Origin of the sequence: Hymenobacter sp. AT01-02, from assembly GCF_000961955.2 — a bacterium.
Classification (GTDB): Bacteria; Bacteroidota; Bacteroidia; order Cytophagales; family Hymenobacteraceae; genus Hymenobacter; species Hymenobacter mucosus.
Window position 1 is genome coordinate 1 of record NZ_JZIR02000039.1, and the last position, 57,671, is coordinate 57,671.

Below are 57,671 nucleotides of genomic sequence, written 5' to 3' on the forward strand. Positions count from 1 at the left end.
CCTGGTAGCGAAAGGTGTAGTTCAGGGGGCCATACATGGCTTGGTAAATGGCGCGCCCGTTACCCACTAAGTCGTGGTTGCCCACAACGGTCAGGTAGGGTACTCGCAACTGCTGTAGGCGCTGGTGTACCCACCGGAACTCGCGGGTCAGGCCAAAGTCGGAGATGTCGCCAGCCACAAACACGAAGTCGATGCCGCGCTGCTGGTTCACGCTCTGCACAAAGCGTTCGGTTTCATCATAAAACCGCTGAGTATCGCCAATGAACACGAATCGTACTGTATCGGTACTTGGCGAGGCAGTTTCCCGTAGGCGCGCTAGGTTGCGGGCAGTTTGGGCACGCTCTGCTACGGGCAAATAGGTTTGGTTGGGGCTATATTCTACCCATTGGCAGCTACTTAGTCCTGCCAGCCCTATCCATACTGCCCGTGCATACCGTGTGCTCATGTATAACTTGCTTTGCTTGGCTAGCACAAGCTAGCCAAGCTTAAAAGTCAGCCTTTAGTCCCAAGCTCAGCGTGAGAATGTCAACCGGGGAAAGGCCGCGGCGGTTCTGTGCATAACTCAAGATGTACAGGTCGTTGGTACCCAACTCGTAGTAGAACGAAATGTTACGGGCCCGCCCGCGGGGGCTGGGGTCACGCGCATACGTAATCCGGCTGCCCAGTAAAGGACCAATGCGAGTGTCGGTTGAAAACCAGTAGTAGCCTTTGGTATACTGACCCGGCTCCTCGTCGTTGATGGTGCCGTGGGTGTAGCTGTAGTAAACCCCTACGGTAAGGGGCCGTAGCTGCCACCGTTCCTTTATTGGGATGAGGTAGGGCGAGAACATGAGCTTGGCTGTGGCTATGCTGAGGGTAGAACCAGCGTGCTTCTTCGGTACGTAGCCCACGAGTACGTCCAGCTCGGCTCGGTCGCGCCACAGGCCATAGCCCACACCCGCGGCCACCATACCAATGCCACCGCCCGTTTGCACCACGGCGTGGCGAGGACGGTACCAGGGAAGTGGGGCCGGCTGTTGGGCAAGGGCCGTACGAACTTGCCCGGTAGTATCAGGCGGGGCAGTAGCTAGCTCCTGGGCTGCTGATGTCAGCAGGGGCGCAGCAGCCAGAGCTGCAGCAACTACAATGCGCTGTATCATCAGAAAGACACTTCTTTAAGCCGAAATTCCTTGTCGCCCCACACCGTCACAATCAGGTACTTGCGCCGCTCAAAGGCGTAGGAGTTCACGTACGTGACCCCATCATTGAAGGGCTGCCCCACACTGAATGAGTGCCGATGGGCATTCATCTCAAATACTAAGCGAGGATCCTCGCGCAACGCTTGAGCGTACGCGTCGCGCACAGCCGGGTCAAAGTCATCATCCTGGGGCGGCACGTGGCTGATAATGACGTGGCGCCGCACACTGGCGTCCTGCAACTGAGGCCGCACCCAGTTCATATCGGGAATCTTACCGTTGAAGTTGTACTCGCGGCCGTTAGTGTCGGTCATGATGAACTTCGTGTCGCCGTACACAAACGAGTAGTTCAGGGGGCCAAAAATGGCTTTGTACGCTTCCCGGCCATTGCCGACCTGGTCGTGGTTGCCGATGACGGTGAGGTAGGGAATTTTTAGGTTGCGCAGGTGGTCGTCTACCCACCACATTTCGCGGGCCATACCAAAGTCGGAAATGTCGCCGGCCACAATCATGAACTGCACGCCCGTTTGACGGTTTACACTGGCCACCAGGTCCTTGGCATCGTTGTAAAAGCGCTGGGAGTCCCCCGTATACACAAAGCGCAGGGTGTCACCAGCCGGCAGCGGGGTTGCGGCCAAGGCAGCCAGGTTTTTGGCCGTCAGGTCCTGCTTGTCGTTGGGCGAGCGGTGGTCGTTAGGGCTGAACTCGAGTAGCTCGCAGCCGCTGAGAAGTGCGCCGGCTGCCACCAATGGTAGCCCTAGGCGTCGGTAGGAGAAGAGAAGAGGTAAGAGCATACAGAGCAGCACAAATACAGCAATAGGAAGCCCTAGTCCGAAGATCAGGGCCGCGCTATATACTAGCCAGCTACTCGTATTGTTGGGCCTGCGGCTTACAATACCTAACCACGAACAGCAGTGCTACGGTAGCGTTTCCAAGGTAGGCGGCCTATATAGGCTCCAAACACACAAAATCCTTTGCTATTGCCCGGCAAAGAATTTGGTTCGTTTCCAGCAGAAAAATACAGTTAGCTACCGTCCAGCTCTCTTTGCTGGCTGGCAAACACTTTGGCTTTTAGCAAGCCTTAAGGGTAGTACCCCATGGGCTATGTAGTGCGCTCCAACACGGGCCGTAGTATAGCCCACACGTTATCTGCCAGTAGCTTTTGGCCCTCCGCATTCGGGTGCACACCATCGGGCAGGTTGAGGTGGCGCTGCCCAATGACGCCGTGCAGGAGGAAGGGCACGAAATCAACTTCGTTCTTCTCTGCCAACTGCCGAAACAGGGCCTTAAATTCTTGGGCATAGTGGCCGTAGCGCCCACCGCCCAGGCTAGCCAAAGGTCCTAGGTCGAAGGGGAACTCCAGGCCCACCAGCACTATCCGCGCCTGCGGGTACTGGCGGCGCACCTCATTGAGAATGTGTTGGAGGTTTTGGGAAGTTTCGCGCACCGGAATGCCACGCAGCGCGTCGTTGGCACCTAGTTCCAGCACAAACACGTCGATGGGATTTACACGATCTAGCACGGAGCCAATGCGCTGGCGCCCACCGGCGGTAGTTTCGCCGCTGATACCGTAGTTCAGCGCCTTATACGGCAGGCCGAGCGCATCTATTTTCTCTTGAATACGAGAAGGAAACGACTCGCTACCGCGCAACTGGTAGCCAGCCGTGAGGGAGTCGCCAAAAAACACGATTTGTTGCATAGGCTATTCGTAGCGGCCAAAGCCGCTGCTAGCCATACGCACAAGTGCAGTATCGGGCTGCCTATAAGCCAGCAGAAACCTACTGCCCGCTTACTTGGCAGGTGCCACCGTCGGGCTTGTGTATACCAACCTCTGCGTAAGGAGGCAGGCTAAATACGGCCGAAGAGTGGTGATGCCAGGCGAAGCCCGGAGTCGGTGCACAGGCCCCGGACGTAGTGGTGATAGATGTTACGATACACTTCCGCCTGGTTGGTATGATCGGGAGGGAAGAACTTTTCGTCGATCAGGAGATTGAATTGCGCCAGCATGATGTGCGCAATCAGGGGAGCATCAAGGTCGGCGCGGAACTGCCCCTCCTGGATACCTGCTTGAATGAGGCGCGTGAGCAGCGGGGAGGAATACTCGTAGAGATGCTGCTGAAGAAGCTCCCACGAATCGGGGTAGTGCTCCCGCATCACGTGGTAGTCGTAGTGGGGCGAGCGACGCAACTCCTGTACGCTATGGTGCAGCAGGGCCAGCAAGCACTCAACGGGGGTAGCCAGGTTCGCAAATAACTGGTCGTGCTCGGCGCGCTGGCGCTGCATGCTCCGCTGGGTAGCCTGGTATAGTAGGTTGCTCTTATTCCCAAACAGCTCACGGAATACCGTGGGAGTAAGGTCGAGGGCAGCGGCTAACTGTTCTTCATGTATCAGGCCCACTCCCACTTGGCAGAAGATGTCGTTAGCCCGGTCGAGAAGTTGGTGGAGTAAGATTTCCTCCATATGAAAACATCAAAAATTCTAGGCTGATTTCAATCCCCTCACGCTAACTCAACCTCAACGCTATTAGTGCCTACAACAACATACTCAAGCCGAAAAAAAACAGCAGTTGCAGCATGTACACGAAAGGAACCAGCTCGTTACGCTTGTCAAACTCCACGCGATTAAAATACACTTGCAAGATAAGCGCTACCAAGAACCAGCCCTTAAAATTTTGCAGCGGAATTACATCGTACTGCCAAGTCCAGAAGTCGTAGCGCACAGCTACGGGCTCCAAGCAAACATCCATACCCACCAGAAGTAGGGCTGCTACTACGGCCCGCAGGAAAGCCGGCAAGGGCAAACGCAAGGCCAGGACACCAGTCATATAAGTGAGCATTAGCCAGTTAAGACCAATGATAAGGGGCGTCTGCTGCCACTTCAGGCCCAGCGTGGCTCCGTACTCATACTGCCCAAAGATCTTGCCGGTACTAACCCCGACTACTTCCACAAAGAAACCTACCAGGCTTACTACCAGGCAGAAGCCCCAAAAGGCAGGGCTACGGTCGCGCTGAAAGGCGAATAGCAGCCCGGCGGTGAGCAGCAGGTTCAATGGTACAAACTGCAGGTAGAAGGAAGGGTCTTTGGAGAAGGCCATTCCGAGGAAACCAGTAGTGTGAAAGAGCAGCAGCACGCCCTGGGCTAACCGCAGGTTCCGCACGGAGGCGGGGACGGCAGTGGCCGGGAGCGGAGGGTGTTGCGTTGGATCAGACATGAAGACGTATCAGTAAGCAGCAAGGAAGTAGCCCGGCTGAGCGGGGCAATGCTGGTGCATTGCCCCGCTCAGCCGTTCTTACTTTCCAGTAGCAATTAAATCAGAAACAATGCGCGCAGAAAGAAGGCAAAGGGGAATACCACCGCCAGGGTGCACCGACCCTCCACAAAAGTACAGCCCATCTATCTGCCGCGAAAAATTGGGGTGGCGTAAAAATGCCGCCAGGGTGTTGTTACTTGAGCTGCCATACAGCGCCCCCCCAAACGAGGAAGTGCGCAGCTCTATTCCGGGCGGGTCCCACACGTGCTCCGCCCGAATCAGCGGCTCAATGTTGGTACCTAGGGCATAGCTCAGGCGACTTAGCACGGCTTGGCGGGTACGTTGCACTAAGGCCGACCAGTCCTGGCCCTGGTCGTGGGGGACGTTGACCATCACAAACCAGTTTTCGTGGCCAGGCGGAGCATCGGCGGGACTATGCCCAGAGGTGATGTTAATGTATACGGTAGGGTCGTCGGCTATTGTCTTCTGCTGGAAGATGGCATCAAATTCCCGCTTATAATCGTCGGAGAAAAAGATGTTGTGCACTCCCAGCTCCGAGAAACGCCGCCCAATACCCCAGTAGAAAATCAGCGCCGACGATGACCGGGGCTGACGCAAGGTGCGCTCGGGGGCCGGGCGGCCGGGCAGCAGGCGGCGGTACGTAGGCACCACGTCCATATTGCTCACTACCAAGCTCATATCATACACATCCTGGGTGGTGCGTACGCCGGTTACACGCGGGCCCGCCGTGAGAATTTCTACTACCGGCTCCTGGTACCGGAACTGCACGCCCAACTCACTAGCCAGCTTCACCAGGCTTTCCGCAATAGCATAGATGCCGCCTTCGGGGTAGAAGGCACCCAAACCGTGCTCCAGGTGCGGAATGAGGCTGAGCGTAGCCGGCGCTTGGTAGGGGTCGGAGCCGTTATAGGTAGCAAACCGGTCGAAGAGTTGCACGAGGCGCGGTTCGCGCGGAAAGGCCTCCTGGTGACGCTGGTGCATGGTGCTGGTCAGGCCCAGCGTGGGCAGCGCCGACAGCGCTTTCAGAACATCCGGGCTGAGGTAGGTTTTGGCTTTGTGCAGAGACTTTTGCAGGAAGGTATCGGCAGTGGCCTCGTAGGCGCGGCGGCTACGGCCAAGAAACTCGCGTACTGCCGGGGCCGGCACGTTCAGCTTCTGCTCTACCTCAGCTGCAAACCGCTCTTCATCGGCCCAGGCTGTGAGGTGGGTACCATCGGGGAAGAAGTACTGAGTGATGGGGTCGAGGCGCTGGTAGCGGAAGTAGTCTTGCGGGTTGCGGCCAGCTAGTTGAAACAGCTCATCGACTAAGTGGGGCAGCGTAAACAACGAGGGCCCACCATCAAACCGGTACCCGCCGGGCAGCTCTAGCTGGTGCATCTTCCCCCCAAACGATTCCTGGGCTTCAAATACCGTTACGCGGTGCCCTGCCAACGCTAGCCGCACTGCCGTAGCAATACCACCAATACCGGCCCCAATAATAGCTACGGGTTGCTTGGGTGCGGAAGAGCGCGCTGAGGAATGAGCCACAAAAGCGAGATAAAAGAAGAGCTAGAAAAAGGCAATGGAAGCTTCTACGTAGAAATACCCATAACGAAGAACGCGCCGAAGCGCGTTCTTACACAAGGTGCTACTACTAAATGTTTTTGCAGGTACTACTCCACGGCTAGCACCAAGCCTTTCAGATATTCACCTTCGGGGTGGAAGAGGCTCACGGGGTGGTCGGCTGGCTGGGTAAGGCGGTGCAGAATGCGGGCAGGGCGCCCCGCTTCAATAGCCGCCGCTAGCACGGCTCCCTCAAACAACTCAGCCGATACTACCTGGGAGCAACTAAAGGTGAACAGTAGCCCACCAGGCGCAATCTGGCGGATACCAGCCGCATTCAGGCGCTTATAGCCCATCAGGGCGTTATGGCGAGCCGAGAGGTGCTTGGCAAAGGCCGGCGGGTCCAGCACTATAAGGTCGTACTGGTTGTGGCGGTCTTTGAGAAAAGTGAATACATCTTGGGCGTAGGCTTCGTGCCGGTTTTGGAGGCCCGTGAGGGCAGCGTTACGCTCCGTTAGCTCAATGGCTTTTTTGCTGGAATCGACCGAGTGTACTAGCTCTGCTCCGGCTTCTAGCGCGTAGGAGCTGAAGCCGCCCGTGTAGCAGAATGTATTGAGCACGCGGCGGCCGGGAGCGTAGCGGGCCAGCAAGCTCCGGTTGTCGCGCTGGTCGATGAAAAAGCCCGTCTTCTGACCCGTTTCCCAATCGACGGCAAAGGGGTGGCCGTTCTCGTGCACAATGTGCTCTTGGCCGTTGCTTTCCCCGAAGAGGTACCCATTTTGAGCTCCAGGAGCGGCTTTTACCGGTACCGTTTCAGCACTCTTGTCGTAGATGGCCCGCAAGCCAGGCACCGCTGCCTGCAACGCCTGCGCAATAAGCGGACGGGCTTTGTACATGCCGGCACTATGTGCCTGCACTACAGCCACATCACCATACACGTCAATAATCAGACCGGGCAAACCATCACCCTCGGCGTGCGCCAAGCGGTATACGTTGGTGTTGCCCTGCCCCGTGAGGCCCAGCCCCTCCCGAAGCAGGTAGGCATTGCGGATTTTTGCTTCCCAGAACGCGGCGTCCGGTAGTTGAGCCTCGGGGCCGAAGGCAAGCATGCGCACGGCAATGGAGCCGGGAGCGTAGTGGCCCACTCCCAGCAGCTCACCGTTGGCAGCTTGCACGGCTACTACCTCGCCCTCTACTACTTCGCCCTGCATCCGCCCAATAGCGCCCGAAAACACCCACGGGTGCAGGCGACGGAGGGACTGATCTTTACCGGGCTTGAGGGTGACGGTTGCAGACATGAAGGTAGGTCGTTAGAAAAATGGACTACAAAGGTAGCCATAGCGCTTGAGGATAAGCGGGATTTCCTGGGTCTTGTCAAGAAGCTTTTCTATTGGCTAGCCGAAGGGGTCGAGGTAGGCAACCAGGATAGCCAAAGCCGACAAGCCCGCTAGAATAAGCCACACCGGCCCACCCCAGATCAGCAGCCCCAGTAAGCTAATGGGCAGCACCACTAGTCCCAACACGCCCAGCACGGTAGTACCCAATCCCACTTCAGAAACGTGGCGAGGTCCGGCAGCATGCTGCACCCGCTGCGCCGCCGGCTGGGTTACCAGAGACACTAGCCGCTGGTGCACCGCTGCCCGCGCCACTACCTTACGCAATTGCTGATGTACCTGCCGAGGCTTGCGCGACTCCTGGGAGGTAGGCTGCCCCACCACGAGCGGCGTGGGTGCCGGAGCGGGTAGGCTTGCAGCTTCCACCGCTGCCGGAGGCAAAGCAGGCGTACCAACGTGCGCTAGGCGAGACGAAGCAGGGGGCTGAAACTGATAGGCAGACTGAGCACTGCGGCAGCTAGCAAACAGCAATAGGCCCACCAGCACCATTGTCAGGCGGGAAAGCAATTGTGCGCGGCGGGTAGGAGTAAACGAAATAGGCATGGGCAATACCGGGAGGAGAGACAAGCTACACTACTTGCTGCGAACCTATACGGGAGAGGTAAGAAGCGCGCTGCCCCTACCGATCAGTTTTCGCGGGACTTACTTGGCCAGGCTTACCAAACCACCGCCGGTAGATGGGACGGCGCCACGCAAACTGGGCCCACATAGCTGGATATAGCAGCACATCCAACGCTCGTAGTCCCGTTCGGTATTCCAAGTCCTCCACAATGTAAGTCCCCCCGCCTGCAGCGGGCTGCATAAGGTGGCGGTGGCGCCAAAAGCGCAACGGGGGCGGCAGCTTTTGACCTTCATCTACAAAGAAGTATGTTCCATCGGGCTGGGTACCGTGGTCAGTTATCAGCGAAGTCCAGGGGTAGCATAACGGGCCGGCCCCCAATTCAATGTGCACCTCGTCGCCGCGGTGGCACCCATCGAAACGCCGCAAACGGAAAGGTGGGAATGGGGGCGCTAAGTCAAGAAATAACTCCCGGGTAAAGCCCTGCCAGACTTGCGCAGGCGTAGCAGCAACGTGGGTGCGAAGGATAAGGTGCATATACGTAGTACCGCTGCTGCCAAAGCTTTGTTCGGGGGCTCCGCTTCGGCAAGGACTGTAAGCAACGATTGCATAATGCTACCCCCTTGGGCCACCTCGACAAAAACTGCCCGAGCCCAGCGCTATATCAGATAACACAGCCGTGGAAATCATGAGAAGCGCCTAGCCAACTGCACCAGCGCTATGCTGGCAAAGCTGGCTATAGCTCCCAATTAGTGGATTAGTACTGGCAAGCTTATAGTGCCTTCCGGTAGAGCCGCTGTGTAATAGGCCCATCTATTACTGCCCTTGTAAGTTGAAGCGACCTAGAAGCTGTAGGTAAGAGTTGGGGTAATAGTCAACATCTCAAGGGTAGTAACCGAAATCAGATAGTACCCACGTGCCCGTAGCCCTAGCCGGAAGTGCGTATCGATGGGCCGGGAATATTCAAGGCCCGCTACTACTCCGGCTTCCTCAGCGTAGCTATTGCGGCGGTTTATTTCACTTATGTACATAGTAGGCCCCGTTCGCAACGATTGGGAAGCGGTAGTCATGTAGAGCAGCCCGGCGTGATACTTCCAGTTGGAGTTCCGGCTAAATTGTCGCTCATACACCACCTGAAAAGCATTGTTGAGGTATCGAATTCGGAAGTCTGTTGCCGCCGCGTAACTCGATACTCCGAAGAACTGTGTGAAATGCACTAGCCGAGAGTTGACGCTGCGGGTGTACTCCAATGCCACGGAGCTGCCTGGGGTAAGCCTGTAGCTACTGCTCCGCCGCCAGCCGTACCCAGGAAGTTGGTGCGGGTATACTCCCCACTCGACTCATTTACCTGCGAAGAAGTGAAGAAATTACCATTAACGCCGTAGTGCGCCTGAACGCTAAAGCGGCTGCTAGATGACCCTGCTTCTTGGGCACGCACACTAGTCGCGGCAGTGAGCAGCAACCCTGCTACGGCCGTGGTACACGGCAAGAGTGAATAGTTCATATGGCACAAAGGATATATAGTGAGAAAGAACGCGTCAAGCTGCTATTCACGTCATGCCGGTGCACACGCATCACCCCGGGCCTTGCCTACTGCGGCATGAACCAGTGGGTGTACTCACAATTGACCTGAGTATAGGCTACGGCACTCGGGTCACAACAACCTGAGTGAAATAGCCTCGCTAGATCGAGCCAAATCTGCCGCCAGACCGAGTGTGCCGGCAGAGTACGCAGTGCAGCACATGTGCCTTTACTTCAACTCCCACCGGCTTAGGAGCCTTGAATAAACCTATGTGGAAACAGCTACTACAAGATAGACTTGCAACGATAATGGCCTACCCCAGCAGTTCTTCAATATCCTCTTTGGTGAGGCTTTTAATGATGGCTTCGTCGGTAGTAATCAGGTCCGTAACCAGCTGAATTTTCTTGTTCTGCAAGGCCAAGATCTTTTCTTCTACCGTATTTTGGGTAATGAACTTGTAGGTGAAGACGGTGCGCTGCTGTCCAATGCGGTGGGCACGGTCGATGGCCTGGGCTTCCACGGCGGGGTTCCACCACGGGTCGAGGATAAACACGTAGTCGGCAGCGGTTAGGTTGAGGCCTACGCCCCCAGCCTTCAGCGAAATCAGGAACACCCGCAGGTCTTCGGTTTCTTGAAAGCGGGCTACTTCCCGGTGCCGTTCCCGCGTGTTTCCGTCTAGGTAGGCGTACTCAATCTGACGCTCATCCAGCGAGGCCCGCACAATATCCAGGTGCTTTACAAACTGACTAAACACCAATACCTTATGCCCTTCCGATACTACGTTCTTAATCATGCGCACTACCTCCCGTAGCTTGCCCGACTCGTGGGCGTACTCCTGGTCGGCCATGCGGGGGTGGTTGGCAATTTGGCGTAGCTTCGTGAGGCCTTGTAGCAGCATGAACTGGGTGCTAGCCGTGCCGTGTTCCTCTATGCTCTGTAAGATCTTGTTACGGTAGAAGCTCTTCGTTTCCTCGTAGCAATGCTGCTGCTCCTCGGTCATGGGACAGTAGCTTAGCTGCTCAATCTTGTCGGGCAGTTCGCGGGCTACCTGGGCCTTGTGACGACGCAGAATGAAGGGCTTGATGAGCGTGTGCAGACGGCGCGTTTTTACTTCGTCTTTGCCTTTCTCAATGGGCTTGAGAAACTCCTTGCGGAAAAATGCCTGGGTACCCAGCAGCCCCGGATTGATAAAGGACATCTGCGACCACAGGTCCATGGTGCTGTTTTCTACGGGCGTACCCGTGAGAATAAGACGGTGACGGGACTGTAGCCCCCGCACCGCTTGCGAAGTAGTAGAGCCTGGGTTCTTTATAGCCTGCGACTCGTCTAAGATCACGTAGTCGAACTTGTAGGTTTTCAGCAGCTCGGCATCTAGGCGCACAATGCCGTAGGAAGTCAGCACCACGTCGTAGTCGGCAAACTGCTCCACGTTTTTGTCGCGGTAGGTCCCTGTGTAGATGAGCAGGCGCAGCGTGGGCGTAAACTTAAACGCCTCCGTCATCCAGTTGTACACCAGGGAGGTAGGCATAACCAGCAGAGAGGCTGAGCCTTTGGCAGCACCACTTTCCTTGCGGTGAAGTAGCATGGCCAAGGTTTGCACAGTTTTGCCCAGGCCCATGTCATCGGCTAGGCAGCCCCCAAAGTGATAGTCCTGCACAAAGTGCAGCCAGTTGTAGCCGGCTTTCTGGTAGGGCCGCAGCTCACCCCGGAATGCGGCGGGTAGCGGCCGGTCTTCCACGGCTTCAAACTCCCGGAGCTTCTCCAGCTTGCGGCTCATGAGCACGGTAGCCAGGTTGCCGTTTTGCAGGTCCGATACCAGTGCCAAGTGGTGCTTGCGCAGAGTAAGCGCATGGTTGTGCTCCTCGGAAAAGGCAAACAGCTCTAAGTACTGCGTAAACCACTCTTCCGGAATAATGGCAATTTGCCCGTTGGGAAGGCGGTACTCGTGGCGCTTGTTGAGGATGTAAGGGCGCAGCTTAATAAACGGAACCTCAAACTCTCCGAAATACACCGTGCCGTGCACGTCAAACCAGTCGTTGGTTTCCGTAATACCCACTTGCACCGTAACGGCCCCAATAAAGTAGTCTTTACCTGACGTGGGACCTTGCTGCACTGTAAAACCCAGGCGGGTCAGGTCATCGGCGTGGCTGTGGAGCCAGCGAAAAGCGGTAGCTTTTTCCAGCACGGCGCGGCCATTGCGCACTTCCAAAGCCCGGTCGCGCAGCTCCCCAATAATCTCCTGCTCCCGGTCGAGGTTGCGGATCAGCCGGTGAAAGATGTAGTTGTCTTCCTTCTTTTCCAGCTTCACACACACCCGCTTGTCGTGGGCGGTGTGCACCGTGTGGTCGCCATAGCGGAAGCTTAGGTCGAAGTGGATATGATCTGAAACTGGTGCCTCAACGGTGGCAGTAGCCACGGCAGTACTACCCCTCCTGCCTTGGGCAGCCGTAGCCGGCCGCGGGGTAGTTACTACGCCAGGCGCATCGGAGAAAGTAAGCTGAGGACGGGCAACGTAACGCTCCGAGCGAATATCGAATCCGCGGGCGTGCACATCAAACGACTCCACTAGGGGCGCCACGAAGCGCTGGAAGTAGCTATCCTCTACCTGCCGGGGAATGACAATAAACTTCTTGTTGAGAAAGGGCTTGATTTTCTTGCCATCCACGTCGTTGTGGAAGTTGTGCAGGGTATCACCCAGGAGCAGCCAGGCCGGCCGCTCACACACGATAACCGCATTCTTGTACTGAAAATCAAGCTTTTGCCCCTGATACTGAATGGTAGGAAAGTAATGGGTACTGTCCTCGTTGCGCCGGAAATGAAACAGCACCGAAGCGGGCTCCGGTGCTACCTGCATCTCGCGCCACGTGGGTTCACCGTCTTTCCCCATGATGAACACGCACTTGCCTTGCAGCCGGTCCAAAATCTGACCCATGCGCTCCTGCACGTAGGTACAAATGGCTTCTTGCAGGCCTTTGTCGCCCTTGTCGGCGTCGTAAATCTTAAGGAAAAAGTCGGCTGGCGTTATCTTTTTGGGCCAGAACTCCTTCATCACCACATCCTGCTGAATCTGATCGGTGAGAGCTACTAGCTCGAAGTCCGTTTCATCCAAGCCATCGGCAAACTCCGCGGCGTTTTTGGCAGATACTGTTTGGTGTTGAAGCGTAAGCTGACCCCGTTGGTTACGCTGGACAACATAGGATTCGAATAAGTATCCTAAATACTCATGCTCGAGTAACGAATAAACAATTTGAAATGGCTGTGAAGTAGAAACCTTCATAGTCGACAGTAGTAATGCAATGTGAATGTAGTAATAATTGCTAATTAGCAGAATTTTTCATAAAAAGTAAAAAATATTCAAAGAATAATTACATTATAAAGACGAAGCTGCCTTTACCTATGCTGAACACCTGCTTGAGGTAGATGAATACAGAGCATGGCAAGGCCATACGGCAACATTACCGGTTACTATTAACCCGCCTGGTATTGAAGAAGTACTATTTCAGCTTAGCGGCCTTGAACTTGCGGCCGAGGCTTTGGCACTCGTATTGTTCAGTTAGCAAGCTACTTGCACTATAGGTTCTCGCGCACATCCAATTGGGAGGCGTTGAGAGCAGGCCGAATAGACACGGAAATAGTGATGACAATGATGGCTACGCTAGTGAGCATAATGTCAGAGAATTTCATTTTTACGGGATACGAGTCGACTACACTAGTAGCCATACCCATACTCACCAAGCCAAAGGTCTGCTGAGCCCAGCACAAACTCACCCCTAGCACGAGGCCGGTGAAAGCACCGACTAAGGCGACAATAGCCCCTTCAAACAAGAAAATGTTGCGCACGTTGCGAGAACTGGCTCCCATAGCCATGAGCACGGCTACGTCCTTCTTCTTATCAATCACCAGCATGGACAGGGAGAAGAAGATATTGATGCTAGCAATAAGCAGAATGAAGGCGAACGTGATGAAGACAAACATCTTTTCTACCTCAATGGCCTTGAATAAGCTCACGTGCTGCTCGTCGGAATCCAGCACTTTGAAGCTTTTCCCGAGTACTTGATGCAGCTTATTCTTGACGGAACTGATATCGTAGCCCTCACGCACTTTCACCTCCAAAGCCGTGCGACGGTTGCCGTAATGCAGGAGATTTTCAGCAAAATCCAGCGGCACAAACACGTAACTGTCGTCGATGTGCTGCTCAATTAGAAACACCCCACCAGCCAGAATGCTTTGCTCGTTGAAAGCCGTTTCGGGGTTAAAGGACAGGGTTTTCTTCTGGATATTGCGCGGGTACAGCAGCCGCAGAGGCGCAAAGCGGTTATCGAGGGTAATGCCCAGCTCGTGCTGCACCCCGGCCCCTACAAGGCATAGTCGGTGCCGTTGCGGCGCAGGCGGTGGCTACCATCTACTATTGAAGAATCAATGTCGCTCTGGGCGTAGTAGTTATCCGATACCCCCTTCATTTTCACTACCATCTGCCGGTCGCGGTGCTGAAGCAAGGCGTTGTCCTCGATGACTTGCGTAACCAGCGCCACCCCGGGAGTTTTGGTTAGGCGCGCAAGAAGGGGGGCTTGCAGCTCAAATGACTTACCCTGCACGGCAGTAACAACTAAGTCTGGGTCAGACTTGCCGTAGAGGCTGCGCACTAGGTCTTCCAGACCGTTAAACACGGACAGCACGATAATCAGCGCCATCGTACCCACCGCCACGCCAATCATGGAGATATTGGAGATGATGCTGATAATGTTGCGCTTCTTCTTCGAGAGAAAATAGCGCCGAGCAATGAGCAAGGGTACGTTCACGTGCGGGGCGCGGGCGAGCTAGTGGAGAGGCGAGATATAGTTACTGCGTAAGGGGTACGCCGGAGCAAGATACGCCACTACGCGAAAAAGGTCTATTTCCAGGCTTTGACAATGAGGCCCGTACCAGAATCGTGCTTCACGTTCGCGTCAAACCAGTTCAGAATGAGGCAGAACGGAAACGTCACGAGGTAATAAAATGGTAGCAGCAGGAAGAACAGCTTCGACTTGCCCAGCATAAGAATAGGGTATTTCATGCTTAGGCGCCACGATATCTGCCCCGGCTCGCCGTAGCTGTAGCGGGCTTCGATGCGCTCAAAACCGGCGGTGCGCAGCTTCTGCTGAATCTCGTGGATGTTGTAGCCGTCACGTACGTGCTCCTCAATAAAGGACGTTTCGCCGTCGGCATGCACGTCGGAGCCACCCTGGTCAGAAGGGGTGGAGATGAGCAGCATCCCACCGTCTTTCAGGGAAGCGTGGATGTTACGGAACACCTCCACATCTTCCAGAATGTGCTCCATCACGTCCACCGACAAGGCTAGGTCAAACGTATTGGGCTGCTGATACAGGACGAGGTCTTGCACGGCAAACTGCGCATTGGTGCGCCCAATTTCCCGGAAGAAGCGGTTGGAGTCAGCCACCTGTTCATCTTTCACATCTACGGCCAGAATCTGCCACTTACGGCTCAAGCCCGACAGCCAGTAGGTGTATTGGCCGTAGCCTGAGCCGGCGTCTAGAATATTGAGGGCCTCGGTGGTGCGTCCCTTGGACCACTGGCGCAGCTCACGGTGCACGTGCCACGTGCGCAGCAACAGCAAATCAAGCAGGTGATAAAAAAGGCGACGCAGCAATGGCGTGCGGTTGAAAACTTCGCCGAGCGACTTCTTAATCGGGTCGTAATACAAGGGAACTGTGCTTTTTAGTGAGCTGGTGATGTAGTGAGTTGGTGATTTGATGAGCTGGCCCTAGCGCAGGCATGCACTAGTAGCCAAGAACTCACTAAACCGCAGATTCACTACCCCGCTGGTTACTCGTCTTCGTCGGCGAAGAGTTTAGGGCGTTTCGGGGCGTCGGGGCCAGTAGCGGCGTCATCGTCGGCAGCCGTAGCCGGCGGAATGTGCAGGTCGCCAAACACTTTGTCCATGTGTGCAGCGTAGGCGGCCGAGTCGTCCACAAAGAACACCAGGTCGGGCACAATACGAAGCTGCTGACGCACGCGCTTAGCCAGGGCCTGCCGAATGATCTTCAGGTTGTCCTGCACCAGGGCCAGCAGATCCTCGCTGCTACCCGTCAGCAGCAGGCTCAAGTACACGCGGGCCACGCCCAAGTCGGGTGATACCCGCACCAGGTTGATGCCGGGTGCCATGCCCGTAAACAAGTGGGGCAGATCACGCTGAAATACGGTAGCCAGTTCCTGTTGAAGTAGGCTGGCAACTTTTTGTTGTCGTTTGCTTTCCATAAGAATCCGCAAAGATAGGGAGGTGTATTAAGTAATTGGGTAATAAGGTAAGAGGAGAGGGCCCCGCGAAGCTAAAGCCGGGCCGGCAGCACTAGGGCCAACACCGGGACTCTGTACCTTTGTTCTCCCTAGTACCACCTCTCGTCACTTCTTTCCGCTCTTGCTTCAATTTTTTAAAAGCTCTCTGCCCACGCGGCTGTTTGGTCTGCTCTTGCTAGTGCTGGCCTTGCGGCTACCCTTGCTGTGGCTGGGCATTCCGCTCACCCCCGCCGAACTGCGGGCGCTGCTGATTGGCGAACGGCTGCACGAGGGTGCCCGGCTCTACCACGACCTGTACGACAGCACCGCTCCGCTGGCGGCGGGCCTGTTTGGGCTGCTTGATTTGGTGGGCCAACGCCCGCTGTGGCTGTACCGAGTTTTGGCGTTGGCCCTACTCGTCTTTCAAGCGCTGCGCTTCAACTTCGTTCTGAACCGGGCCGATGTGCACCCGGAGCGAGGCTACGTGGGTGCCCTCACTTACTTGCTGCTGGGCAGCATTACGGCGGAGCTGGACACGCTTTCACCCCTTCTCCTGGGGCACACCTTTCTCATTGCTGCTCTCAGCGCCCTGCTTCCTACTTCGCGCGAAGGCTACGACAACCGGCGCCTGTTCCGAGCGGGATTTTTGATAGGGGTGGCGGCCTTGTGCTACCTACCGCTGGCCTTGTTTCTGCTGGTAGGCTTATTTGCCGTTATCATCTTTGCTGCTAATACCTTCCGCAGCTTTTTACTACTGCTGTGCGGCTTCCTGTTTCCTTACGCCGTAGCAGCTACCTTCTTTCTATACGCGGAGTCCTTACCGGAATTCGCGCAGTTTCATTTGCAGCCCACTTTGCAGGGGTTGGTGAGCGAAAAAGACGGCCTACCGCTGTGGGTGCTGCTGCGCCTGCTCATTCTGCCCGCCTTATTGCTGCTGCTGGGCATTGGGCGCAGCTTCACTACTTCTTTGGGGCTGGTATTCCAGATCAAATTTCAACAGATGATGTTGATTTGGCTGGTGGTAACCATAGGCATTGCCGCCGCCGGCAAGGGTATGGCCACGGGCACCTTGGTACTTATCCTACCTCCCCTCACCTATTACAGCCTGTTCCTGTGGCAGAAAGTGCGGCGCTCCTGGATACCAGAGCTGCTCCTCCTTCTGGTTATTGGAGCGGTGGTAGTTGTGCGCTACCGGGCAGTACTGCATCTGGAACAAGTGCTGCGCATCCCAGCGGAGAGCCACTATGCTATGCAGCCCCACCCACGCTACGCCTTTCTACAGGGCCAGCAACTGCTCGTACTTGGTCCCGATCAGCGCCCCTACGTGCAAAATCAGTTGGTTACTCCCTACCTCGATTGGCAGCTTGCCCAAGTCGATTTTGGCCACTTGCGGGAGTATAATGCGGTATTCCGGCTAGCGCAGAATTTTGAGCCCCGCCCCCCCCAATACATCATTGACCAGGCGGGCCTACTACCGGAGTTGCGCTATAAGATTCCGGCTATCTTCGGTCGTTACCAGCCAACTAGCACGCCAGGAGTGTACCGCTTAGCAGCCAACAAGTAAGGCTTGCTGTATGCCAGCAAAAGTGCCTTGCTAGCCCATTCCGCCGCCTTGTGGTGCTGACATAAAACGAACCACCCCCGCTCCCGCAAGCTGCGGGAACGGGGGTGGTTCTGTAACTAGGCCATTGCTGCGTCAGTGGCAACGTTAGGCATACTTAGCAGCTAATCTTGTCAATTCGGGTTTGGTGACGGCCACCCTCGAAGGCAGTAGTTAGGAACTCTGTGAGAATGGCACGAGCTGTTTCTTCGCTCACGAAACGGGCCGGAACGCACACAATATTGGCGTTATTATGCTGGCGAATGAGAGTAGCTACCTCCGGAGTCCAGGCAAGGCCCGCCCGGACCCCCTGGTGCTTGTTGGCCGTGATGCACACACCATTAGCCGAACCGCACAGCAGAATACCCAGCTCGTATTGGCCACGCTCCACGGCCAGGGCCAGGGGATGCACATAGTCGGGGTAATCAACGGAAGCATCGGAATGGGTACCGAAGTCCTGCACTTCATGGCCTGCATCCTGCAGCCACTGAACTAGTTGTTGTTTGAGGTCGAAGCCAGCGTGGTCGGAGCCAATAGCAAGTCTCATGGAAAGCTAATGAAGATAGTAGAACGGTGAGGTAGCACAAGCTACTACCTAGCTGGTCAAAAGTAGGCAGTAACCAAAGAAAAAGGTGCTGCCGTGTTCGGATAACCTACACAGCAGCACCCTGCTTTCTTACTGTTCTCGGAAGCGCTACGCGATACCTTTGTTTTCAGCTAGTTGGGCGTTGAGAGAAGCCGTTCGGTTGCGGCCTACCACCCGGGCAATGTTGATGCTAAGCTCGTACAGCAGCAAGATGGGGATGGTCACGATAATCTGCGCCGATACATCGGGGGGGGTGATGATGGCCGCCAACACCAGAATTACCACAATGGCGTGCTTGCGGTAAACGCGCATAATCTCGGGGGTAATCAGCCCCGCCTTGGCCAGGAAGAACACAATCATGGGCAGCTCAAATACGAAAGCGCAGGACAGCGACATGGTGGTGAGCGTACTCAGGTAGCTCTGCATGTCAATCTGGTTTTCGATAGTAGGGTCCACCACGTAGCCAGCCAGGAAGTTGATGCTCATGGGGGCGGCAATGTAGTACCCAAACAACAGGCCCATGGCAAACAGCACCGACACGAAGAACACCGCTCCTTGGGAATTTTGGCGCTCGTGCGGGTACAAACCCGGCTTGATGAAGCGCCACAGCTCCCAGAATAGGTAGGGGAAGCCCAGCACTAATCCTACAATGAAGCTAGTGCTAATGTGCATGGTGAGCTGCCCGCTCATCTCACGGTTTTGAATCACAAAGCCGATCTTATCAATGCACAGGTCGGGGGCACCAATCCAGGCACCAAACCGGCAGAACATCCGGTAGGTCCAGAAGTCGGCGCGGGAAGGCCCCAGAATCAAGTCGTGAAAGAGAAAGTCCTTGGAAAAAAAAGCAACGGTAGCAAATGCTACCACCGCAATTGCCGCCCGGATGATGTGCCAACGCAGGGCCTCCAGGTGGTCGATAAAAGACATTTCGTGCTGGTCGCCCAGCGCGGGTTGAGTTGGGTCCACAGAAGGGGGCAATGAGGGTATGAGCGAATGATAAACTGGTGGCGGAGCAAAAAGACAAACGAAAACCAGCCTCAACAGGATGCTGTCGGACCGGTTTTCGTTTTGTTCTTTACCTAACTACGCAGGCATTCACTTAGTTAAGCAAATAGTGGGTACTGCTGCATCCACTCGTTGATTTCACCCCGCACCCGGCTGATGCGGGCATCATCGGCGTTATGGGTGAGCACCTCGTCGATGAAGTCAACGATGCGCGCCATGTCGGGCTCCTTTAGGCCGCGCGTGGTAACGGCAGCTGAGCCAATGCGCATGCCGCTGGTCACGAAGGGCGACTTGTCGTCGAAGGGCACCATGTTCTTATTGATGGTGATGTCGGCCTTGATGAGGGTGTTCTCGGCCAGCTTTCCGGTGAGGCCCTTGCTACGCAGGTCAATCAGCATCAAGTGGTTATCCGTGCCGCCGGAAATAATCTGATAGCCGCGCTCCACGAAGCCGTTGGCCAAGGCCTGGGCATTCTTGATGATCTGATGGGTGTAGTCGGTGTAGGCGTCGCTCAGGGCTTCTCCAAAGGCAACGGCCTTGGCGCCAATCACGTGCTCTAGAGGGCCGCCCTGGGTACCGGGGAACACTGCCCCGTCGAGCAGGCTGCTCATCATCCGAATTTCACCCTTGGGCGTTTTCAGGCCGAAGGGGTTCTCGAAGTCCTTGCCCAGCAGAATGAGGCCGCCACGAGGACCGCGCAACGTCTTGTGGGTAGTGGTGGTTACAATGTGGCAGTGGTCGAACGGATTGTTCAACAGGCCTTTAGCAATGAGGCCACTGGGGTGCGAAATGTCGGCTAGCAGCAGAGCGCCTACTTCGTCGGCTGCTTCACGCAGGGCCTGGTAGTTCCAGTCGCGCGAGTAGGCCGAGGCGCCACAAATGATGAGCTTGGGCTGCTCGCGGCGGGCGGTCTCCTTTACTTTCTCCCAGTCGATGAGGCCCGTTTCGGCCTCCACTCCGTAGAACGACGGCTTATACAGCTTGCCCGAGAAGTTCACGGGCGAGCCGTGGGTCAGGTGGCCGCCGTGCGAAAGGTCGAAACCTAGAATCTTGTCGCCGGGGTTAAGCACGGCCAGCATTACGGCCGCGTTGGCCTGGGCACCGGAGTGCGGCTGTACGTTTACCCACTCTACGCCAAACAGTTCTTTGGCGCGGTCAATAGCCAGCTGCTCAATCTGGTCTACAATTTCGCAGCCACCGTAGTAGCGTTTGCCGGGCAGGCCCTCGGCGTATTTGTTGGTAAGGATGGAGCCTGGGCCCGCATCACTTGCTCCGACACGTAGTTTTCGGAGGCAATGAGTTCAATACCGTGCGTTTGGCGCTCTTTCTCCTTCTCAATCAGGTTGAAGATGGCGGTGTCGTGGGCGAGGGTGGTGGCTTGCGTTTCCATGCTGCCAAAGGTAAGCGTAAAAGGTGATGAGGTGATGAGGATAATGTGGTTAGCTGATTGAAGCCAGCTACTACCTTCACCAAGCCCCTAGTGTGGAGGTAGCAACTCACAAAAAACCTGTTACAAAATTTGGGCATGCACTGGCGATGTAGCCAGCGGCGGCGTGTGGCCTAACCGCATGTGCTGCAACACCGCTTATTACAAAGAGTATCTCCCGGCCCGCGGCTACATGTGTGCTACCTCTCGCCCGGTTGTGGGCTAGGTGATTGGGCCGCATACACAGCAGGCGAGAGCCACTGGTAGAGGCCTTTTCTTCTCTCTAAAACCCACTTACATTTCCCCAGTCCAATCCACTGGCTGCCAGTAGGTAGCCCCATTGGTTGGGCAGTCCGCCCCGGCGGCTCTGCGCGTCTTGCTCAGCTCATTCTTCCCTTGCTCCGCTTTCAGTTCTGCTATTCCTGCTGGCTGCTACCTCGGTAGGTGCTCGTCAGTGGGCCTGTCCAATCCATTCCCACCACAACCAATTTACCCATGAAAAAACTTACTCTTCTTTCACTGCTTGCGCTGTTAGTTGGAGTGCTACTGCCCTTAAGCAGTTGGGCTCAGGGCAGTATTCCGTTCACCATTGCCAACAACTCGCCCTACGCCGATAACACACTCTTTGTAGCTATTGTGGGTATTGACCCTACTGGCAACCACGTGTGGATTAACGCCCAAACCGGAGCCGTTACGCCCATGTCTTCGTCGTACAACACGGTGCTGGGGCCTACGTACAACGGCAACACCGGACCCGGGGCCAACTCGCGCTATGCGGCCTGCTTTACCCGCCTGAGCGACATTCCGAACAAGACGTTTACCCTGCCCTACATTGCGGGGTGCCGGGTGTTCATCTCTCAGGGCCAGCAGTTGTACTTCTACTTCTTTGGTGCATCTGGCTCGCCCTCAGGCTACGCGGCACCCAACGCTCAGAATCCCAACGACCCGAACCGCGGCATCCTCTACGAATTTGTGGAGCTGACCAACAACGCCACCGGCTTCTACGGCAACACTACCCGCGTCGACTCTTACAAGTACCCCATGGGCCTGGAGCTATTCGGCAATGGCTACCAGAAACGCACCGGCGAACTGAAAAACCACGCCGACATTGTGGCCGCTTACAAAGCTAACGTACCCACTGAGTTTCAGGGCACGGTAAACAGCAGCACGGGCGAAATCACGTTCCCCTCCAAAACAGCTGCCTTTGCCGATGGCACCAACGGTACCACGCCCGGCCCATACGGCAACTATTTCAAGAGCTACATTGACGCCATTTGGAACAAGTACAAGACCACGGACCTCATCTTCTACGCCGGCAACGCGGGTGTATTTAAGGGCCGCGTAGATGCCAACGACCGGCTAACGGTGGTGGGCCAATCGGGTGCTTTTACCGGCCGCACGGGCATCATCAACGGCCGCCCTACCACGCAAATGGCCTTTGAAGGCAAGGGCCTGCTCGACAACCGTGTGGGCGACGGTGACTGCGACTTAGTGGTTCAGGCCCAAATGACCGCCGCCATCAACCGCCACGTGGTGGACGTGACTACTGCCAGTCCCGGCCAGCAAAACTGGTACGACGCCACCCGGTACTACCAAGCGGCACCCGCCAACTACTACGCCCGCTTCTGGCACTTACCCGGCATCAGCGTAGACAACCTCAGCTACGGCTTCGCCTACGACGACGTGAACGACCAGTCGGCCACGCTGCACACGCCCCAGCCAACCAAGGTGGTGGCTACCTTCGGCGGCTATGCGGGCACCACGCCCCCAGCCGCTTCTGGCGTGGCTACACTGTATAAGGACTGCAACTACACCGGCACCGCTGTGGCCTTACCCACCGGCGACTATACCCTGGCCTCCCTGCAAAGCCGTGGTATTCTCGACAATGATGTTTCCTCGCTGCGAGTAAACAGTGGCTATGAAGTGGTGCTCTATGAAAACGATAACTTCAGCGGCGCCTCGCTCACGATAGGGAGTGCCGGCAACGCTTGCCTTGTAAACAATGCGTTGAACACCAGCAACTGGAACGACAAGGCTACCTCCCTGCGCGTGCGCACTGCCGCGGCCGCCTTTAGCGTGCTGTTGCAAGCTGAAAATGCTAACGTAAACAGCGGCATGACGGTAGAAACCACCTCCGATACCGGCGGCGGCCAGGATATGGGCTACGTAGACGCCGGCGACTACTTGGTATTCAACGGCATCAACTTCCCTACTACCGGTTCCTACACCATCGAGTACCGCGTGGCCAGCCCCTCGGGCGGTACAGTATCATCAGACTTGAACGCAGGGGCCATTCAGTTGGGCAGCACAACCATTCCTGCTACCGGCGGCTGGCAAACCTGGACCACAGTTTCCAGAACCGTGACCGTTAACGCGGGTACGTACAACTTTGGCGTGTATGCCCAAACGGGCGGCTGGAACATCAATTGGGTGCGCATCACGAAGGTAGCCACTGCCACCCGCACCACCCTGGCCGCATCGGCGCCCGCCAAGCTTACGGCCAATGACGCTTTGCTCTACCCCAATCCGGTGGTTGATCAGGTACACTTGGCAGGTAGCCAACTCAACTTAATAGGCAGCCAGTACCGCATCCTCGACATGCGTGGCCGCACGATCAGCAGCGGCGCTTTCGACCGTGGCACGGCGGAGGCTACTACTCTGCCCCAGGGCATGTACCTGCTGGAAGTCAACACGAAAGATCAACAAACTATTACCCGGCGCTTCACTAAATAAAACAACTTAGCTGCCCTACAGCAGGCTACCCACGGGTTGGGTAGCCTGCTTTTTTATTATGACTAGTACTCAGGAGTTGCTTTGGGCAGAGTAAAGATGCAAGCTGATAGTCCTGGTGTGCGGCCGCTGGGGCGCACTAGCAGAAAGCTGCTAGCAGTATGCCTGACTTGCGATACAAAACGGTAGTGGCGCCCAGTCAGCACGAAAGTTATCGGACTATTCCGTTCTGATAGGCAGGTAGAAAGATGATCGTTTGCTCTAAATCGATGGTCGTTCAGCCGGTTCCCTCGTATCTTGCCCGTATGAATACGCCCCAGCAGCTCGCCGAAGTTTTAACTAGTCTCCGAGTCGGTAACCAGTCCTTCCTGATGAAGTTCTACGAGGAGAACCGCGACTTATTTGCGCGTTGGGTGCGCCGCCAGCATACCCTAGAGCTTGCGCAGGCCCACGAACTGCTGCGGGCTGTGCTGGTAGACTTCTACGACCAAGTGTCGGATGGCCGCCTTACCAAGCTCCCGCCCGATTTACGGGCCTTTGTATATGGTATGGCCGACGAGCGGCTACGAGCAGGACAGGCGGCTATGGTGCTACCCGTAGCCGAGGCGGGGCGCCGTCAGCATTTGCTGGGCTTGTTTCGGCAGCTTTCCGCCGACTGCCAGAAAGTGCTGGTGTACTTTTACTTCCGCGGTTACAACTTCGAGAAGGTAGCTGGCAAGATGGGCTTCGCCAATGCTAACGTAGCCCGCATGCAAAAGGCCGGTTGTGTTCGGAGTCTCTACGAGTTGCGCCGCCGCGCCGAAGCGGCTGGGTAGTAGCCGCTGGCTAACTGCTTCTACGTAGCTTCGTCCCGCATTTATATCAATTCACGCTGGTCCTGCTTAGGCCTTCTTCGCTTTTTCTCTGGTTCCTCCCATGATGCCGCCCGCCCCCGACTTGCACCCCTACTTGGAAGAGCTAGAACGCTTTTCGGATGGCAGATGACCGTTGCTGAGCAGGAAGATTTTGAACGGCGCCTAGAGCAGGATGCGGCTCTCAACCACGCCTACCAAACCTACCAGCAGCTTACCGCCGACCTTCGTTGGGTAGCCGGGCATGAGACGCTGCGCATGCGCCTAGAAGCTATTGACCGCCGCCTCGACCAGCGCCACCGAGCATTGCAGCGCATGGAGCAGCAGGAGCGACGCAAGCAGGTTCGGTGGGGGTTGGTAGCGGCTATTGCTGCGGGCGTACTGGTAGTAGTGTGGCTGGTGCTGCGTCCTTCCTCTTCGCAAGCCACCGACTGGACCAATTACTACGTGCCCGATGCTGGCTTACCCCAAACGGCGCTAGGCTCTAACCGTCCGCTGCTGGTAGAGGCCATGCAATACTACCGCGAAGGACATTACCCACAGGCCCTCAACTCGTTACAACGCGTACCCAACAGTGCCCTAGGTCAGGATACGTTGCTGTACTACAGTGGCATCTTTTTGCTGAGCCAGCAGGATGCCGAACGGCACGAAGAAGCCCAGGCTCTTCTCCGGCGCGTGGCTCAGCAGCCCAATTCGGGCTTGGCCGCCAAGGCGCGCTACCACTTAGGTATGGCCTACTGGCGCACCCAGCAGCCAGAGCTGGCCCGCACTACCCTGGAAACCGTAGCCGCCGAAGCCACCAACCCGTACCAGCAAGCCGCCCGCCGCATCCTGCAAACCGACGCATTAACCAATTAGGTACAACTACCCGCGGTGAGTAATGGAGTACTCTGGTTCTATGTTGGGCTGTAGCGTCAGGTGAAACGCGTCGAGTTCTAGCGCTGCTAGGTGCCGTAGTTCTTCGTTGTGGCGGTACACGCAGCCTGTATCCAAACCAATGGCCTGGGACTGGTGCTTTACCTGCTGCTGTACACTAGCGGTGGGGTTAGGCACGTGCCCGTGCAGTAGGCGCTTGCCACCTAGGCGAGAAGCATCAAACACAAACTGTTTGGTATTGAGCATAGTATGCCAGTCCTGGCGCATTTCTGCGGGCGGCAAGCGGAAGTTGAAGCCCGCGTGCACCAAAACAAAATCTGGCAGTTCGTACTGATAGGGCAGGTTATTAAGCCAGCGCAAGTAGGATTCCGGAATAGCCGCCGCCGCCGCTACCCCAAAACTGTCGAGCGTAAGCTGTCGGTCGTGGGCGGAAGCCCACAGCAGATGCTGGTGGCCATGAGCCGCATCAAGCAGCTCTTGGTCGTGGTTGCCGCGCAGACACACTACCTGGTAGCCGCGCTCAGGCAGCTGCATCAGGTAGTCGAGTACACCGCAACTGTCGGGGCCTTTGTTTACGTAGTCGCCCAGCACATAAAGCTGGTCTTGGGGGCGCAGTTTCAGCTTTTCTTCGACTAAGTGCCGAAACGAGTGGAGACAACCGTGCAGGTCGGTAGTGACGTAGCGAGCCATGGCGTAGGGAGCAGGTTATTCGGCGGAGAAATCAACAAAAAAGCACCGACGGTGGCCGGTGCTTTTTTATACGGGCAAGGACGACTAGCTATAGCTTCCTTTTCCAGAGTCTGATTTGCTACCGCCCCGGTTGGGGTGCGTTTGCGGTGCGTCTGCGGCATCGTCTTGCAGCTTCTGCTCTTCCGATTCGCTACGCTCATTCACGGGCAGCGACTCAGCTTTCGACTGCCCGCCAGAAGACGGTGAGCCTTGATGCTTAGCCGACTGCGAGCTGATTTGGTTTCCTTCTTTAGCCATGATTCTTGGAGGTAAGGGTGGGAAATGGCCGCCACTTCACCAGAATCCATGCCCTGGTCAATCAGCTAAGCCTTATGCTACTTATTAGCTATAAGCGGGCTTGTCGAGGTCCGGCTTATCGAGATTACGGTTAGGATGGCGCAGGCCAGCGTCTAGCGCTTCTTGTTCTAAGCGGTCCTCCGTTTGCGGGTCTAGGTCGTTTACGGGCATGTTGCCCGCAGCTTTCGGCTGCTCCGATTGGGTGGGGCTACCGTGGTTTTCCTTGGACTGCTGGTTGGTATTATTGCTTTTGTACGGCATGGCAGTAAGGGGTTAAGCGTTTGTTTTCGGTAAGAATGCAGAGCAGAACGGCTGGCTAGGAACCCTAGCAGCTATATCTGGATGCCACTTTCGTCGGCGTTGGGGTCAGTCAGGTCGGCATTGGTGCCTGGCGGGCTAGTTCGTCGTTGTTGGGCTGGATGGTTTCCATCTGGTCCATACCCACGCGAGAGTCGGGGTCTTCCATTTCGTCGCGGCCGGAGCGGGCATCATCAGCGTCCAACTCATCCACGGGGCGGCGCGTTTCCAGTTCGGGGTCCTGGTCGTCGGGCAAGTCCTGGTTTTCGCGGTCCGGGCGGCCCTCGGCGCTATTGCGCATGTTATCTTGAGGCGGCTCGATGCGGTCGGCGTCGCGGTTCATCGAGGTGGCTGTCATTCCAACGCCACTGTCAGTACCATAGCCTTCTTTGCCTTCGCGGTTGCCAAAGCCACCACGGGCAGCTTCGTTCTTGGGTGGATCAGCACCCGGAATGATATGTCCAGCGGCCAGTTCTTCGTCCGTCGTGTCATCATTGATGACGCGCACGGGGCGGTTATGAGGGTCAGTTGCCATGGGAATTGTCGGTTTCTGGTTGGGAGAGAGTGTAAGGGTTGTACTCCGGTTTACGGATTTGGGTTTAGGTTTGGGGTAGGCAAGCGCACGTGTAAAATTGCCGCCCTGCCTCGGCTATGTCCACCATCCCACTACCTCCAATCCGCTCAGTGGAAGCGCTTCGCCAGTATCTTGACGCCGGCGCAGCACCCAAATACTTATTTTTCTGGGGCCATACTGCTCAGCCAGGCCGGCCGGTAGGTAGGGAAGTTTTCAGCCAATGGTACCCTGCGCCCTTTGCCCTCGACGGAATCTCGTACGCAACTACCGAGCAGTACATGATGGCCGAGAAAGCTCGGTTTTTTGGTGACGAAGCTACTCGCGCTGCTATTTTGGCCTCCACTCACCCAAATACAGGCGAAAAAGTTGGGTCGCCTAGTGCGGAACTTCGATGAAGCACGCTGGGAAACAGTGCGTTTTGCTACTGTGGTCAGAGGCAATGAGGCTAAGTTTAGTCAGCAGCATCTTCTCCAAGAATACTTGCGGGCCAGCGGCACACGGGTATTGGTAGAAGCCAGCCCAGTTGATGTTATCTGGGGCAGCGGCTTGGCACCAGACCACCCCAACGCCAGCACTCCGGCCAAGTAGCCTGGGCTTAACTTACTAGGCTTCGCACTGATGGAGGTGCGCGAGCGGTTAAGGTAAGCAGCACACAGAGCCGACAACGTAATTGGCCTACTATGAGCATCGGCTATTTTACGGCCAGTAGTAGCTCACCCAAAACAGTCTATTTGCTTTTCGCCCTTTTACCTACTTGCTTATGTGGCCCGAACACGACAACGCGCTGACTCGCAGCTTCCGCTTCAAGGATTTTAGAGTGGCCTTCAGCTTTATGTCTGATGTAGCGGAGGAAGCGGAGTACCAAGACCATCATCCGTGGTGGAGCAATGAGTACAACGTGGTGAGCTTCCGCCTGCGCACCCACTCTGCCGGCTACGTAGTGACGGATAAAGACCGGCAGCTGGCCGCCGCCATCGACCAACTCGCCGCTGAGTACGACGGGGCAGTAGTGGAGGCGTAGACTCAGCCAAACCAGGAGGGCCAAAGCGCGTTACCTTTGTTGCCTATGACAACTGTTGCTCCTACGCTGCTATACCTCGTGCCCACGCCCATCGGCAACCTGGAGGATATTACCCTGCGCGCCATTCGGGTGCTGGGCGAGGTAGACACGGTGCTAGCCGAAGACACCCGCACCAGTGGGCGCCTTTTGCAGCATCTGAATATCAAGAAGCCCATGCTCAGCTACCACCTCCACAACGAGCACCAGCAAGTGCAGCGCCTCTTGGAGCGCTTGGAGAAAGGTGAAACCATGGCCTTGGTATCTGATGCTGGTACGCCAGGCATTTCGGACCCAGGCTTTCTGCTGGTGCGCGAATGCCTGGCCCGGGGCTTAAAGGTAGAGTGCCTACCAGGGGCCACGGCCCTGGTTCCGGCCTTGCTGAAGTCGGGCTTCGGGGCCGAGCGGTTTACGTTTGAGGGGTTTCTGCCGGTGAAGAAGGGCCGCCAAACGCGCCTGAAAGAACTGGCGGCGGAAACCCGCACCATGATTTTCTACGAGTCGCCCCACCGCATTGTAAAAACCCTGGAGCAACTGGCCGAGGTGCTGGGACCCGAGCGGCCCGCTTCCGTGAGCCGGGAGCTGACCAAGCTGTTTGAGGAAACCGTGACGGCACCGCTTGCCGAGTTGGCCGCGAACTTTGCGGGGCGTCAAGCCATTAAGGGAGAGATTGTATTGGTGGTGCAAGGCCAGAAGGAGGAGCGCACCAAAGAAGACCGCTATACCGACGAACATCGTGCTGACTAAATCTGCTGCTCCTGCCCCCTTTGTAGCCGGCGGGGCCGAATACACGCCTACCCGCTTGGCTTCCTGGCTCCCTACTTTGCTGGCGCTGCTGGGAGCCTTCTTGCTGTGGCTTGGCTGGCCCGTACACCCCGCCGCCCTGGCTGTGGTGTTACTGGTAGCCTGGGTGCCCTACCTGCGCATGGAGCAGGTACTCACGGAGCGTGGGGCCAGCGGCTGGAAAGTATGGCGCTATGGATACCTGCTACTAGTGCTCTGGAACGCCTTTACTACCTATTGGGTAAGCTACAGCACGCTAGGCGGGGGCATCACGGCAGTGGTTTGCAATGCCCTGCTGATGAGCTTGCCGCTTACGGCCTTCTACCACACAAAAAAGCGTTTCGGACCGAAGCTCGGCTACCTTTCCCTACCTATCTACTGGCTTGCCTTTGAGCAGCTGCACTTGCACTGGTTTCTCACCTGGCCCTGGCTAACGCTAGGCAACGGCTTTGCGCAGGCTAACTACTTGGTGCAGTGGTACGAGTACACCGGCTTTCTGGGCGGCTCACTCTGGATGTGGATGGTCAACCTGTTGGTTTTTAGGGCGTGGTTTGGTCGCCAGGGAGTAGCGCCCTGGTCGTTTGGGCAGGGCCGTTTCCGGTGGGTAGCGCCGGTACTTGCTACGGCAGTACCAATAACTATTTCCTTGGTCATTGGCCGCACCTATCAGGAGAAAGGCCCCGCAGCCGAAGTGCTGGTGATTCAACCCAACGTGGACCCGTTTGAGGAGAAGTTTGAGGGAGGCTCTCGCTTTATTCCGCACGCCGAGCAGCTAGCCCGCATGCTCACCCTCACGGAGCAAAACCTTACCCCGCAAACCAAGCTCGTCCTCTGGCCTGAAACCTCCCTGGACGAAACCTACCCCGAGGAAACCTTTGAGTCGCACCCCAATGTGTACCGCATTCGGCAGTGGCTGGCCCAGCACCCAGGTGTAGAGCTGATGACGGGCCTTACTACGGCCGTGCGCTATCCTAGCAAGGAGGCTGCCAGCCCCACTGCCCGCTTCCGCGAAGACGTGGGCTACTACGACATCTTCAACGCGTCGGTGCACTTCCGCACGGCCAGCGACCCCGCCGAGTTCTACCACAAGAGCCGGCTCGTACCGGGCGTAGAGGGCGTGCCCCCGTGGCTGTCGGCCTTCGTGATTGACCTGGGAGCGCCGCCGGGGGCCTCGGCTCTCAGGCCGAGCGTACCGTGTACCAAACTGCCACGCCCGGCTTGCAGGTGGCTCCGGTTATCTGTTACGAATCGGTGTACGGCGACTTTGTGGGCGAATACGTGAAGAACGGCGCTTCACTCATCGGCATCATCACCAACGACGGGTGGTGGTCTGACTCGCCGGGCCACAACCAGCACTTGCAGTACGCTACCCTGCGCGCCATTGAAACCCGCCGCGACATTGCCCGCTCCGCCAATACGGGTATCTCCGCCTTCATCAACCAGAAAGGCGAGATTACTCAGCAAACGGCTTGGTGGGTACCTGCTACCAGCCGAGCTACCGTACACCTCAATACCGAGCAAACCTTCTACGTCCGCTACGGAGAGCTCATTGGGCCTGCCTGCCAGGTATTAGCCGTGCTTCTCTTGGTGCTGACGGTAGTACGGGCCCTGCTCAACCGCCGCACCTTGGCCGCTTAGCTCCCCCTCACCAAGCGAAATATGCAGTGGCTCAGCAGTACGGCGTGGCGCCAGCAGACTGGCAGCCAGTTCCCAAGCTTTTATTAGAATGCCAACACGACTGGAATGCGCCGGTTCGCGTAAAAGGTCGTTGTGAAGGTGCACCGCAGTTAGGTCCCTTCAAGAGGCTGGTTGCTGGCTAGTAGTTGCTGTTCGAGGTTGCTGCTTTCATTCAACTACGCATCTTTGCAACTACACGACCTTCGCTACTTTCGAGGTCATACTTTACTAATGGATTACAACCAACTCAGCTTTCAACTGGCGGCCGTAACGCGGCACGCGGGCCAGTTCATTCGCCAGGAGGCGGCCACATTCAACCGCAGCCACATCGAAACCAAAGGCGTGCACGACCTCGTGTCGTACGTAGACAAGGAAACCGAGAAGCTGCTCGTTGCTGGCCTGCGTGAAGTGCTACCCGAGGCCGGCTTCATTACGGAGGAAGGCACGGAAGGGGCCGAGCGGGCCGAGGAGTACAACTGGATTATTGACCCCCTGGATGGCACCACCAACTTTGTGCACGGCCTACCCGTGTACTGCGTGAGCGTGGGCCTCATCCACCACGAAGAGTTGGTGGCCGGCGTTGTGTACGAAGTAGTGCGCGACGAATGCTTCCGGGCAGCCAAAGGCGCTGGGGCTTTCTGCAATGAAGTTCCCATTCACGTTACAGACGTACCCGACCTGAACAACTCCCTGATTGCTACCGGCTTCCCTTACACTAACTTCACCCAGCTCAACGAGTACCTACAGCTGCTGAGTGCCTTTATCCAACGCTCCCACGGCGTGCGCCGCGTGGCTCCGCCGCCGCCGACCTGGCCTACGTAGCCGCCGGCCGCTTTGAGGGCTTTTTCGAGTTCAACCTCAATTCGTACGACGTGGCCGCGGGCATATTGCTCGTGCGCGAAGCGGGTGGGCGCGTTACGGCTTTCCTGGAAGAAGGCGACCCCCTCTTTGGCCGCCAGGTAGTAGCCAGCAATGGCTTGGTGCACGAGGAGATGCAAAGCATTATCCGCGAAACCTGGAAGTAAGCCAACCAACGGGTAGCTAGCGAGTAGTTGCCCAGCTTATTTTGACTAGCTGGAGAACCTGGGGCGGCCAACAACTGGCTACTTCAGGTTCTTTTAGTTTGTAGCTTTACGAAGGCCGAGGAGGTAGGTGTGGCAAGCTTCGGGGCTTGAGAACTAGTAGACTATCAAACTTTTCCGGGGTTGTCGTAGTTTTGTGCGCATTATGTGGCTGCAAACTCTCATCATCGCATTGCTTTTCGCCGGGGCGGCCTTCTACGTGGGGCGTATTTTCTGGCGGGCGTTTTTTGATAAAAGCCAAGCTGCTGCGCCAAAGGCTGCGGCGGCGCGTGTTCCGTCATCGACGTGGACCGGCTGCAGCGGACCATTGAGGCCACGGCTGCACGCAAGGCTGCTCAGTAAGGCGCCATATTTCTTCTTTGTTGGGTATAACCCGCCCCCGCACTGGCTACGTATAGCTGCTGCGGGGGCTGTTTTTTGCCTCCCTTCCTAGCCGAACTCCCTTTTCCATTTCCAAACGCCCCTCCTCATGCAAGACAAAGAAGAAGAACGCTCCCTCGTCAACGTAGAAAACAAGCTCAGCAAAGACGGCTTCACGGCAGATTTCCGAGTAACCGATGGGCGCCTGTTTCCCTTCGGCGACGACCGTAGCAAAGGCTATGCTCCCGAGGAGGTAACCATTGTTGACTTTTATCGCTTCGAGGGTGAAAGCAACCCCGACGACATGTCCATTCTGTATGCCTTGCAGACTGCCGATGGCACGAAAGGCACCATCTCCTCAGCCTACGGCACCTACGGCGACTCTGACGCACTAGACTTCCTGAAGCGAGTAGAGGACATGGGTAAAAACCTGGACAAGAACCACAAATAAGCGGGTTCTACCCTTCCTATTGCCCTGCGCACGTGCGCCCCGGATTCGTTCGGGGCGCACGTGCTGTTTCTGCCCCACCCAATCTCAACGCTATGAAAATTTCGCTGCCTACCCATCCTCTCCGCACAGCCCGCGACCTTGACCCGCTGCTGGAAGCCATCGGCGACGCCCGCATTGTATTACTGGGGGAGGCTTCCCACGGCACTTCCGAGTACTACACCTGGCGCGCGGCGCTGTCTAAGCGGCTAATTCAAGAGAAGGGCTTTCAGTTTATTGCGGTGGAGGGCGACTGGCCCGATTGCTTTGAAGTAAACGCGGCCATTAAGCAGGAGGAAGCTACCTACGGCACCGCCGCCAAGCTACTCAGCACGTTCAACCGCTGGCCTACCTGGATGTGGGGCAACTGGGAAATTGCGGCGCTGGTAGACTGGCTGCATCAGCACAACAAGCAGTTCCCACACGAGCAACGCGTAGGCTTCTACGGGCTAGATGTGTACAGCCTGTGGGAGTCTCTGCAGGAGATTCTGCACTACGTGGAAAAGCAGGGCGACGGAGCCGTACAGGCCGCTCACCGAGCGTTTCAATGCTTTGAGCCTTACGGTGACGACCCGCAGGAATATGCTCACGCTGTGGCGTTTGTATCGGATGACTGTGAGGATGAGGTGACGGACATGCTGCGCGCCCTGCGTAAGCAGGTAGCCAGCCAGCAAACCAATGGCCTACTGGACCGGGAACAGAAGTTCAATGCCGAGCAGAATGCCCTGGTAGCCGTGAATGCCGAGCGCTATTACCGCGCCATGATTAAAGGTGGGTCGGCCTCTTGGAACGTGCGCGACCAGCACATGATGGAAACCCTCACCCGCCTGCTCGACCTACACGGGCCTGATAGCAAGGCCATTATTTGGGAGCACAACACCCACATCGGCGATGCGCGCTACACCGACATGCGCCGCGAAGACATGGTAAATGTGGGGCAGCTCACCCGCGAAGCGTACGGTCGCAACAAGGTGTTTGCCGTGGGCTTCGGCTCCTACCAGGGGTCCGTTGTTGCGGGCCGGAAATGGGGTGCCGCCCCCGAAACCATGACCGCTCCGGAGGCTACTCACGGCTCCTGGGAAAACCTGCTGCACGAGCAGCTACAGGGTGAGAATGCCTTGCTCTTCTCTCATGAATTGCGCGACAACGACGCTCTACGGCAGCCCATTGGGCACCGTGCCATTGGAGTAGTGTACCGCCCGGAGTTCGAGCGTTTCGGCAACTACGTACCCTCCGTAATACCCGAACGCTACGATGCCTTTTTGTTCCTCGACCAAACCCAGGCGCTGCATCCCTTGCCTACCCACCAAGACGAGCACACGCCCCCAGACCTCTATCCCTGGAACTATTAACTGGCCTGCTATTGATGCACCAACCCGAACCGCCTGCCCCGCACATCCAGAACGATGGTGCGCTCGGCAAATGGCTCGTTGCCCAGCATACCGCCCATACCCGAGAAGCGCATGAGGGCGCTTTGCATAAAGCTAGTGCCCTCAATGTAAGTTACGGTGTGCAAGGGCACGGCTACCTGACCTAAGCCCAGAGTAGCGGCCGTAGCAACGGTGTGCGCCGTGAGAGTAGTACCCAGGGAGTTTACGGCGGCGTGCCGAACGCGAGCTTGTGGCTGAGCCATTTGCTCCCAGGTAGCACGGCTCGTCAGGAGGGCAAAAGCGCTGCTGCCGGAATCAAAAAGGAGCTGCCGGGGCTTGCCTTGCACGGCTGCGTTGAGCATCACCCGCCGGCTGGCAAAGTCTAGGGGCACGAAAACCGTCTGGCTGGTTAGGCTAGTGGGTACGTCGGCACGCAGGCTAAACTGCCGGGTGCTGTAGTTAAGCACCAGCACGCGCCCCTCCAAGGCATCCGTACCCAGGGTGCCGATAATGAAGGGCTCAGTCGAGTCGGCCGGTAGGGTAGACCTACCGTAGTCCAGCACTTTGATTTTGCGGGCCTGTACGCTGCCACTGCCCAGCCCAAACTGGAAGTTTCGCACCGTGTCGGCTTGGGGTAGCAGCGTTTGGGTAGTGGCAGGGTAGCGGCCCCGCAGAGCAGCCAGCGACCTAGCATAGAGTATAGAGGTAGGTGCACCCGTGTCAAACTGAAAGTAGCAGGTACGGGGGCAACCGGGCAGCCGGGCAGGCACCAGCAGCGCCGCATGCGCCACCACGGGCTGGGCCGTCGAGTCGGCCTTCCACACGAAGGTACAGGTAGCCGGGAGGCCCGTCACCGAGAGCTGATTAACTCCCGGCTCAAACTTCTTGCGCATGTAGAAATAGCCTCCAATACCACTAACCAACAGCAGGGCAAGTACGGCAAGCAGGATGTTGCGGAAGAGTTTCATGACGGGGTAGTGGGGGTTGGTTTGTGAAGCTAAAGTAGCTGCCTCACTGCCCTCAGTATTGCGTCATTTACCCGCCATTTACCCGCCATTCAATTCATCTTATTAAGATACAGACGATTGCAACACGACCTGTCGTTAGCATAGTTAGGCCTATGTACACTGCATTACCACCTCCCTGTGAGTTGAGGTCATTGCTTATCCCTGATTGCACTTCTCTGTGTCAGAGCCGGAAGCGGTAAATAGCTAGCTGGCCCCGGCGTAATTGCCACTGATAGTAACCCACCGTTCCTAAGTTGAGCAGGTAGGAAGCCACGAACACGCCGAGGTACAAGCCTGGTAGCTTAACATGGTAGGCATGCGCCCATAGCTGCGCGGCGGCGGCCAATCCGTAGGCCAGAAAGCAGCCTACCTGCCATAAGGCCTGAAATCCCAGCACCCGGCGGCCCACCTCGGCGGCATGTTCTACGTGGTGGCGATGCTTCTGCCAGAGCATCCAGGGTAAGATGAGATTCAATAGAGGAAAAACCAGGAAGCTTAGGGCGCTTAAGTTGAGCAGCTGTAGAAACTGCGGATCGGGGCGCAACGCGGGGTGCGCTTCCATAGTCGGCGGTGCTACCACTGTTTCGATGGCCGGCGCTACTTCGGGTTCCGGGCGGAACGCTTCCAAGGGCACTTCCAGGGCCGCAGCCAAGGCTTGTAGCGTGTAGCCGCGCGGTACGGTGTCGCCTTGCTCTACTCGCTGAATGGTGCGTAAACTGACCCCCGATTGCTCCGCCAACACTTCCTGCGAGAACCCCTTACTCTTGCGGATGGTAGCAACACGAACGGCGGAAAACATAGAATAGCATGAGCACGTGGAAGGCTGGCAACAAGATAAGCGCCAACTAGCTTCCTCACATCATGCCCTTACGCCTAGCCCCATACTTTGGTGCCCTCGGTGCAGTTGCGACACATCTCAATCTGGTCGCGGCCCTTGAGTAGGGATGCCCGAAAGCGCTGATATTTGGGGCCATGCCAGAGCTGGCGGAAGGTTTGCTGCTTCAAGTCGCCGAGGCGGTACTCGGCGTCTTTGTCGAAGCAGCAGGGCACTACCAAGCCATCCCACGTGACAACGCAGCTGTGCCACATCTTCCAGCAGTGGTTCACCAGCTTGTTCTTGATGCTCCAGGAGCCATCCACGTTGTTTTCGTAGCGCGAGTAGTAATCGATAGTAGGAATGAGAGGAGAGCCGTTTTGGTAGTCGTATATCTGCGCCGTCTTAAACCACACATCATCTACGCCTAGTTCCTGGGCTAGGCGCTTGGCGTCCTCCAGCTGGTGCTCATTTGGGCGCACCACCAGAAACTGAAATACTACCCGCGGCGTCTGCGAGTTTAGCTCCCGCCGCCACTTAATGAGGTTGCGGGTGCCCTCCAGCACTTTGTCTAGCTTACCACCCACGCGGTACTGCTGGTACACGTCCTGGGTAGTACCGTCGAGGGAAATAATGAGCCTGTCAAGGCCGCTTTCCACCGTGCGGCGGGCATTCTTATCGTTGAGGTAGTGGGCGTTGGTGCTGGTGGCGGTGTAGATGCCTTTGTTGGAGGCATACTTCACCAAGTCCAGGAAGTTGGGGTGCAGGTAGGGCTCGCCCTGAAAGTAGAAAATCAGGTACCACAGCCGTGACGCCACTTCGTCGATGGTCTTGCGGAATAGCTCATCGGGGAGCATGCCCGTGGGCCGCGTGAAGGAGCGCAGGCCGCTGGGACACTCCGGGCACCGCAGGTTGCAGCTGGTAGTAGGCTCGAACGACAGGGCGACGGGCAACCCCCAATGGCGGGCTTTCCCAGTCAGCTTGCTTAGCAAGTAGCCACCCGTTACTTGGGTAGCATTCCAGAGCCGCCGCGGGGTAGCTTTCGAAACAAAGTTAAGTCCGTCGGTGAGGAGTGAGGCCATGTGGACAGCAAAGGTAAACTGCCACGATGAACCAATGGCGCTGATGAAACAGCCCGCCCATCAAATCAGCTGCCGAGTTGTGCTCTCATTCCATTTTACTCGTCTAAAACTCTGGCTACCAATGCACTTTTTTTGACGCCAAAGTCAATTTGTAGGTAACGTCTGCTATAGCAGAATTGAAAATCAGTTCTTTCTATACTAATAACATTAGTAAATACAACCTAATAGTATTAGCTCTCGTTTAAGAGCCAACAACCACGCAGCTATACGACATGAAAATCCCAGTTGAAAAAGGCCAAGAAAAAGGCTTCTTACCCGATGGCCGTCACACCGTTGAAATTACCGACATTCAAGAAGGAACCAGTGAGCACCAGAACGTACCCTTCTTTGCTGCTCGTATGGAAAACGAGGATGGCTTTGTAACCCAGCGCTTCTATACGTCGCCCAACGCTATGCCAATTCTACTTTCGTTGTATGCCGCCGTTGGCATCCATCCAGAGGCTGGCAAAGACTTGGATACCAAGCAGCTTCTCGGTAAGAAAGTATCCATTGAGGTAGGTGAGCACAGCTATGCTGATCCAGCTTCTGGCAACGAACGTTCCATCAAGCAAGCTACTGGCTTCCGCACTGCCTAGGCATCTGCCGCGCCAAGTACGCAAAAGCGCCGCCCATATATGTGGGCGGCGCTTTTGGCATATAGCAACGACAGGTGAAGTACTACTGCTTGCCAACAGCTGGTAGGGTGCTGCTGTAGGTGCCAGCCTTACCGAACGACTCCTTAATCTCGTCAATAGCAGCTCGGCTGCTTAAACGCTTTGGCTTGGTGTTGAGGAAAGTACCATCTTCTGCCAGCAAGAAGTAAGACGGTACATCTTGCACGGCATAGGCCTTGGCCACGGCTGAGCGCATACCACCGGCGGCGCGCACGTGCACGCCCGCCAGCTTTTTGCTCACTACTAGCTGCTTCCAAGCACCATCGTTGTCATCCAGGGCAATGTTGAGGAATACGATGTTCTTACCATCAAACTTCTTCGCCAGCTCGGCGGCATAGGGTAGGTCGCGCAGGGCCAGGCCGCTCGTAGTGCGCCAGAAGTTGATGTACACTAGTTTCCCGGCGAACTGACGTAGCTTACTGTGTCGCCAGTGGAGGATAGCAGGTGGAAATCGGGGGCAGGTGCTCCAATAGCGAAGGCCTTATGAGCCTCGAAATCCTGCTGCAATACGGGGTAGTACTCGTTCTTGGGGTCTATGCTTCGGAAGTCAGCTAGCATGGCAGCCGACTGCTTCACGTGCCCAAAGCGGAACGACTCCTGCATCACCCGGCCCATAATAATTGGCCGTACTGGGCCGCTCAACTGATTCTTAGCCAAGTCATAACATACCTGGTAGAAGTCGGGGCTGGAGCGCTGCTTGCCAGCGTTGATGGCAGCGTAGTGAATGTAGTTGAGCAAAAACTCGTGGTACTGCTCACTCTGCAAAGCCTCGGCATTCGTGAGCAGGCTCTTGTCGTTCAAAAAGTCGTAGTAGGTAGGCGAGAGCTTCAAGCGGCTCTCGGTGGCTACCACCTGCTCGCGTAAGTCCTGGAACGTGAGGCGGTCGTTGGCGTAGCTGTAGTCTATTTCTGCCTGGGCATACTGCTTAAAGGCGGGGGTCAGCTGAGCATCTTCGCTGTAGCCTTTCAGAAACTTCTGTTCTTCCTTCCGGCGATAGTCGAGGAAAGAGATAAAGCCCGGCTCGTAGAGCATGATGTTATCGGGCAGAACCTGAAAGCCGTCGTTTTCGACAAACTTATCGTCTACTTCTGCCAGGTAGGTGTTGGCTTCGGCACCGCGGCCCTTAAACCGGACACTGCTGGCTAAGTCAGAACCCTTGAAGCGCACATCCAGTTGATTACCAGGCTCCAGAAACAGGCCGGCTACGTCGTCGCCGTATACCAAGTCGGCCCGAGTAGGGCCACTTACGTTCACCGCCAGCCGAAACTCACCTTTGTCGTCCAGGCGAGCGTAGGTGATCTGCTCTTTCGGATCAAGCGGGTTTTCGCGAATTGATACGGCTACGGTATCGGCCGTGCGGCCACTGACTTTGCCAGTCAGGACCACCGTACCCTGGGCATAGCTGGCCAGCGGCGCAGCTACCAGCCCAACCCAGAGCAGCGCGGTAGTGAGGAAAGATCTATGGGCCATCAGAAAAAGCGGAGTTAGTGAATTTAAACTTCCAACACCCGAGCTTAACAGACTTTTCAGTTCAGGTAAATCGCGGTAAAAGTCAATTCTCATGCCGAAGATACGGCATAAAGAAAGAGAAAGTCCAATCCGTTAACGCTCTTTTTTCGTAACCTGTGCCGAAGCACAAAGTTTTGAACGCTGCCTATTGCCCTTGCTCCTGGCTTTGTAGGCTTCTACTTTCTAGGAAATGTGGTGGTGCATTCCTTCCTAAAATGTTCGTATTGAAGCTGGATTTGAGCTTTTCAGAACGGTATTTAGAAAAATGGGTTGGCCGAAACTGTGTTCAGCCAACCCGCTTACATGTGCCGCGCTACCAGAAGCAACTACCCGAACAAGCCCGTCAGAACGTCATCTAGGCGCCCCGCAGGGTGCACCCGAATACCATAACGGGCTAGCTCTAAGCCCTTGGCGTTAAACTGAGAAATGTACATCTCCGCAAAGCCCAGCTTCTCCGCTTCGGAAAGGCGCTGATCTAAGCGGCTTACGGCCCGGATTTCTCCACTCAGGCCTACCTCCGCCGCCAGGCATACTTCACCGGCAATGGGCACGTCGTTGAGGGAGCTGACTACGGCCGCGCACACGGCCAGATCGAGGGCTGGGTCATCAAGGCGCAGGCCGCCCGCAATGTTCAAAAACACGTCGTGCTGGCCTAGGCGCAGGCCGCTGCGCTTCTCTAGTACTGCCAGCAGCATTTGCAGGCGTTTGGCGTCGAAACCGGTGCTGCTGCGCTGGGGCGTGCCGTACGTGGCGGGCGTCACTAGGGCCTGCACTTCCACCAGCAGCGGACGGTTGCCTTCCAACGTAGCCCCAATAGCCATACCGCTGAGGCTTTCTGTGCGCTGGCTCAGCAAGATTTCCGAGGGGTTGCTGACTTGCCGTAGGCCCGAACCCTGCATCTCGTAGATGCCCAACTCGGAAGTAGACCCAAAGCGGTTTTTGATGGTGCGCAGCAATCGGTAGGAGAGGTGCCGGTCGCCTTCAAACTGCAGCACGGTATCCACCATGTGCTCCAAAATCTTGGGTCCCGCAATGGAGCCATCTTTGGTGATGTGACCGATCAGAAGCACTGGCACGCCGGTATCCTTGGCGTATTTTAGCAGCTCAGTGGTGCACTCGCGCACCTGGCTGACGGAACCCGCCCCAGCCTCCACCAACGAGGAGTGTAGCGTCTGGATGGAGTCGATGACCACGACATTGGGCTGCAACTGGTCGATCTGCCGGAAAATGTTTTGGGTGCCCGTTTCGGTAAGGATGTAGAGGCCAGGATGCTGCTTGCCCAGGCGCTCAGCCCGCATCTTAATCTGCTGCTCACTTTCCTCCCCCGATACGTAGAGAATCCGAAGCTCGCGCATCTGCATGGCAATCTGCAACATAAGTGTGCTTTTACCAATGCCTGGCTCGCCCCCAATGAGCACCAAAGAGCCCGGAACGAGGCCTCCACCTAGCACGCGGTTCAACTCACCGTCGCGGGTGTTCAGGCGCGATTCTTCTTCGTAGAGGATTTCACCTAGCGGCTTTGGCTTGGCTGCCTTGTTGGTAGCACCTACCGCAGTACCAGCTTTCCAGGCCGTAGCTGCCGTGGCGGTGTCTGCCTTTTCCACTACCTCTTCCACGTAGGTATTCCACTCGCCGCACGAAGGACAGCGGCCAATCCACTTAGCCGATTGCGCGCCGCAGTTCTGACAGAAATATAGGGTCTTGATCTTGGCCATGTAGGTAAGAAGCGTAAACTAAAGAAATGCGCAGCGCGGCTAAAAAGTTTGGTAAGAAACGGGTTTTTGGCAGGAGTTCTGTAGCCTGAATACGGCAAGTTTCTGCGCGGCTTAAGCAGTAGTACCACCGTAGGTGGGAAAGCCCTCTGGTTTCCGATTTTGGATGTTTCGGCTTATTACTACTGTTCTGGTTGTAACGTACTATCGGCTTACATCAGAAGTACGCTGAGCAATTTGAGGACTATTAACACTTTATATATAAAAATTCATATACAACGAGTCTGTAACCCGGAAGTGAACCTACTAGCTGTTTTAACTTCTTAAGTAACAAGTAAAAATGAGCTAATTGTACTTATCGTACACCTATGTAAATACATCAATAATTGAACTTAGTATTGTGGTCGAGATTGGGTAGGGCACGCTACAAGAGCCTACTACAAACGCCTATTTTCCCCTCTTACCAACCTATATGCAATCTGTTTACCGCATTGTGCTGGGGCTCTCACTCAGCACCTTACCTCTTGCTGTTCATGCTCAATCCGTAGGCGTGGGTACGACTACCCCCGACGCCAACGCAGCCCTGGATATTTCGGCCGGGGCCGGGAACAACAAAGGCCTGCTAATACCACGCATGACGGAACTTCAGCGCACCGCCGTCACGACAACGTCGGAAGGTATGCTTGTGTACCAGACCAACGGTGCGCAGCCGGGCTTCTGGTACTTCTCGGGCGGCGTGTGGGTAGCTCTACCTTCGGGCGTAGCTTCCGGCTCGGGCTGGCTGCGCACCGGCAACTCCGGCACCGACCCCGGCACCTACACGGGAGTAGGCCAAACCACGAATTCGGGCACCAGCTTTCTAGGCACTACCGACAATAAAGACCTCGTATTCCGGACGGGCAATGCCGAGAGGTTCCGCATCACTACCGATGGCTCGTTGTACAGCCGTTCTACCTTCGGCCTGATTCTTAATGCCCGGGATGCGCCCATGCTCACGCGTGGTTGGGACCCCTTCACCGCTGGGGATTACAATGGTTTAGGGCGCTGGGGCATGTTTATGCTTTCTAGTCGTTTGGCCCTGGGTATTCCCTCCAACATCGGTTCCTTTAGCTGGGTGACGTGGAATACAAACTCCAGTATTGATAAGACCCTGATGACCTTGCAAAACGGTGGCAACTTGGGCATCGGCATCACAGATCCTACTACCCGGTTGAGCGTGGTAGGCACGGGTAGTGCCAATCCGTTTACTTCTGGGGCGGCTCAAAGCGCAGGCCACATTGCCCGCTTCCGCGACAACGGCGACGTAGCACTGGACCTGGGTAGCAGCGGCGCCGATGGCAACTGGCTGCAAAGCACCAATCCTACCAACCTAAGCACCAATTATGCCCTTCGCCTGAACCCCAACGGCGGCAACGTAGGCATCGGCACTGGTACGGTGGCGCCTAGCGCCAAGCTAGAAGTAGCTGGACAAGTAAAAATTACGGGTGGCACCCCCGGAGCCGGCAAAGTACTAACCTCCGATGCCGCTGGTTTGGCTACTTGGCAAACGCCCGCGGCCAGCGTTAGTAACATGCAAACCACCAACATCTTTGCCATTCCTACTACCGGCACCGGTACGCTGAATGCTACTACGGGCGTGGTAATTCTGCCGAACAACGGCGGCGCCAATGGCGGCATCACGCTGGGTGCCGGCGTCAATGGCCAAACCCTGACCATCACCAACCTGGATGCTGACGCCGTGAGCATTACGAGCACCAGCGGCACAGGCAGCGTATTGCCCAATTATGCCGCCCAGTTCGTGTACGTGGTGAACGGTACCACCAGCGGCTGGTTCCGCGTCAACTAATTCTTACTTCCAGATCTTCCTCTCTTATGCGACTACTCGCTACTTCTACAGGTATTACATCAGCTCCTTCCCAGACCCAAAATGAACCGCAGCGGCGCGGCTGGCTTAAGCGCTTTGGGGCTTTGCTGGGCGGCAGCCTACTGGCCGGAAAAGCCTTGGGCGAAACGCGGGGCGTAGCCTCTACCCAATCCTATGAACCGCACCTAGCGAAATTGCCATCTTTGGCTTCAACTTCGTTCCCAATGGCTGGGCAGCTTGTAACGGTCAACTATTATCCGTTAGCGAAAACAACGCCTTGTTCTCCCTGCTGGGTACTACCTACGGGGGCAACGGCCAAACAACGTTTGCCTTACCAAATCTGGCCGGACGTTTTCCCCTCGGCTTCGGCCAAAGTTTCTCAGGCGCATCACACGTCCAGGGTGAAATGGCTGGCACCGAAACGGTTACCTTAACAACCAGCCAAATGCCTGCGCACACGCATAGCATGACTGCTACTACGGTGGCTGGCAACACAAATAATCCTAACGGAGCCCTGCTGGCGAATGATGGGGCAGGGGGCGCCCAATTTTCCACTGCTGGCACGTCTGATGTCACGATGCAGAGCACATCTATTGGGCCGGCCGGCGGCAATCAACCGCAGAATAACATGCCGCCCTACTTGGCTCTAAACTTCTGCATTGCCCTTCAAGGCATTTATCCTTCTCGTGGCTAGCCCTCAAACCCATAAGATGAAGTTTTTCTACTCTCTTTTAGGGCTGAGCTTGTTAGCTGAAGCTGGCGTTGCCCAGTCGCTTACCAACAACGGAGGCATCCTCACGGTGCAGTCGGGAGCGACGCTGTACGTACCGGGCACCCTAGATAACAAAGCAGGTAGCACGCTTACCAACGCGGGTACGCTGCAGGTACTGGGCAACTTCACCAATGCGGGCACCACCACGTCGGGAGGGGTGGTACTGCTAAGCGGCAGCGCGGCCCAAACCCTCACGCCTGGCGGAGCTACCCTGGCCCGGCTGGAAGTAAACAACGCCAGCACCCAGGGCATCAGCGTACCCGCTGACCTCGGTATCAGTCAAGAGCTGAAGCTCACCAACGGGATGGTGCGCACGTCGCCCAACGCTACCATCAGCCTAACCGCCGCCGCCAACGTGACGGGCGAGGCAGCAGGCCGCTATGTGCAGGGCAACCTACGCGTAACGCGTGATAACGTGACTACGGCAACCAGCTTCACGAATAGTGCCACCATTGGCGGCAACGGGCAGAACTTGGGGCAGGTAACGGTAACGCGCACGGCCGGCCTCATAACGGCCGGTGCTAGCTACGGCACCTTCGGCAACAACAAAAGCATCGACCGCGTCTGGACGGTTACGACAACCCAGGCTCCTACCGGCGCCGTACCCATCACGCTTTCGTGGCTGCCCGACAATGACAACGGCCTGACGGATTTCTCTCGCGTGCTAATCTGGCGGCAGGCTACTGCTACTGGCCCCTGGACGGGTGTTGGCACTGGGGCCGATGCTTCAACTACCCGCAGCATCAGCACCACCACTACGTCCCTGGACCGGCTCACCATCAGCAATTTCCTCAATCCGCTACCTGTAGCCCTCCTTCAATTCACGGCCGAGCGCCGGGCAAACGATGCCTGGCTGCACTGGGCTACGGCTTCGGAGAAGAACAATGCCCACTTCGAGGTTGAGGTAAGCCTCGACGGCCACCAGTTTCAGAAGGCCGGGCAGGTAGCCGGGCGCGGCACTACTCTACAGCGCACCGATTATGAGTATACCGATGCGCACATTGCCCGCTACGAAGCAGGTATTGTGTACTACCGATTGCACCAAGTAGATACCGATGGCACGGGCTCCTACTCGGCCGTGCAGGTGGTAGCCGTAGACCAGGCAAGCCAACTAACGGCACAGGCTCATCCCAACCCGTACAACAACGAGCTGTTTGTACGCATGGCCCTACCCCAGCCCGGCGCTACTACCCTCACACTTCACGATGCCCTGGGGCGGATACTGTTGGCTAAACAACTGACCCTGCCCACTGGCGTTTCGGAGGTAGCCCTACCCGAGGCGACTACGCTGCCACTCGGCATTTATTTCATTACGATTCGGCAGGCGGGTACTGCCCGCGTGGTGAAGGTGGTGCGAGAATAGGCGCTTCGATTTTTCCTAAACGATACAGCCAGGTTTCCTGTTGGGAGCCTGGCTGTTATGTTTGGGGCATCTGGTACAGCTGCTCGCGCTCAACACTGGCCGACCTTATTCTGCTTTGCGGATGCGTGCTGCGTTTCTTTCCTGCTTCTACCTTACTTCCCGCTATGACTGCTGCCTCGCTTACCCCCGAAGACCTTACCCGCCTGCCCACCTTCGCGGACTTGCCAACCGAGACCATCACGTGGCTGCTGGAACACGGCGAGCGGCGCGCCTACGCTTCCGGGGATGCGGTAGTCCAGCCCGGCGACGAGGCCGAGTACATGATGGCCGTCCTGACCGGTGGCCTGCAATTCTTTGTGGTGCGCAATGGTAATCGGGAGCCGGCCTTTCGCATTGGCGCGGGCCAGGTGAGCGGGGTACTACCGTACTCGCGGCTGCGTATCATCCAAGGCCTGAGCTTAGCTGTGGGCGAAACGGTGCTGTTTACGTTACACCGTAGCCTCTTTCCCGCCTTAGAGCACGAAAGTCCGGAGCTTGTGCAGCGCCTAGTAGGTCTTATGAGCGACCGGGCCCGCCAGGAGGCGCGCACCCAGGAGCGCGACGACAAGCTGCGCGCCTTGGGCAAGCTCTCGGCGGGGCTAGCCCACGAGCTAAACAACCCCGCCGCCGCCATTATGCGGGCCGCCGAAGCCCTGGATGCTCGCCTACGGGCCAAGCCCGCCCAACTAATTGCCTTATTGAAGCACTGCCCCGATCCGGCGGCCCTGGAAATGCTGGCTACGTTGGCTAGTGCCCTTCCGCCCTCACTGCCCCAACGCACATCCCTGGAACGCGCTGACGTGGAGGACGAGCTAGCAGACTGGCTAGAAACCCAGCAAGTGCCGGATGCCTACCTACTAGCGGCGGGCTTACTAGATGCCGGTCTTACCCACACCGAGCTGCAACCCGTAGTGGCAGCCTTACCAGCTCCCTCACGCGCCACGGCGCTGGCCTGGCTGGAAGGGCAGCTGACCACTTTGCGCCTAATGCACGACGTGCAGGAAGCGGGCAGCCGCATTACTACCCTCGTCAGCAACGTGAAGATTTACAGCCACATGGACCGCGGCACCGACTTTGCCACCCTGGATGTGCACGCCGGCCTCGACAGTACCGTGAACATCCTGGGCTACTGCATGCGCGAGGAGAAAGTGACGCTCGTGCGAGACTACGCCCCCAGCCTGCCTCCCATAGTAGGGCAGGTAAGCAGCCTCAACCAAGTATGGACAAATCTGATTGACAACGCCATTGATGCGCTGCCGCCCGGCGGAGAAATCACGTTGCGCACCCGTCCAGACGGCGACTTTGTGCGGGTGTGGGTAATTGACAACGGACCGGGCATTCCGCCGGAAGTACTCCCGCGCATCATGGAGCCCTTTTTCACTACCAAGCCCGCCGGCGAGGGTAGTGGCCTGGGACTAGACATTGCCCTGCGCATTGTGGAGCAGCACGGCGGCCGGCTAGAGGTAGAATCGGAGCCGGGCCGCACGGCGTTTTGCGTGTGGCTACCCCTGAAAAAGTAGCGTTAGATTGCATAGATACCAGCATAAATAGGATGAAAGTGTAGCTTCGCTGGTAGCTTTCTCCCGTCAGCCCGGCAATGCACTCACTCGTTGCTGCTTTCCTAGGTTCCCTGCTACGGTCTGGCTTTCGGCTAGGCCTCTTCCTCTTGCCTCTGCTATGAAAAAACCTGTCCTGCTTGCCGTTGATGATGACCCGCAGGTGCTAAATGCCATTGAGCGGGACCTTCGCCAAGAATTTCGGCGCGACTACCGGGTACTGCGCGCCGCTTCCGGCGAGGAAGCCCTGGCTACCCTGCAAGAGCTTCAGCAACGAGATGAGCCGCTGGCCCTCGTGCTGGCCGACCAGCGCATGCCTGGCTTGCAGGGCGTGGAGCTGCTGGAGCAAACCCGTCAGCTGTTCCCCGACGCTAAGCGCGTGCTCCTGACGGCCTACGCCGATACGGAGGCGGCTATTCGCGCCATTAACCAAGCTCGCCTCGACTACTACTTGATGAAGCCCTGGGACCCACCCCAGGAGCTGCTCTACCCAACCCTTCACGACTTGCTCACTGCCTGGCAAGTCAGCTACAAGCCGCGGTTTCAGGGCGTCCGCCTCATTGGGTTCCAATGGTCGCCGCTGTCCCACGAGCTCAAGGACTTCCTGGCCGGCTATCTGGTAGCCTACCAGTGGCTTGACTTCGAAACCAACCCCGATGCCCAGCTACTGCTTGTTCGGAGCGGCTACACGGCGGCCGATTTGCCGGTGGTGATTTTTGAGGATAACACCGCCTTGGCTAACCCTACCCGCACCGACATTGCCGGCCGGCTAGGCCTCGCCCAAACGGCCTCCCAAGACCTGTACGACGTGGTGGTGATAGGAGCGGGGCCGGCGGGGCTGGCATCGGCCGTGTACGGCGCCTCAGAAGGGTTGCGCACGCTAGTAATTGAGCGCCAAGCACCGGGTGGGCAAGCGGGCACCAGCTCCCGAATTGAAAACTACTTGGGCTTCCCCACGGGCCTCAGCGGTAGCGAGCTGGCGCACCGAGCCTGGATGCAAGCCATTCGCTTGGGCGCTGAAATCTTGGCCCCCCAGGAGGTTACGGAGCTATACGTACAAGATGGCTACAAGGTGCTGACACTCAGTAACGGTAGCGAAATAAGAACGCGCGCTGTCGTGATGACTACCGGCGTCAGCTACCGCACGCTGGAAGTACCAGGCATTCATGAGCTTACAGGAGCCGGTGTGTACTACGGCGCCGCCCGCACGGAGGCCCGCACCTGTGAGCAGCAGGATGTATACATCGTAGGCGGAGGCAACTCGGCGGGGCAGGCAGCTATGTACCTGGCTACTTACGCCCGCCGCGTGTTTATCCTCATCCGGGGCGAGTCGTTGGCTGCCTCTATGTCGGCGTATCTGATTGAGCAGCTGAACCAAACTCCTAACGTCGAGATACTACCGTACTCGCAGGTAGTAGGCGTGCGCGGGCAGGACCACCTGGAAGAAGTTGTGCTGAATAACAATGGGACCGAGGAAATCCGTCCGGCGCGGGCACTGTTCATCTTTATCGGGGCCAAGCCTAGCACCGAGTGGGTGTGCAAAACGGTGGTGTGCGACCACAAAGGCTACCTCCTTACCGGCCGCGACTTAGTAACGGACCCGCGCTACGCCGAGGCCTGGAAGCATAACCGGGAGCCTTACCTGTTGGAAACCTGCGTACCCGGCGTATTTGCCGCCGGCGACAGCCGGGCCGGGGCTATGGCCCGCGTGGCCTCTGCCGTGGGCGAGGGCAGCATGGCCATTAAGTTCGTGCACCAGTACTTGGATGAGTAGGAGGTAGGGAAGCCGGTAATGGATGGGTTTGCCTATCTCCAGAACGTCATGCTCAGTATGGCGACCAAGACTTTTTTTAAACACATAAAAGCCCGTCATTCTCGGCAAAGCTTAGAATGACGGGCTTTTTGGATGGACTGGAAAGTGGCCTAGGCCAATCCATTAATTAATTACTACTTAGCGTTGTACATGCGCTCGTAGTACTCGGTAGCCATGCGGTGCGACTCGAACTCGGGTTCTACCTCACGCATGGCGGTTTTGGTCATTTCCAGGAACTTGGCGGGCTGGCCGTAGTACAGCGGAATGATGTCGTTTTCAAGTACATCCAGCACGTTGGTGGCCTCAATGTCGTCCTTCACATGGTCGGGCTGGTTGATGTCGGTATGCTCGATGATGAAGCCGTTTTCACCGTGGCGCACAAACTCCGGAATCCAGCCGTCGGCAATGCTCAAGCTTAGGGAGGCGTTCATGGCGGCCGTCATGCCGCTGGTGCCGGAGGCTTCGCGGGGGTAGCGGGGCGTGTTCAGCCAGATATCAGAACCCTTTTTCAGCGCCGCCGACAGGGCCAGCTCGTAACCCGTTACTACCGCGCAGTTGTTCAGATTCTTCACCTTAGCAATGATGTCGTTGAACAGCCCAATAGCGCCGTAGTCCTTAGGGTAGGGCTTGCCCGCCCATATTACCTGCACGGGACGGTCGGCGTTGTTCACAATTTTCTGGAACCGCTCGAAGTGGCGCAGAATCAGGTCGGCGCGCTTGTAGCCGGCAAAGCGGCGGGCCCACACCACCGTCAGCACCTCGGGGTCGAGGAGGGTGCCGGTTTGGTCGGCCACAATCTTGAACAGCTCCTGCTTCAGCTCCTTCTTGCGGGCCAGCAGGGCGGCATCGTCGTTGGCCTTCAGGGCTGCTTGCAGGGGCTTGTCGCGCCAGTAGGTACCATTCTGAGAGTTGGTGATGGCAATGATGGGGCTGATGCCCGCATTCTGGCCCCACATGTCGTTGGCTACCTCGCCGTGCACCTTCGATACGCCATTGCTGATGCGGGCAAAGCGCAGGGCCGTGAGGGTGTAGTTCAGGCGCTCATTCTCAATTAGGCCAAGGCGCTGCACTTCCTCTAGCGGCACGCTGCCAAAGAACGACATGTCGTGCAGTAGCTTTACAGGATGCTCCTCGTTGCCAGCCAGTTCGGGCGTGTGGGTTGTAAATACCAAGTGCTTCTGCACTTCCTCCAGCTTGCGACCAAACTTCTCGTAGAGGTAGAACGCCAGTGGCAGGCCGTGGCCCTCGTTGAGGTGATACACTTCCGTCTGGCGACCTAGCTCGTCGAGCAGCCGGCCACCACCCACGCCCAGTAAAATGCTCTGGGCTACGCGGGCAGCCGTGTCGGCGTCGTAGAGGTGGTGGGAGATAGTGCGCGAGATGTAGTCGTTTTCGGGAATGTCGGTGGTGAGGAAGAACATGGGCACCGTGCCGAACGTCTCGGGGGCCAGATACATCGCCTTCACCAGCACCTGGGCATTGTGAATTTCGATGGGGAACACAATGCCGGTATCCTGCAGGAAGCTATAGGGCTTGATGCGGAAGTCGGCACGCATGCTTAGGTCTTCGTTGCGGCCTTGGTCGTAGTAGCCGAACGTCCAGAGAATGCCAATGCCCACTAGGTTTTGCTTCAGCTCGTAGGCTGAGCGCATGTGGGAGCCCGCCAGGAAGCCCAGGCCACCGGAGTACGTTTTCAGCGCCTGATCCAGCGCAAATTCCATTGAAAAGTAAGCCGCCGGCGTGGTGAACTCGGGGGCGGGGGTGTACATCTGAAAGTCAAATGCCATGTGAGCGAAGTGGATCTGGTGAGAGAAGAAGCGGCTAGGCCGCGCGGTTGAACCCAAGTACGGATTCGGACCCAAAAAAAGCGGAAAACTGCGGACCGCTCAGGTCCTGCCTAGCTCAGACCGCTAAAATGCAAACCTGCCATTAAGAAAAGGCAAACCAGCACCATTTGATAGGTACTACCCACAAAGGGCAACAGCTGCTTGCTACCAAGCCTGCGCTGGGCAAAATACAACCGAATTACTATACTAACTATTTCATATACTGTTACTTTAATAATAATTCTATAATACTGAAAGTTACTGCTGAGCCTTTCGGTCTGGTAATTTCGCTGCTTAAACCCTCTTCTAGCCTTTCCATTTTCACAACCAAACCCTACTCCATGAACCGTTCTTTGTGCTGGCTTACGGCTCCGTGCTAAGTTTCGCTGCCCTGTCGTGCGCTAAGCAGGACTTGCAGCCTGCCACTCCCGTCATTACTGCATCGGCTACCGCCGACGTGAGCAGCGCAGGCTTCCCCGAAGGCTTTGAAAACGGTACCAAAACGGCCTATACCACGGGTTCCGTCACGCTCGGCTCCGGCTCCTGGACCCTCAACGATGCCCTACTCGGCAATACTACCGCCGACCCGAAAACTGGTAGCCAGTCGGTGCGGGTGCGCAATACGGGTAGCATTACCATGAACTTCAATGCCACTACTGGCGCGGGTATCGTAACGGTGCAGCACGCCCTGTATGGCACCGATGCCAGCTCGCAGTGGGAGCTGTGGGTAAGCCAGAACAGCGGCAGCACCTACGTCAAAGTGGGCAGCACCATCACCACAAGCAGTGCCAGCCTCAGCACCGCCTCATTTAGCGTGAACCTGAGCGGCAGTGTTCGTTTGCAGATTCGTAAAATCTCGGGTGGCACCAACCGGATCAACATCGACAACGTGACGATGGAGCAGTACGGCAGCACCGACGGCGGTGGTACTACGCCCCCGCCCACCACGGGCGGCAAGAAGTTTCTCTTTGATGGCTCGCACGGAGAGCTGGCCGGCAACGCCGACTGGGTACTGGACGTGAACAGCGGCATTGCCTCGCGCTACCCCTCGCCGGCCCAGAGCGGCATCACCAGCACTACCGCCGAAACGTATTGGACCGGCGCTATTTCGGCCTGGGGTGTGGCCCTAGCCAAGCAAGGCCACACGGTAGAGCAGCTACCCGCAGGTACGGCCATTAGCTACGGCAACACTGCCAACGCCCAGGACCTGAGCAACTACAGCGTATTTGTGATTGATGAGCCCAACGTGGTGTTCACGGCGGCTGAGAAAACGGCCATTCTCACCTTCGTGAAAAACGGCGGCGGCCTGTTCATGATTTCCGACCACGACGTATCGGACCGCAACAACGACGGCTGGGACTCGCCGGCTATCTGGAACGACCTGATGCGAAACAACTCCGTGCAAGCCAACCCCTTCGGCTTCTCGGTGAACCTGGACAACATTGTGGAGAACAGCTCCAACGTGCTGGCTAGCACTACCAACCCCATCTTACGCGGCTCCCAGGGCACTGTGTCCCAGCTGTCTTTCCACAACGGGGCTACCATGACGCTGAACCCTACCACCAACAGCACGGTGCAAGGCCTTATCTGGCGGAGCTCGGCCACGCAAGGCAACAACAGCGTGATGGCCGCCAGCTGCACCTTTGGCACGGGCCGGGTGGTTATCATCGGCGACTCTTCCCCCGCCGACGACGGCACCGGCTCGCCCGGCAACACCGTATACGACGGCTGGAATGAGAACCTGAGCCACGCCCGCCTGCACCTCAATGCCTCACTCTGGCTAGCTAAGCTCCAGTAATCTCGTCTGTGTCGTTCTACTCTGGGAAGCCCCGTTGTCTGCTGAGCAGATGGCGGGGCTTCTGCCTGTTTTGATGGTGCACGTACGGGCTACTCGTCAACTAACCACCGACACTAGTTAACAGAACACCACTGTGGGGCATTTTGGGTAGATTACAACAGCCCGTTACCGCCGTACCTTGGCAGTCCTAATCCGAATTCCCACTACGCCATGTCTTCTTCCCGCATTTTGCCCCTATTGGCTGGCGCCCTGTTGGCGGCCGCAGCACCTTCTCTTGCAGTTGCCGCTCCGGCCCCCAGCGCGTCCCTAGCGGTGGCCAAAGCCGCCAGCACCACGCGCATCGACCCTACGTTTTGGTGGGTAGGCATGAAAAACCCCAAGCTGCAACTGCTGGTGCACAGCCCCGGCATTGCCGACAGCAAGCTAACGATGGCGGCCTACCCCGGCGTAACGCTGGAAGGCACTCAGAAGCTAGAGAGCCCTAACTACCTGCTCGTAAACCTCACCATTGCCCCCGATGCCAAGCCAGGCAAGCTGAAACTGAACTTCACGGGTGGCAAAACCAAGCTGAAGTACGACTACGAGCTGCGCGCCCGCAACACCACCGACAAGAGCCGGGTGCAGGGCATCAACAGCTCCGACTTCATTTACTTCCTGATGCCGGACCGCTTTGCCAACGGTGACACGAAGAACGACGTGGTGAAAACCATGCGCGCCCGCACCGTAGCCCGCGACTCCATGTATTCCCGCCACGGCGGCGACTACAAAGGCATTGAGCAGCATTTCGACTACCTAAAGTCGATGGGCGTAACGGCCATTTGGCCCACGCCAGTGGTGGAAAACGACATGCCCAAGGCCAGCTACCACGGTTACGCCGTAACGGACTACTACAACTCAGACCCGCGCTACGGCACCACCGAGGAGTACGCCCAGTTTGTGCAGAAAGCTCACCAGAACGGCCTCAAGGTGATTCACGATGTGGTACTCAACCACATGGGTAGCTACAACTATCTGTTTCTCGACCAGCCTGCCAAGGACTGGATCAACCAGTGGCCCAACTTTACGCGCAGCAACTACAACTCCTCGGCCCTCAACGACCCCTACGGCTCCAAGCTCGACCGGGACTTGTACAACAAAGGCTGGTTTGACACGACCATGCCCGATGTAAACCAGAGCAACCCACTGGTAGCTACTTACATCATCCAGAACTTCATCTGGTGGGTTGAATACACTGGCCTCGACGGCTACCGCATCGACACCTACCCGTATTCCGACCCTAAGTTCCTGATGGATTGGGGCAAAGCGCTGCTGGATGAGTACCCCCAGTTGGGCATGTTCGGCGAGGCCTGGGTAGGGAGTACCGCGCAGCAAGCCTTCTTCGCCCGCAACATTTTGCCGCCCGTGGATGGCTTCAAGAGCAACCTGCCCGGCGTGCTCGATTTCCAGTCGAACTACGCTATTCAGGATGCCTTGAAAGAGCAGGCCAACGTAACCAAGCTCTACGAAGCCTTACAAGGCGACTGGCTGTACGAGGACGCCACCCGCAACGTGGTATTCATGGATAACCACGACATGAGCCGGGTATACTCGGTGATTGGGGAAAGCCTGCCCCGCCTGAAAATGGGCTTTGCTTGGCTACTGACCACCCGCGGCATTCCGCAGCTCTACTACGGCACGGAGATTCTGATGAAGAACTTCTCGAACCCCGATGGCCTGGTACGCGCCGACTTCCCCGGCGGCTTTGCCGGCGACAAGCAGAACAAGTTTACGGCGGCCGGCCGCACGCCCCAGGAAAATGAGGCCTTCACCTACATAAGCAAGCTGGGTACCTACCGCAAGGCTCATCCGGTGTTACAAACCGGTAAGCTCATGCAGTTCATCCCCCAGGATGGCGTGTACACCTACTTCCGCTACAATGACCAAGGCGAAACTGTAATGGTGATGATGAACTCCAGCAAGGATGAAAAGACGGTGGACGGGGCCCGCTTTGCCGAGCGCCTAACTGGCTTTAGCACGGGCACGGAGGTAGTATCGGGCGCGGCAATTTCCGACTTGAAGACGTTTAAAGTGCCGGGCTGGTCGGCTTTGGTAGTGGAGCTGAAGAAGTAACCGGCCTCACGGCAGCGGGAACCTGCGCCGTTCCTGCTACCTTATGCGTAGTAGTCTACCGGTTCAAATTTTCAGTGTAAGCCTCATTCTCATGAACGACTTAACCGACCAAGTAGCCATCGTCACGGGGGCCAGCCGCGGCATCGGCCGTGCCATTGCCTTGCTGCTCGCCCTACAAGGCGCCAAAGTAGTAGCCGTAGCCCGCAGCGCCGAGGAGTTGGAAGAGTTGAACGCCAAAACCCACGGCCTTGCCATTCCCGCCGACGTGTCGGCCGAGGAAGATGCCCAGCATATCATCAACGAAACCCTGAGCCAGTATGGGCGCCTGGATATTCTGGTGTGTAATGCTGGCGTGGGTTCGTTCAACCTGCTCGAAAACTTTGAGGCGGCCGAGTGGGACCGAATCTTTGACATCAATGTGAAAGGCACCTTCTTGCTCTGCAAGGCGGCCGTGCCCCACTTCAAGGCCCAGGGCCGCGGCCACATCGTCGGCATTGCCTCCGACGTAGCCAAGCGCACCTTTGAGCATGGCACCGTGTACGGAGCCAGTAAGTACGCGCAGGATGCAATGCTTGGCTCCTTGCGCAAAGAGCTGCGCCCCCATGGCGTGAAGGTGAGCACCATTTACCCTGGCCTGGTAGACACCTACTTCAACGACTCGAAGCCCGGTGCCGCCGACTCCGAAAAAACCCACCTGCGGCCCTCCGACATTGCCCAGGCAGTACGCTACATACTAGAGGCTCCGCCCCACGTGGTAGTGGACGAGCTAATGATTCATCCCATGACCCAGGAGTGGTAGTGCCCTGGTGGAACAAGAGGCTTGTTGGTCTGGCGGCGCAGTTTGCACGCCTGGGCTGGCAAGCCTCTTGTTCCACCAGGGCACAACTTCCCCGGCATTTCCACTGTATGAAACACTTCTTCTTTCCGGCAGCGCTGGTAGCGTGGGGGCTGGGTGGCTGCACGGCCTCACAGCCAACGGCTACTACTTCCTCAGCTACTTCGGCTGCCGTATCTACCACCGCACCGCCCGCGCCGGCGGCGCCAAGTGCTTCTGCCGTGTCTGCTACCGACTCGAACACCACTGACGAACAGCCCCAGGACCACAAGCTGGTAATCTACCAGATGATGACGCGCCTGTTTGGCAACAAAACGGCCGCGAACAAGCATTATGGCACCCTGCAAGAAAACGGGGTGGGCAAGTTCAACGACATCAACAACACTGCTTTGCAGGCCATCAAGAAGATGGGGGTAAGCCACGTGTGGTACACCGGCGTGCTGGAGCACGCTACCATGACGGACTACACCAAGTATGGCATTCTGCTAGACGATGCCGATGTGGTGAAAGGCCGCGCTGGCTCGCCCTACGCCGTGAAGGATTACTACGACGTGGACCCCGACCTGGCCGTGAACGTGAAAACGCGCATGCAGGAGTTTGAGGCCTTGGTGAAGCGCACCCACGACAACGACCTCAAGGTTCTCATCGACTTCATTCCCAACCACGTCGCCCGCACATACAAGTCGGATGCGCACCCGGCGGGCGTGGTAGACCTGGGCGCCCAGGACGACAAGACCAAGGCCTTTGTGCCTAACAATAACTTCTACTACCTGCCCGGACAGTCATTTGTGGTGCCAGCTGGCTACCAGCCGCTGGGGCCGCTAAAAGGGCCGCGGGAGGATGGCAAGTTTCAAGAAGTGCCCGCCAAGGCTACCGGCAACGACGTATTCTCGGCCACGCCCAGCGTGGATGACTGGTTTGAGACCATTAAGCTCAATTACGGCGTCGATTACCAGAACGGGCGGCAGCAGCACTTCTCGCCCATTCCCGACACGTGGCTGAAGATGCGCGACATCCTTATCTTCTGGACCAAAAAGGACGTGGACGGCTTCCGCTGCGACATGGCCGAGATGGTGCCCGTAGAGTTCTGGGCCTGGGTGATTCCGGAGCTGAAAAAGGTGAAGCCTAGCCTGGTCTTCATCGGCGAAGCTTACGACGCTAAAACCTACAAAATGTACATTGAGCGGGGCCACTTCGACTACCTCTACGACAAGGTAGGCCTCTATGATGAGTTGCGCCGCCTCATGCGGGGCGAAGGCAACACTGAAGAAATTACCCGGGTATGGCGGGAGGAAAGCCGGGGCTTCTCAGGCCACATGCTGCGCTTTCTGGAAAACCATGATGAGCAACGCATTGTGAGTAAGGAGTTTGCGGGCAACCCCCGCGCTGCTATTCCAGCCATGACGGTATCGGCCACCTTGGGCACGGGCCCAGTGATGCTGTACTTTGGGCAGCACGTAGGCGAGCCCGCCCTGGGCTCGGAGGGCTTCTCGGGTGCCGATGGTCGCACCACCATTTTCGACTACTGGGGCGTGCCGGAGCACCAGAAATGGATGAACGGCGGCAAGTTTGATGGAGGCCGCCTCAGCGACGATCAGAAACGCCTTCACGACTTCTATACTCGCCTGCTTACTCTATCGGCCAGCAGCAACGCCATCAGGCAGGGCCAGTTCTATGAGCTGCAAGACGCCAACAACCTGGGCCAGGAGTACAATCAGCGGGAGGTGTATACCTACGTGCGCTACACGGACAAGCAGCGCCTACTGATAGTGGCCAACTTTAGTCTCAACCAAACCTACCGCCCTACCTTGGTTATTCCGCGTGAGGTGCAGCAGCGTATGGGCCTCAACCCCGAGCACGCCCATACCTACACCGATCTGCTAAACCAAGCGCCGGCGGTAGAGTCTCTCCGCCTGACGTTGGCGCCGCAAAGTGCCTACATTTTCGAAATCAACGAAAAGAAGTGAGGTGAGCCAAAACGGCACGGTTCTGCTAGGTAGGGCCGAAGCAGCGGGCTGGCCTTACCCAGGTACCCTGGGCTGGCTAGTAGGCAAGCTGCTTTGGCCCACTTGCAGAACCTTCTGTTTTATTTCAGTATCTCGTCTCCTTCTTACCTCTCACCTCTCTAATTCCCACCACACCCCATGGCAATCAGTGCAGCGGCGGCTCCCACTAGCGCCCGCGAAAAACCCCGCCTGAGTTTCTGGCAGATCTGGAACATGAGCTTTGGCTTCCTGGGCATCCAGTGCGGCTTTGCGCTCCAGAACGCCAACATGAGCCGCATCTTTGAAACGATGGGCGCCAACCCCGATGACTTGGCTTTCTTGTGGCTAGCGGCACCCATTACGGGTCTGCTGGTGCAGCCCGTTATCGGCTACATGTCGGACCGCACATGGAGCCCCCAGTGGGGCCGTCGTCGGCCGTATTTTATGGTGGGTGCCATTCTAGCGTCGCTGTCGCTGCTGGTAATGCCCAACGTGTCGGCCCTGTGGATGGCGGCGGGCATGCTGTGGGTAATGGACTCCAGCATCAACATCAGCATGGAGCCTTTCCGGGCGCTGGTGGGCGACTTGCTACCTTCCAAGCAGCGCACGGCCGGCTTTGCCTTCCAGACCTTTCTTATTGGCCTGGGCTCTATTGTGGGCTCCTCGCTGCCCTGGGTACTGACGCACTGGTTTAATATTTCCAACCAGCCGGAACCCGGCCATATTGCTCCTTCCCTGAAGTATGCCTTCTACGCGGGCGGTCTGCTGTTCCTGCTGTCGGTGCTCTGGACGGTGTTCAATACCAAAGAATACCCACCAGACAACCTCGCCGAATTTGAGGAGGAAAAGCGCCGCACCGCTGGTTTGGCTAACGGCTTCCGTGAGTCTTTTATGGGTATTTTCCACATGCCCCGCACCATGAAGCAGTTGGCGCTGGTGCAGTTCTTCACGTGGTTTGGCCTCTACGCCATGTGGATTTATACCACCCCGGCTGTTACCAGCCACATTTACCACACCACCGATACTACCTCCAAACTCTACAACGAGGGTGCCGACTGGGTAGGCGTGTGCTTCTCGGTGTACGGGGGCGTATCGGCCATTTTTGCGCTGCTGTTGCCTTTGGTAGCTAATGCTACCAGCCGCCGCTTCACGCACTTAGTATGCTTAGTAGCAGGCGGCCTCGGCTTGGTTTCGATTTTCTTCATCCAGAATCCTAACCTACTCATTCTGTCCATGATTGGCGTAGGTATTGGCTGGGCCAGCATCTTGTCAATGCCTTATGCCATGCTGGCGGGTGCTTTGCCGGCCAACCGCATGGGGTACTACATGGGTGTGTTTAACTTCTTCATTG

At 57.0% G+C, this 57,671-nt stretch carries 53 protein-coding genes and 2 pseudogenes (1 of these 55 running past the window's edge); 24 read left to right on the forward strand and 31 right to left on the reverse strand.

Features of this window, described 5'->3' with window-relative positions:
* From VI25_RS25900 to VI25_RS13535, 17 genes are all read right to left on the reverse strand, one after another.
* A partial coding sequence (locus VI25_RS25900) for a metallophosphoesterase family protein (protein ID WP_236705055.1) occupies positions 1 to 355 on the reverse strand: 355 nt, incomplete at its 3' end.
* Between the two features lie 130 nt (positions 356 to 485).
* Positions 486 to 1,139, reverse strand: coding sequence for a hypothetical protein (locus tag VI25_RS13465; protein WP_052695327.1), 654 nt, complete (start codon positions 1,137 to 1,139; stop codon positions 486 to 488).
* Positions 1,139 to 1,969, reverse strand: a complete 831-nt coding sequence (locus VI25_RS13470; protein WP_045689221.1) for a metallophosphoesterase family protein — start codon at positions 1,967 to 1,969, stop codon at positions 1,139 to 1,141. Before VI25_RS13470 ends, VI25_RS13465 begins: the two co-directional genes overlap by 1 nt.
* A 308-nt stretch (positions 1,970 to 2,277) precedes the next feature.
* Positions 2,278 to 2,874, reverse strand: coding sequence for an arylesterase (locus VI25_RS13475; RefSeq protein ID WP_045689220.1), 597 nt, complete (start codon positions 2,872 to 2,874; stop codon positions 2,278 to 2,280).
* A gap of 149 nt (positions 2,875 to 3,023) precedes the next feature.
* Positions 3,024 to 3,635, reverse strand: coding sequence for a TetR/AcrR family transcriptional regulator (locus VI25_RS13480; RefSeq protein ID WP_045689219.1), 612 nt, complete (start codon positions 3,633 to 3,635; stop codon positions 3,024 to 3,026).
* A gap of 70 nt (positions 3,636 to 3,705) precedes the next feature.
* Entirely contained in the window at positions 3,706 to 4,386 is a 681-nt protein-coding gene (locus VI25_RS13485; protein WP_045689218.1) for a carotenoid biosynthesis protein, read from the reverse strand.
* Between the two features lie 78 nt (positions 4,387 to 4,464).
* Positions 4,465 to 5,973, reverse strand: coding sequence for a 1-hydroxycarotenoid 3,4-desaturase CrtD (gene crtD, locus VI25_RS13490; protein WP_045689217.1), 1,509 nt, complete (start codon positions 5,971 to 5,973; stop codon positions 4,465 to 4,467).
* Positions 5,974 to 6,098: 125 nt separating this feature from the next.
* Complete coding sequence (locus VI25_RS13495) at positions 6,099 to 7,286, reverse strand: class I SAM-dependent rRNA methyltransferase (protein WP_055562568.1); 1,188 nt, start codon at positions 7,284 to 7,286, stop codon at positions 6,099 to 6,101.
* A 96-nt stretch (positions 7,287 to 7,382) separates the two neighbouring features.
* Positions 7,383 to 7,925: a hypothetical protein gene (locus VI25_RS13500; RefSeq protein ID WP_045689216.1), complete on the reverse strand. Its 543-nt coding sequence runs from the start codon at positions 7,923 to 7,925 to the stop codon at positions 7,383 to 7,385.
* Positions 7,926 to 8,001: 76 nt separating this feature from the next.
* Positions 8,002 to 8,478 (reverse strand): SRPBCC family protein, encoded by a 477-nt coding sequence (locus VI25_RS13505; RefSeq protein WP_045689215.1) that lies wholly within the window; start codon positions 8,476 to 8,478, stop codon positions 8,002 to 8,004.
* A 305-nt stretch (positions 8,479 to 8,783) separates the two neighbouring features.
* Positions 8,784 to 9,158, reverse strand: coding sequence for a hypothetical protein (locus VI25_RS13510; RefSeq protein ID WP_152981617.1), 375 nt, complete (start codon positions 9,156 to 9,158; stop codon positions 8,784 to 8,786).
* On the reverse strand, positions 9,158 to 9,445 hold the full coding sequence (locus VI25_RS13515; RefSeq protein WP_055562570.1) for a hypothetical protein: 288 nt from the start codon (positions 9,443 to 9,445) through the stop codon (positions 9,158 to 9,160). The genes VI25_RS13510 and VI25_RS13515 overlap by 1 nt, the downstream gene beginning before the upstream one ends.
* 331 nt (positions 9,446 to 9,776) lie before the next feature.
* On the reverse strand, positions 9,777 to 12,740 hold the full coding sequence (locus VI25_RS13520; RefSeq protein WP_045689213.1) for a DEAD/DEAH box helicase: 2,964 nt from the start codon (positions 12,738 to 12,740) through the stop codon (positions 9,777 to 9,779).
* A gap of 293 nt (positions 12,741 to 13,033) precedes the next feature.
* Positions 13,034 to 13,810: an ABC transporter permease gene (locus tag VI25_RS28535; RefSeq protein ID WP_316934329.1), complete on the reverse strand. Its 777-nt coding sequence runs from the start codon at positions 13,808 to 13,810 to the stop codon at positions 13,034 to 13,036.
* 8 nt (positions 13,811 to 13,818) lie between these two features.
* Positions 13,819 to 14,262, reverse strand: coding sequence for an ABC transporter permease (locus VI25_RS28540; protein ID WP_316934330.1), 444 nt, complete (start codon positions 14,260 to 14,262; stop codon positions 13,819 to 13,821).
* A 92-nt stretch (positions 14,263 to 14,354) separates the two neighbouring features.
* Positions 14,355 to 15,164 (reverse strand): class I SAM-dependent methyltransferase, encoded by an 810-nt coding sequence (locus VI25_RS13530; protein ID WP_045689212.1) that lies wholly within the window; start codon positions 15,162 to 15,164, stop codon positions 14,355 to 14,357.
* A gap of 122 nt (positions 15,165 to 15,286) precedes the next feature.
* A complete protein-coding gene (locus VI25_RS13535) occupies positions 15,287 to 15,718 on the reverse strand; it encodes a ribosome-binding factor A (protein WP_045689211.1) in 432 nt (143 codons plus the stop codon).
* A gap of 160 nt (positions 15,719 to 15,878) precedes the next feature.
* Between VI25_RS13535 and VI25_RS13540 the strand changes: the two genes are divergently transcribed.
* Positions 15,879 to 17,300, forward strand: coding sequence for a hypothetical protein (locus VI25_RS13540; protein WP_055562571.1), 1,422 nt, complete (start codon positions 15,879 to 15,881; stop codon positions 17,298 to 17,300).
* Positions 17,301 to 17,454: 154 nt separating this feature from the next.
* On the opposite strand, the gene rpiB is transcribed toward VI25_RS13540, so the two are convergent.
* The 3 genes and pseudogenes from rpiB to glyA all read right to left on the reverse strand — a co-directional run bounded on the left by rpiB (position 17,455) and on the right by glyA (position 20,317).
* On the reverse strand, positions 17,455 to 17,883 hold the full coding sequence (gene rpiB, locus VI25_RS13545) for a ribose 5-phosphate isomerase B (RefSeq protein WP_045689208.1): 429 nt from the start codon (positions 17,881 to 17,883) through the stop codon (positions 17,455 to 17,457).
* 147 nt (positions 17,884 to 18,030) lie between these two features.
* Positions 18,031 to 18,888, reverse strand: a complete 858-nt coding sequence (gene tatC, locus VI25_RS13550) for a twin-arginine translocase subunit TatC (RefSeq protein WP_316934331.1) — start codon at positions 18,886 to 18,888, stop codon at positions 18,031 to 18,033.
* Between the two features lie 137 nt (positions 18,889 to 19,025).
* Positions 19,026 to 20,317: pseudogene (glyA, locus tag VI25_RS13555) on the reverse strand (serine hydroxymethyltransferase).
* 531 nt (positions 20,318 to 20,848) lie between these two features.
* On the opposite strand from glyA, the gene VI25_RS13560 reads away from it, so the two are divergent.
* From VI25_RS13560 to VI25_RS13570, 3 genes are all read left to right on the forward strand, one after another.
* On the forward strand, positions 20,849 to 23,086 hold the full coding sequence (locus tag VI25_RS13560; RefSeq protein WP_045689207.1) for a beta-1,3-glucanase family protein: 2,238 nt from the start codon (positions 20,849 to 20,851) through the stop codon (positions 23,084 to 23,086).
* 302 nt (positions 23,087 to 23,388) lie between these two features.
* Entirely contained in the window at positions 23,389 to 23,898 is a 510-nt protein-coding gene (locus VI25_RS13565) for a hypothetical protein (RefSeq protein WP_045689206.1), read from the forward strand.
* Between the two features lie 165 nt (positions 23,899 to 24,063).
* Entirely contained in the window at positions 24,064 to 24,792 is a 729-nt protein-coding gene (locus tag VI25_RS13570; protein ID WP_045689205.1) for a tetratricopeptide repeat protein, read from the forward strand.
* 6 nt (positions 24,793 to 24,798) lie between these two features.
* Here VI25_RS13570 and VI25_RS13575 read toward each other — a convergent pair whose 3' ends face one another.
* The 4 genes from VI25_RS13575 to VI25_RS13590 all read right to left on the reverse strand — a co-directional run bounded on the left by VI25_RS13575 (position 24,799) and on the right by VI25_RS13590 (position 26,668).
* Positions 24,799 to 25,500, reverse strand: a complete 702-nt coding sequence (locus VI25_RS13575; protein ID WP_045689204.1) for a metallophosphoesterase family protein — start codon at positions 25,498 to 25,500, stop codon at positions 24,799 to 24,801.
* An 84-nt stretch (positions 25,501 to 25,584) separates the two neighbouring features.
* Positions 25,585 to 25,797 (reverse strand): hypothetical protein, encoded by a 213-nt coding sequence (locus VI25_RS13580; RefSeq protein WP_045689203.1) that lies wholly within the window; start codon positions 25,795 to 25,797, stop codon positions 25,585 to 25,587.
* 84 nt (positions 25,798 to 25,881) lie between these two features.
* Positions 25,882 to 26,097 (reverse strand): hypothetical protein, encoded by a 216-nt coding sequence (locus VI25_RS13585; RefSeq protein ID WP_045689202.1) that lies wholly within the window; start codon positions 26,095 to 26,097, stop codon positions 25,882 to 25,884.
* Positions 26,098 to 26,206: 109 nt separating this feature from the next.
* On the reverse strand, positions 26,207 to 26,668 hold the full coding sequence (locus VI25_RS13590) for a hypothetical protein (RefSeq protein ID WP_045689201.1): 462 nt from the start codon (positions 26,666 to 26,668) through the stop codon (positions 26,207 to 26,209).
* A gap of 116 nt (positions 26,669 to 26,784) precedes the next feature.
* Between VI25_RS13590 and VI25_RS28905 the strand changes: the two genes are divergently transcribed.
* From VI25_RS28905 to VI25_RS13630, 9 genes and pseudogenes are all read left to right on the forward strand, one after another.
* Positions 26,785 to 27,102 (forward strand): NADAR domain-containing protein, encoded by a 318-nt coding sequence (locus tag VI25_RS28905; RefSeq protein ID WP_410503434.1) that lies wholly within the window; start codon positions 26,785 to 26,787, stop codon positions 27,100 to 27,102.
* Positions 27,014 to 27,295, forward strand: coding sequence for an NADAR family protein (locus tag VI25_RS27815; protein ID WP_262489952.1), 282 nt, complete (start codon positions 27,014 to 27,016; stop codon positions 27,293 to 27,295). The genes VI25_RS28905 and VI25_RS27815 overlap by 89 nt, the downstream gene beginning before the upstream one ends.
* A gap of 172 nt (positions 27,296 to 27,467) precedes the next feature.
* Positions 27,468 to 27,728: a 4a-hydroxytetrahydrobiopterin dehydratase gene (locus VI25_RS13600; protein WP_045689200.1), complete on the forward strand. Its 261-nt coding sequence runs from the start codon at positions 27,468 to 27,470 to the stop codon at positions 27,726 to 27,728.
* A gap of 45 nt (positions 27,729 to 27,773) precedes the next feature.
* Positions 27,774 to 28,511, forward strand: a complete 738-nt coding sequence (rsmI, locus tag VI25_RS13605) for a 16S rRNA (cytidine(1402)-2'-O)-methyltransferase (protein WP_045689199.1) — start codon at positions 27,774 to 27,776, stop codon at positions 28,509 to 28,511.
* The gene (locus tag VI25_RS13610) at positions 28,501 to 29,829 is read left to right on the forward strand and encodes an apolipoprotein N-acyltransferase (RefSeq protein WP_152981618.1); all 1,329 of its coding nucleotides are present in this window, start codon (positions 28,501 to 28,503) and stop codon (positions 29,827 to 29,829) included. The genes rsmI and VI25_RS13610 overlap by 11 nt, the downstream gene beginning before the upstream one ends.
* On the forward strand, positions 29,742 to 30,185 hold the full coding sequence (locus tag VI25_RS24740) for an apolipoprotein N-acyltransferase (RefSeq protein WP_152981619.1): 444 nt from the start codon (positions 29,742 to 29,744) through the stop codon (positions 30,183 to 30,185). The genes VI25_RS13610 and VI25_RS24740 overlap by 88 nt, the downstream gene beginning before the upstream one ends.
* A gap of 270 nt (positions 30,186 to 30,455) precedes the next feature.
* A pseudogene (locus tag VI25_RS13615) lies at positions 30,456 to 31,249 on the forward strand (inositol monophosphatase family protein).
* 526 nt (positions 31,250 to 31,775) lie between these two features.
* Positions 31,776 to 32,117 (forward strand): hypothetical protein, encoded by a 342-nt coding sequence (locus VI25_RS13625; protein ID WP_045689197.1) that lies wholly within the window; start codon positions 31,776 to 31,778, stop codon positions 32,115 to 32,117.
* A gap of 92 nt (positions 32,118 to 32,209) precedes the next feature.
* Positions 32,210 to 33,505: an erythromycin esterase family protein gene (locus VI25_RS13630; protein WP_055562573.1), complete on the forward strand. Its 1,296-nt coding sequence runs from the start codon at positions 32,210 to 32,212 to the stop codon at positions 33,503 to 33,505.
* A gap of 8 nt (positions 33,506 to 33,513) precedes the next feature.
* On the opposite strand, the gene VI25_RS13635 is transcribed toward VI25_RS13630, so the two are convergent.
* The 3 genes from VI25_RS13635 to VI25_RS13645 form a co-directional block, all read right to left on the reverse strand.
* Complete coding sequence (locus VI25_RS13635; protein WP_045689196.1) at positions 33,514 to 34,491, reverse strand: hypothetical protein; 978 nt, start codon at positions 34,489 to 34,491, stop codon at positions 33,514 to 33,516.
* A 220-nt stretch (positions 34,492 to 34,711) separates the two neighbouring features.
* Positions 34,712 to 35,329, reverse strand: a complete 618-nt coding sequence (locus tag VI25_RS13640) for a helix-turn-helix domain-containing protein (RefSeq protein WP_045689195.1) — start codon at positions 35,327 to 35,329, stop codon at positions 34,712 to 34,714.
* A 74-nt stretch (positions 35,330 to 35,403) separates the two neighbouring features.
* On the reverse strand, positions 35,404 to 36,426 hold the full coding sequence (locus VI25_RS13645; protein ID WP_045689194.1) for an SPASM domain-containing protein: 1,023 nt from the start codon (positions 36,424 to 36,426) through the stop codon (positions 35,404 to 35,406).
* Between the two features lie 272 nt (positions 36,427 to 36,698).
* Between VI25_RS13645 and VI25_RS13650 the strand changes: the two genes are divergently transcribed.
* The gene (locus VI25_RS13650) at positions 36,699 to 37,061 is read left to right on the forward strand and encodes a hypothetical protein (protein WP_045689193.1); all 363 of its coding nucleotides are present in this window, start codon (positions 36,699 to 36,701) and stop codon (positions 37,059 to 37,061) included.
* An 82-nt stretch (positions 37,062 to 37,143) separates the two neighbouring features.
* On the opposite strand, the gene VI25_RS13655 is transcribed toward VI25_RS13650, so the two are convergent.
* The 3 genes from VI25_RS13655 to radA all read right to left on the reverse strand — a co-directional run bounded on the left by VI25_RS13655 (position 37,144) and on the right by radA (position 40,363).
* A complete protein-coding gene (locus tag VI25_RS13655) occupies positions 37,144 to 37,530 on the reverse strand; it encodes a peroxiredoxin family protein (protein ID WP_045689192.1) in 387 nt (128 codons plus the stop codon).
* Entirely contained in the window at positions 37,530 to 38,609 is a 1,080-nt protein-coding gene (locus VI25_RS13660) for a hypothetical protein (protein ID WP_045689191.1), read from the reverse strand. Before VI25_RS13660 ends, VI25_RS13655 begins: the two co-directional genes overlap by 1 nt.
* A 365-nt stretch (positions 38,610 to 38,974) precedes the next feature.
* Positions 38,975 to 40,363: a DNA repair protein RadA gene (radA, locus tag VI25_RS13665; protein WP_045689190.1), complete on the reverse strand. Its 1,389-nt coding sequence runs from the start codon at positions 40,361 to 40,363 to the stop codon at positions 38,975 to 38,977.
* A gap of 469 nt (positions 40,364 to 40,832) precedes the next feature.
* Here radA and VI25_RS13670 point away from each other — a divergent pair, with 469 nt between their 5' ends.
* The 5 genes from VI25_RS13670 to VI25_RS13690 all read left to right on the forward strand — a co-directional run bounded on the left by VI25_RS13670 (position 40,833) and on the right by VI25_RS13690 (position 47,728).
* Positions 40,833 to 42,206: a hypothetical protein gene (locus tag VI25_RS13670; protein WP_045689189.1), complete on the forward strand. Its 1,374-nt coding sequence runs from the start codon at positions 40,833 to 40,835 to the stop codon at positions 42,204 to 42,206.
* A gap of 217 nt (positions 42,207 to 42,423) precedes the next feature.
* Entirely contained in the window at positions 42,424 to 42,918 is a 495-nt protein-coding gene (locus VI25_RS13675) for a phage tail protein (protein WP_236705058.1), read from the forward strand.
* Entirely contained in the window at positions 42,911 to 44,359 is a 1,449-nt protein-coding gene (locus tag VI25_RS13680) for a T9SS type A sorting domain-containing protein (RefSeq protein WP_152981621.1), read from the forward strand. The genes VI25_RS13675 and VI25_RS13680 overlap by 8 nt, the downstream gene beginning before the upstream one ends.
* Before the next feature lie 164 nt (positions 44,360 to 44,523).
* Positions 44,524 to 45,918: a sensor histidine kinase gene (locus VI25_RS13685; RefSeq protein ID WP_045689187.1), complete on the forward strand. Its 1,395-nt coding sequence runs from the start codon at positions 44,524 to 44,526 to the stop codon at positions 45,916 to 45,918.
* A gap of 157 nt (positions 45,919 to 46,075) precedes the next feature.
* Positions 46,076 to 47,728 carry an FAD-dependent oxidoreductase gene (locus tag VI25_RS13690; protein ID WP_045689186.1) on the forward strand — a complete coding sequence of 551 codons (1,653 nt, stop codon included), beginning with the start codon at positions 46,076 to 46,078 and terminating at the stop codon, positions 47,726 to 47,728.
* 173 nt (positions 47,729 to 47,901) lie between these two features.
* Here the strand turns inward: VI25_RS13690 and glgP are convergent, their stop codons facing one another.
* Positions 47,902 to 49,554 (reverse strand): alpha-glucan family phosphorylase, encoded by a 1,653-nt coding sequence (gene glgP / locus VI25_RS13695; RefSeq protein WP_055562574.1) that lies wholly within the window; start codon positions 49,552 to 49,554, stop codon positions 47,902 to 47,904.
* 394 nt (positions 49,555 to 49,948) lie between these two features.
* On the opposite strand from glgP, the gene VI25_RS13700 reads away from it, so the two are divergent.
* The 5 genes from VI25_RS13700 to VI25_RS13720 all read left to right on the forward strand — a co-directional run.
* Complete coding sequence (locus VI25_RS13700) at positions 49,949 to 51,391, forward strand: hypothetical protein (protein WP_045689947.1); 1,443 nt, start codon at positions 49,949 to 49,951, stop codon at positions 51,389 to 51,391.
* Between the two features lie 210 nt (positions 51,392 to 51,601).
* A complete protein-coding gene (locus VI25_RS13705) occupies positions 51,602 to 53,500 on the forward strand; it encodes a glycoside hydrolase family 13 protein (protein WP_052695480.1) in 1,899 nt (632 codons plus the stop codon).
* Positions 53,501 to 53,591: 91 nt separating this feature from the next.
* A complete protein-coding gene (locus tag VI25_RS13710; RefSeq protein ID WP_045689950.1) occupies positions 53,592 to 54,299 on the forward strand; it encodes an SDR family oxidoreductase in 708 nt (235 codons plus the stop codon).
* Positions 54,300 to 54,406: 107 nt separating this feature from the next.
* Positions 54,407 to 56,302 carry an alpha-amylase family glycosyl hydrolase gene (locus VI25_RS13715; RefSeq protein WP_082455540.1) on the forward strand — a complete coding sequence of 632 codons (1,896 nt, stop codon included), beginning with the start codon at positions 54,407 to 54,409 and terminating at the stop codon, positions 56,300 to 56,302.
* Positions 56,303 to 56,479: 177 nt separating this feature from the next.
* A protein-coding gene (locus tag VI25_RS13720; protein ID WP_072144825.1) for an MFS transporter crosses the window boundary here: on the forward strand, positions 56,480 to 57,671 show its 5' portion. Its footprint extends 227 nt past the window's final position; 1,192 of the gene's 1,419 nt are visible here — the first part of the coding sequence; the start codon lies at positions 56,480 to 56,482; its stop codon lies beyond the right edge, outside the window.

Bases quoted from the DNA above. Each gene is read 5' to 3' on its own strand.
- VI25_RS13465 (WP_052695327.1), bottom strand. From the start codon at position 1,139: ATGATACAGCGCATTGTAGTTGCTGCAGCTCTGGCTGCTGCGCCCCTG.
- VI25_RS13470 (WP_045689221.1), bottom strand. From the start codon at position 1,969: ATGCTCTTACCTCTTCTCTTCTCCTACCGACGCCTAGGGCTACCATTG.
- VI25_RS13475 (WP_045689220.1), bottom strand. From the start codon at position 2,874: ATGCAACAAATCGTGTTTTTTGGCGACTCCCTCACGGCTGGCTACCAG.
- VI25_RS13480 (WP_045689219.1), bottom strand. From the start codon at position 3,635: ATGGAGGAAATCTTACTCCACCAACTTCTCGACCGGGCTAACGACATC.
- VI25_RS13485 (WP_045689218.1), bottom strand. From the start codon at position 4,386: ATGTCTGATCCAACGCAACACCCTCCGCTCCCGGCCACTGCCGTCCCC.
- VI25_RS13495 (WP_055562568.1), bottom strand. From the start codon at position 7,286: ATGTCTGCAACCGTCACCCTCAAGCCCGGTAAAGATCAGTCCCTCCGT.
- VI25_RS13500 (WP_045689216.1), bottom strand. From the start codon at position 7,925: ATGCCTATTTCGTTTACTCCTACCCGCCGCGCACAATTGCTTTCCCGC.
- VI25_RS13505 (WP_045689215.1), bottom strand. From the start codon at position 8,478: ATGCACCTTATCCTTCGCACCCACGTTGCTGCTACGCCTGCGCAAGTC.
- VI25_RS13515 (WP_055562570.1), bottom strand. From the start codon at position 9,445: ATGAACTATTCACTCTTGCCGTGTACCACGGCCGTAGCAGGGTTGCTG.
- VI25_RS13520 (WP_045689213.1), bottom strand. From the start codon at position 12,740: ATGAAGGTTTCTACTTCACAGCCATTTCAAATTGTTTATTCGTTACTC.
- VI25_RS13535 (WP_045689211.1), bottom strand. From the start codon at position 15,718: ATGGAAAGCAAACGACAACAAAAAGTTGCCAGCCTACTTCAACAGGAA.
- rpiB (WP_045689208.1), bottom strand. From the start codon at position 17,883: ATGAGACTTGCTATTGGCTCCGACCACGCTGGCTTCGACCTCAAACAA.
- VI25_RS13560 (WP_045689207.1), top strand. From the start codon at position 20,849: ATGAAAAAACTTACTCTTCTTTCACTGCTTGCGCTGTTAGTTGGAGTG.
- VI25_RS13565 (WP_045689206.1), top strand. From the start codon at position 23,389: ATGAATACGCCCCAGCAGCTCGCCGAAGTTTTAACTAGTCTCCGAGTC.
- VI25_RS13570 (WP_045689205.1), top strand. From the start codon at position 24,064: ATGACCGTTGCTGAGCAGGAAGATTTTGAACGGCGCCTAGAGCAGGAT.
- VI25_RS13575 (WP_045689204.1), bottom strand. From the start codon at position 25,500: ATGGCTCGCTACGTCACTACCGACCTGCACGGTTGTCTCCACTCGTTT.
- VI25_RS13580 (WP_045689203.1), bottom strand. From the start codon at position 25,797: ATGGCTAAAGAAGGAAACCAAATCAGCTCGCAGTCGGCTAAGCATCAA.
- VI25_RS13585 (WP_045689202.1), bottom strand. From the start codon at position 26,097: ATGCCGTACAAAAGCAATAATACCAACCAGCAGTCCAAGGAAAACCAC.
- VI25_RS13590 (WP_045689201.1), bottom strand. From the start codon at position 26,668: ATGGCAACTGACCCTCATAACCGCCCCGTGCGCGTCATCAATGATGAC.
- VI25_RS28905 (WP_410503434.1), top strand. From the start codon at position 26,785: ATGTCCACCATCCCACTACCTCCAATCCGCTCAGTGGAAGCGCTTCGC.
- VI25_RS13600 (WP_045689200.1), top strand. From the start codon at position 27,468: ATGTGGCCCGAACACGACAACGCGCTGACTCGCAGCTTCCGCTTCAAG.
- rsmI (WP_045689199.1), top strand. From the start codon at position 27,774: ATGACAACTGTTGCTCCTACGCTGCTATACCTCGTGCCCACGCCCATC.
- VI25_RS13625 (WP_045689197.1), top strand. From the start codon at position 31,776: ATGCAAGACAAAGAAGAAGAACGCTCCCTCGTCAACGTAGAAAACAAG.
- VI25_RS13630 (WP_055562573.1), top strand. From the start codon at position 32,210: ATGAAAATTTCGCTGCCTACCCATCCTCTCCGCACAGCCCGCGACCTT.
- VI25_RS13635 (WP_045689196.1), bottom strand. From the start codon at position 34,491: ATGAAACTCTTCCGCAACATCCTGCTTGCCGTACTTGCCCTGCTGTTG.
- VI25_RS13640 (WP_045689195.1), bottom strand. From the start codon at position 35,329: ATGTTTTCCGCCGTTCGTGTTGCTACCATCCGCAAGAGTAAGGGGTTC.
- VI25_RS13645 (WP_045689194.1), bottom strand. From the start codon at position 36,426: ATGGCCTCACTCCTCACCGACGGACTTAACTTTGTTTCGAAAGCTACC.
- VI25_RS13650 (WP_045689193.1), top strand. From the start codon at position 36,699: ATGAAAATCCCAGTTGAAAAAGGCCAAGAAAAAGGCTTCTTACCCGAT.
- VI25_RS13660 (WP_045689191.1), bottom strand. From the start codon at position 38,609: ATGGCCCATAGATCTTTCCTCACTACCGCGCTGCTCTGGGTTGGGCTG.
- radA (WP_045689190.1), bottom strand. From the start codon at position 40,363: ATGGCCAAGATCAAGACCCTATATTTCTGTCAGAACTGCGGCGCGCAA.
- VI25_RS13670 (WP_045689189.1), top strand. From the start codon at position 40,833: ATGCAATCTGTTTACCGCATTGTGCTGGGGCTCTCACTCAGCACCTTA.
- VI25_RS13685 (WP_045689187.1), top strand. From the start codon at position 44,524: ATGACTGCTGCCTCGCTTACCCCCGAAGACCTTACCCGCCTGCCCACC.
- VI25_RS13690 (WP_045689186.1), top strand. From the start codon at position 46,076: ATGAAAAAACCTGTCCTGCTTGCCGTTGATGATGACCCGCAGGTGCTA.
- glgP (WP_055562574.1), bottom strand. From the start codon at position 49,554: ATGGCATTTGACTTTCAGATGTACACCCCCGCCCCCGAGTTCACCACG.
- VI25_RS13705 (WP_052695480.1), top strand. From the start codon at position 51,602: ATGTCTTCTTCCCGCATTTTGCCCCTATTGGCTGGCGCCCTGTTGGCG.
- VI25_RS13710 (WP_045689950.1), top strand. From the start codon at position 53,592: ATGAACGACTTAACCGACCAAGTAGCCATCGTCACGGGGGCCAGCCGC.
- VI25_RS13715 (WP_082455540.1), top strand. From the start codon at position 54,407: ATGAAACACTTCTTCTTTCCGGCAGCGCTGGTAGCGTGGGGGCTGGGT.